Source organism: Bradyrhizobium sp. SEMIA (assembly GCF_014844175.1).
GTDB classification, from domain to species: domain Bacteria; phylum Pseudomonadota; class Alphaproteobacteria; order Rhizobiales; family Xanthobacteraceae; genus Bradyrhizobium; species Bradyrhizobium arachidis.
The window spans coordinates 8,875,188-8,931,134 of record NZ_CP046601.1 but is presented as its reverse complement, the minus strand read 5'-3'; the positions used below and the strand labels follow the sequence as shown (position 1 = coordinate 8,931,134).

The following is a 55,947-nucleotide window of genomic DNA, read 5'->3' as shown; positions in this document are numbered from 1 at the left end:
GCGCATCGGTGACCATGCCACCAACATCGCCGAGACCGTGTTCTACATGATCGAGGGCCAGGCGATCACCGACAAGCGGCCGAAGGGTGACATGACGACCTTTGCCACAACGGTCCCGAATAGCTGAAGAGTCAAGGAGCGACGACACCATGGGCGCACGCATTATGGTGGTTGAAGACGAGGAAGCTCTCACCGAGCTGCTTCGCTACAACCTCGAAGGCGACGGCTATGACGTCGAGACGGTGATGCGCGGCGACGACGCCGACACCCGTCTCAAAGAACACATCCCCGACCTGATCGTGCTCGACTGGATGCTGCCGGGCCTCTCCGGCATCGAGCTGTGCCGGCGGCTGCGCACCCGCCCGGAGACCAAGCAGCTGCCGATCATCATGCTCACCGCGCGCGGCGAGGAGAGCGAGCGGGTGCGGGGGCTTGCGACCGGCGCCGACGATTACATCGTCAAGCCGTTCTCGGTGCCGGAGCTGCTGGCGCGCGTGAAGGGCCTGCTCAGGCGCGCAAGCCCGGAGCGGCTCGCCACCGTGCTCGCCTATGGCGACATCGAGCTCGACCGCGACAAGCGCCGCGTCGCGCGCTCGGGCCGGCCGATCGATCTCGGCCCGACCGAATATCGCCTGCTGGAGTTCTTCCTCGAGCATCCGGGCCGCGTGTTCTCGCGCGAGCAGCTGCTCGACAGCGTCTGGGGCCGTGACATCTACATCGACGAACGCACCGTCGACGTGCATATCGGCCGCCTGCGCAAGCTGCTCAATCTCGGTCGTGAGCAGGACCCGATCCGCACTGTCCGCGGCGCCGGCTACGCGCTCGACGACCGCTTTGCGAAGGCGGAGCAGACGTAAGAACGATTGCAAGCGAGCAAAATAAAAGCGCGCCAAGTGGCGCGCTTTTTTATGTCACGGGTCGTCCCGGTCGCGTGCCGGGACGATGTCGTTTGAAGCAGCGTTCAGCGCGTGCCGGGCTTTGCCGGCGCACGGCGACGATCCGCCGCCGGCTGGTAGGCGACGCGCGAGTGCTGCGCGCAATAGGGCAGGCCGGAAAGCGCCTTGCCGCCGCAGAAGAAGAAATCCGGGCTCGAGGGATCGCCGACCGGCCAGTGGCAGGTCGCCTCGTTCAGCTCCAGCAGCGACAGCCGCTGGCTCATCGGCACCACGTTATCGTAGGTGACCGGCTCGGCCTCCACCTCGACCTCGAAGGCCTGCGCCAGTGCGGTGTTGCCGCGCGAGATCGGACGGCTCACGCGCATCATGTGCTGCGCGGGGCGGGCCTTGCGCGGCCGGGGCGCTGCCGATGAGGGGCTCTTGGCGCGGCCGGACAGGCCGAGCCTGTGCACTTTGCCGATCACGGCATTGCGGGTCACATTGCCGAGCTCGGCCGCGATCTGGCTGGCCGAAAGTCCGGCCTCCCAGAGCTTCTTCAGCTGCTCGACGCGATCATCGGACCAGGTCAAAACCGTCATTGCACCCTTTCCCTCGCTGCCGGCCAGCCATCCTGGGGCCTCACAGCGAATGCCTAAGCCTTGAAAAACCCGTGCCGCCAGAATCCCTTAAGGCTCGCCGGGCACGCAGGATGCGCCCGAACGTTTACGCCGGTACATGAGGACTCTTGGGATCAGAACTGCTGCACGAGATGTCGTATCTGACAGTCCAAACGCTACAATATGGCGTGACTCGCGCGCAAGAGTCCGCCGACTCGCTTCCACATGTTCCGTGGTGAAAATCCCGCAAAATCGGCACCGCAAGACTACGGATTCAGCGTTTCCCGGGGCTTTCGGGCGGCATTGACACCCGTCTCACCAGGCATAAGATAGTCGCACGTGCCGCCCTTAAAAGGCGGCACGTTTCGTTTTCCGGGCCGGTCAATGGTGCGTTGCGCAATGCACTCAAGCCGTCCGCAACATCCAAGTGATCGTCATGACCAACAGCGCCGCGCCGCATTTGCTCCCCGTTTTCGCCAGGGCCGACCTCGGTTTCGAGCGCGGCGAAGGCTGCTGGCTGATCGCGACCAATGGCGAGCGCTATCTCGACTTCACTTCGGGCGTCGCGGTGAACGCGCTCGGCCATGCCCATCCCGCGCTGGTCAAGGCGTTGCAGGAGCAGGCGACGAAGCTGTGGCACATGTCGAACCTGTTCCAGAGCCCCGACGGCGAGAAGCTCGCCGCGCGCCTGTGCAGCGAGAGCTTTGCGGACTTCGTGTTCTTCTGCAATTCGGGCGCCGAAGCGCTGGAGGGCGTGATCAAGCTGGTCCGCCATCATCACTTCTCCAAGGGGCATCCGGAGCGCTACCGCATCATCACCTTCGAAGGCGCCTTCCACGGCCGCACGCTGGCAACACTGGCTGCAACGGGATCTGCAAAATATCTCGAAGGTTTCGGTCCGCCGATGGACGGCTTCGACCAGGTGCCGCATGGCGACATCGAGGCCGTGAAGAAGGCGATCGGCCCGCAGACCGCCGGCATCCTGATCGAGCCGATCCAGGGTGAGGGCGGCGTGCGTTCGTCGCCGCCCGCCTTCCTCAAGGCGTTGCGCCAGCTCTGCAACGAGAAGGGCCTGCTGCTCGCGTTTGACGAGGTGCAGACCGGCATGGGCCGCACCGGCGATCTGTTCGCGCATCGGCGCACCGGCGTGACGCCTGACGTGATGTCGCTGGCGAAAGCGCTCGGCGGCGGCTTCCCGATCGGCGCGGTGCTGGCGACCGCAGAGGCGGCCTCCGGCATGGGGCCCGGCTCGCACGGTTCGACCTTCGGCGGCAATCCGCTCGCGATCTCGGCTGCGAACGCCGTTCTCGACGTCATGCTCAAGCCCGGCTTCTTCGATCACGTGCAGAAGATGTCGCTGCTGCTCAAGCAGAAGCTCGCCTCCGTGATCGACCGTCATCCCGACGTCGTCAGCGAAGTGCGCGGCGAGGGGCTCCTGATCGGCATCAAGGCCGTGGTGCCCTCCGGCGATCTGGTCGCGGCGCTGCGCAACGAAAAATTGCTCACGGTCGGCGCCGGCGACAATGTCGTGCGTTTCCTGCCGCCTCTCATCGTCACCGAAACCGAGATCGAGGATAGCGTCGCGCGGCTCGAGCGCGCCTGCACGGCCCTTGCCGGCAACAAGCGGGCGGCAAGCTGATGAGCAGTTCACCCAAGCATTTCCTCGACATCAACGAGCTGCCGCTGACGGAGCTCAAGCGCATGCTCGCCGCATCCTCCGCGATGAAGGCGAAGCAGAAGGCGCACCAGCCGGTGAAGCCGCTCGAAGGCAAGACGCTGGCGATGATCTTCGAGCGTCCCTCGACCCGCACCCGCGTGTCGTTCGACGTCGCCATGCGCCAGCTCGGCGGCGAGCCGATCATGCTCACAGGCGCCGAGATGCAGCTCGGCCGCGGCGAGACCATCGCCGACACCGCGCGCGTGCTGTCGCGCTATGTCGATGCCATCATGATCCGCATCCTCAACCACGAGGCGCTGCTGGAGCTTGCGCAACATGCGACCGTGCCCGTGATCAACGGCCTGACCCGGCGCTCGCATCCCTGCCAGGTGATGGCCGATCTCATGACCTATGAGGAGCATCGCGGCCCGATCGAGGGCCGGACGGTGGCCTGGACCGGTGACGACAACAACGTTCTCGCTTCTTGGGCGCACGCCGCCGAGCGCTTCAAGTTCAAGCTCAATGTCGCAACGCCGCCGGAGCTCGCGCCGAAGAAGGTGATGCGCGACTGGATCAAGGCGACGAACGCGCCGATCGTGCTCGGCACCGATCCGGAGGCGGCCGTAAAGGGCGCCGATTGCGTTGTCACCGACACCTGGGTGTCGATGGGCGACAAGGAAGGCGAGCACCGTCACAACGTACTCAAGCCTTACCAGGTCAATGCCAAGCTGATGTCGCTGGCCAAGCCCGACGCGCTGTTCATGCACTGCCTGCCGGCTCATCGCGGCGAGGAGGTCACGGATGAGGTGATCGACGGCCCGCAATCGGTCGTGTTCGACGAGGCGGAAAACCGCCTGCATGCGCAGAAGGGCATTCTGGCCTGGTGCTTCGACGCGGTGAAGTAGGCGCGTTGGAATTCGCCGCGGCCGCCTCATACACTATCGTCGTCCCTGCGAACGCAGGGACCCATACCGCGGTCACTCTCTTGTGGCAGGCTGGCAGAGGCTGACCAGTCTTCGCCGAACTGCAGCCTGTGGTTATGGGTCCCGGGCTCGCGCTTCCGCCTTCGCCCTTCGGCGGACAAGTCGCGCGCCCCGGGACGACATCGAATTTGCGTTATCGCGTGCCATGATCACTGCTCCCGGAACACGCTGCTCTGCAGCCCTTCCATTTTCGCCCTCCGACCCCAGATAAAGCGCCATGGTTTTCCAATCCCCTGACATGAAAACCGGGCCTGAAGGCCCGGTTCGCGCGCCATCAGCGGTTCCGATCGATGACGCTGTGCTGCCCTACGAGGTCGACGCGCTCGACGTGCGCGGTCGCCTGGTGCGGCTTGGTCCCGCGCTCGACGAGATCCTGACCAAGCACGATTATCCGGCGCCGGTCGGCAAGCTGCTCGGCGAGGCCATCGTGCTGACGACGCTGCTCGGCTCGGCGCTGAAATTCGAGGGCCGCTTCATCCTGCAGGCCCAGACCGACGGTCCGGTGTCGTTCCTGGTGGTCGACTACCAGGCGCCGGATCGCCTGCGCGCCTATGCGCGCTTCGATGCCGCGCGCCTTGGTGATGCCAGGGATTCCGGCGCGCTGCTCGGCCACGGCCATCTCGCCATGACCATCGACCAGGGTCCCGACATGAGCCGCTACCAGGGCCTTGTCGCGCTCGACGGCGGTAGTTTGGAAGATGCCGCCCACGAGTATTTCCTGCGCTCCGAGCAGATCCCGACCAAGGTGCGCCTTGCGGTCGGCGAGGAGTGGCGCAGTAGCGACGGCGGCAAACATCGCTGGCGCGCCGGCGGCATGCTGATGCAGTTTCTGCCGAAAGCGCCGGAGCGCGCGCGGCAGGCCGACCTGCATCCCGGCGACGCCCCGGAAGGCGCCGAAGTGCACAGCATTGCCGAGGACGACGCCTGGGTCGAGGCGCGGTCTCTGATCGAGACCGTCGAGGATGTCGAGCTGATCGATCCGGAGCTGTCCGGCGAGCGGCTGCTCTACCGTCTCTTCCACGAGCGCGGCGTGCGCGTGTTCAAGCCGTTGTCTCTCAAGGCGCAATGCTCCTGCTCGCGCGATGCAGTCGCGTCCATGCTGAAGAGTTTTTCGCCTGACGATCGCGCCGCGATGGTCAAGGACGACAAGGTCGTCGTGACCTGCGAGTTCTGCAGCTCGGTGTATCAGTTCACGCCGGATGAGGCGGGCGTCGAGGACGCGTAAGGGTACTGCCGGTCAAGTGCTCGGTGCCGTAGGGTGGGCAAAGGCGCAAAGCGCCGTGCCCACCATGCCACCGCACTCGCGATGTTGATTGGTGGGCACGCTTCGCTTTGCCCATCCTACGGCACCGCCCTAGTTCAACACCCGCTTGCTGTCCGGGCTGTCCAGCGAGAACGTCGGCACCTCGATCTCGAAACGCTCGCCGCTTTCGCTGACCATCTGGTAGCGGCCGGTCATGAAACCGGAGGCGGTCGAGAGCGGCACGCCCGAGGTGTATTCGAAGCGCTCACCGGGGGCGAGGATCGGCTGCTCGCCGACCACGCCCTCGCCCTTCACCTCCTGCTGGCGGCCGGAGGCGTCGGTGATGATCCAGTGCCGCGTCTTGAGCTGCACGGTCTCCTCGCCGGAATTGGTGATGACGATGGTATAGGACCAGAAAAAGCGCGAGCGGTCGGCCGACGATTGCTCCGGAACAAAGTTCGGCTCGACGGTCACTTCGATCTGGCGGGTCACGGCGCGGTACATGACCGCCATCATAACGAAATCCGGCTCCGGAACCAAACGCCCGAGGTGGTTTTCACGACATCGTCCCGCCAGAATTCGCGAGGAAGTAGACCCCCAAATGTGATCCGGCCGCTTTGCGAGATAATGGCCGGAGCTGTAAACTCCTTCATGCGTCGCGACTTGCGCAAGGGTGTCTAGGCCCCGATGACCATTGCCGACCAAGTGACGGGATCGATCGCGGGAACCGCAAAACCGCGCGCGGCCGCCCCGGCCATCTCGCTGCCCGCCATCGGCGAGCGCGAGCTCCGGCTCGACCTGTTCCGCGGCCTCGCGCTGTGGCTGATCTTCATCGACCATCTGCCGCCGAGCCTTCTGACCTGGTTCACGATCCGCAATTACGGCTTCAGCGACGCCACCGAGATATTCATCTTCATCTCCGGCTACACCGCCGCCTTCGTCTACGGCCGGGCGATGCTGGAGAGCGGCTTCGTCATTGCCACCGCGCGCATCCTGCGGCGCGTCTGGCAGATCTACGTCGCCCACGTCTTCCTGTTCACGATCTTCCTCGCCGAGATCTCCTATGTGGCGACCAGCTTCGAGAACCCGCTCTACACCGAAGAGATGGGGATCATGGATTTCCTCAAGCAGCCCGACATCACCATCGTGCAGGCGTTGCTGCTGCGCTTCCGCCCCGTCAACATGGACGTGCTGCCGCTCTACATCGTGCTGATGCTGGCGTTGCCGCTGATCCTGTGGTCGATGAAGTGGAAGCCCGACGTCACGCTGGCGCTCTCGGCCGTGCTCTATGCGGTGACCTGGGAATTCGATCTCTACTTCTCCGCCTATCCGAACGGCTTCTGGGCGTTCAATCCGCTCGCCTGGCAATTGCTGTTCGTGTTCGGCGCATGGTGCGCGCTCGGAGGTGCGCGGCGCATGTCGCGTATCCTGGCCTCGCCGGTGACGATGTGGATCGCGATCGCCTATATCGTTGCGGCGTTCTACGTGACGCTGACCTGGTACGTGCCGCAGCTTTCGCATTTGATGCCGAAGCGGCTCGAGCAGTGGATGTATCCGATCGACAAGACGGACCTCGATGTGCTGCGCTTCACGCATTTCCTGGCGCTGGCCGCGCTCACCGTGCGCTTCCTGCCGCGGGAATGGCCGGGCCTGAAATCGCCCTGGCTGCGCCCGCTGATCCTGTGCGGCCAGCACTCGCTCGAGATCTTCTGCCTCGGCGTCTTCCTCGCCTTTGCCGGCCATTTCGTCCTGGCCGAAGTCTCCGGCGGCGCGGTCATGCATGCGCTGATTAGTCTCTGCGGAATCCTGATCATGTGGGGCGTGGCCTCTGTCATTTCGTGGTACAAGCGCGTGGCTGACAAGAGCGGTGCGAAAACCAAAAACGCCGTCGGCAACGCCGATCTGGCGGGAGGGGGCTGATGAAGGCGAAGGTTCTCCTGAGCCTGGTCCTGCTATGCGGTAGTCTCGCCGCGCCCCAGGCGCGCGCGGGCGATGCTGCGTCTGCTGCCGCTCCTGCCGCGCCGGCAGCCTGCGAATTGCCGTCCTATCTGCTCACCAGCGAGAGCCAGCTTCCCAGGGTCGCCGATGCGGTTAAGACGGGCAAACCGCTCGAAATCCTCGTCATCGGCAGCGGTTCGACCAGGATTCCGGCCTCGGAGGACAGCTCCTATCCCGCGCGGATGCAGGTCATTTTGAAGGACAAGTTGCCGCCGCCAGAGGTCGTGCACGTCTCCGTAGAAATACAGAGCAAGAAGACGGCCGAGGAGGCGGCCGGGACCTTCGTTAAGCTGATGGAAGCAAAAAGGCCTACTTTGGTCATCTGGCAGACCGGGACCGTGGATGCTATCCGAGCCATCGATCCCGACGATTTCCGCGGCGCTGTGACCTCAGGGGTTGCCGCGCTGCAAAATGCAGGGGCTGACGTCGTCTTGATGAATTTGCAGTACAGCCCGCGTACCGAAACCATGATCTCGGTGCCGCCATATCTCGACAACATGCGGGTGGTGGCGCAGGAGCATGACGTCCCGCTGTTCGATCGTTTCGCAATCATGCGGCAGTGGAATGATCAGGGGCAGTTCGACCTGTTCAGCCCGTCCCGCGGGCCAGAGCTGGCGAAACAGGTCCATGATTGCCTGGGCCGGGCGTTGGCACAGTTCGTGATCGACGCTGCCCATCTGGGGCCGGCCCAGCAGCAGAATTGAGGACTAGCGTTAATGAGTACCTTCCGCCCTTTTTGCCTGACGGCATCGCTGGCTGCGCCCGCGGCGGCGGCGCTGCTGTTGCTGACTCCGGCCTCGCAGTCGCGCGCGCAGGCGCAAGCCGCGCAGGCGACACCCGATCGGCTAATTCCGCACCGCCCGCCCAGACCACCGTCGCCGCGACGTCACCCGAGCAGCGCGGTATCACATCGCGTGCCATCGACAAGGTGAAGCAGGTCGCGAAATCCGCCGGCGACATCCTTAGCCGCGTGCCTTGCCTGCCTCCCAAGGACGCGAACAAGGGCGGCCCGAAGGCGATGGGCTCGCTGCCGCATGTCGCAAGCAAGCTCGTCGCCGGCCAGCCCGTCGTCATCGTCGCGTTCGGCTCGTCGTCGACCGCGGGATTTGGTGCGAGCTCCCCGGAGTTCAACTATCCGAACCGTCTCGCCGCGCAGCTGCGCCGGCAATATCCGACCGCGGACATCACCGTCGTCAATGCCGGCGTCGGCGGCGAGGACGCGCCCGAGATGATGAAGCGCCTCCAGAAGGAGGTGATCGACGTGCATCCGGATCTGGTGATCTGGCAGGTCGGCACCAACGCCGTGCTGCGCAACCTCGATCCCGGCGACACCGCCAAGATGGTCGAGGACGGCATCGCCCGCATCCAGGCCGCCGGCGGCGCCGACATCGTGCTGGTCGATCCGCAATATTCGCCGGCCGTCAACCAGCGCAAGGAGAGCGCCGGCAAGATGGTGAAGCTGCTCGGCAAGGTCGCCGAGCTCCGTCACGTCGGCATTTTCCCGCGCTTCGAGGTGATGCGCGACTGGCACGAGAACCAATCGATTCCGGTCGAGAGTTTCGTGATCGCCGACGGCCTGCACATGAACGATTGGGGCTACGCCTGCTTCGCCCAGCTGCTCGGCGACGATATCATCCGCTCAGTCGGCCAGATCAAGATCGGCGTGAACGTGCCCGCTGACGTGCGGACGTATCGGCCGATGTAGAAGCGAATAGGGAATGGCGAGTAGCGAATAGAGATCTATTCGCCACTCACTATTCGCCATTCGCCCGTCACGCCTTCTCCAGCGCCGCCGTCAGATCCTCGATCAGATCGTCCGCATGCTCGAGGCCTGCGGAGAAACGGATGAATCCCTCGCTGATGCCGAGCGCGGCACGGTCTTCCGGCTTCAGGCGCTGATGCGTCGTGGTCGCCGGATGCGTGACGAGGCTCTTGGCATCGCCGAGATTGTTCGAGATCTTCGCAAGCTTGAGCTCGTTGAGCACGCGGAACGCCGCCGCCTTGCCGCCCTTGACCTCGAAGCCGACCAGCGTCGAGCCGCCGCGCATCTGCTTCTTCACCAGCGCCGCCTGCGGATGATCGGCGCGACCGGGATAGACCAGCCGCGAAATCTTCGGATGGCTCGCCAGTGCCTCTGCGATCCGCGCAGCCGTATCGGTCTGCGCGCGCACGCGCACGCCGAGCGTCTCAAGGCCCTTCAGGAGAACCCACGCGTTGAACGGCGAGATCGACGGGCCGGTCTGGCGCATGAAATTGTGGATGTGCTCGGCGATGAAGGCTTCCGACGACAGGATGATGCCGCCAAGGCAGCGGCCCTGGCCGTCGATGTGCTTGGTCGCGGAGTAGACGACGACGTCGGCGCCCAGCGCGAGCGGGCTCTGCCAGATCGGCGTCGCGAACACGTTGTCGACGACGAGCCGCGCGCCGCCCTTGTGCGCGATCTCGGCGATGCCGGGAATGTCGAGCACGTCTAACGTCGGGTTGGTCGGACTCTCCAGGAAGAACGTCTTGGTGTTGGGCCTTACGGCCCGCTGCCACTCGTCGAGATTGGCTCCGTCGACCAGCGTGGTCTCGATGCCGTAGCGCGGCAAGAGGTCCTGGATGACGTAGAGACACGAGCCGAACAGGGCGCGGGAGGCCACCACGTGATCGCCGGCCTTCAGCGGCGCCAGGATCGCCGTGGTCACCGCGGCCATGCCGGTTGCCGCCGAGCGGGCGGCTTCGGCGCCTTCGAGCTCGATCATGCGGCGCTCGAACATCGCGATCGTCGGGTTGGAGTAGCGCGAATAGATGAAGCCGGGGTCCTCGCCCTTGAACCGCGCCTCGCACTCCTCGGCGCTGTTGTAGACGTAGCCTTGCGTCAAAAACAGCGCCTCCGACGTCTCGCCATATTGCGAGCGCAGGGTGCCGGAATGGACCAGGCGGGTTTCGGGACGGTAGTTGGCAGGCGACTTCGACATAGGACCCTCCGATATGACCGCCTCGTCGAAAACGGTCACAAAAAAACCGGCCTGGATATCTCCACGGGCCGGGATCACAGAGGTCCCCGGCCTGTTTAGCGACTTATTTAACGTGGCTGCAAGCCGGCCGGCTCAAATCACCACGGGATAAGTGATGCTCATATTCCGCAATGCCCTTTCCGTCAAGGCGTCCATCGGATAGCCGTAAAAGGCTAGTATTTCCGGCATGTCCGGATGCGTTTGCCCCCTGATGAGGACCCCCGGTTGAGCTTTACGGTTGCCGCCGACGCCAATGGTATCCTGCCCGACCGCATGATCGCGGCGATGGCGGAAGCAGGCCTCATCCTGCCCGAATACGATTTCGTCGAAAGCCAGATCCAGCCGGCAAGCCTCGATCTGCGCCTCGGGGACATCGCCTATCGCGTCCGCGCCAGCTTCCTGCCAGGCCCCGGCGCCACCGTCGCCGAGCGCATCGACGAATTGAAGCTGCATGAGTTCAGCCTCGCCGACGGTGCGGTGCTGGAGACCAACTGCGTCTACATCGTGCCGCTGCTCGAGAGCCTGGCGCTGCCGCCGGAGATCGTCGCGGCCGCGAACCCCAAGAGCTCGACCGGCCGGCTCGACGTCTTCACCCGCGTCATCGCTGACGGCACCCGCCGCTTCGACATGATCGGCGCCGGCTATCACGGCCCGCTTTATGCCGAGATCAGCCCGAAGACGTTTCCGGTGCTGGTGCGCGAGGGCTCGCGTCTGTCGCAGGTGCGCTTCCGCACTGGTGACGCCATCCTCAATGCCGACGAGCTCGACGGCTTGCATGCTGCCGAGCGCCTCGTCGACATCGACAATGCCGATCTCTCCGGCGGCGTCGCCGTCTCGGTCGATCTCTCTGGCGAGAAGGCCAACGGCTTCGTCGGCTATCGTGCCAAGCGCCACACCGGCGTCGTCGATGTCGATCGCCGCGCCGGCTATGCGGTGGAAGATTTCTGGGAGCCGATCTCGGCCCGTCCTGATGGTAGCCTGATCCTCGACCCCGGCGAGTTCTATATCCTCGCCTCCAAGGAAGCGGTGCAGGTGCCGCCGGATTACGCCGCGGAGATGGTGCCGTTCGATCCGCTGGTCGGCGAATTCCGCGTACACTATGCCGGCTTTTTCGATCCCGGCTTCGGCTATGCCGGCGCTGGGGGGCAGGGCGCACGCGCCGTGCTGGAAGTGCGCTCGCGCGAGGTGCCGTTCATCCTCGAGCACGGCCAGATCGTCGGCCGTCTCGTCTATGAAAAGATGCTCGCGCGTCCCGACGCGATGTACGGCCAGCGCATCGGTTCCAACTACCAGGCGCAAGGCCTCAAACTATCGAAGCATTTTCGGGTGTAGCAGCACACTCCGCTGTCATGCCCCGGCTTGACCGGGGCATCCAGTACGCCGCGGCCTCTCGATTTGATCACGTCCGCTTCGGAGTACTGGATCGCCCGATCAAGTCGGGCGATGACACCGAATGTGTGGCAGGATGCGCAACGAAATCCAGCGACATGCGAGGTCTCACCATGACCGATCAATCCCACCTCGACGCAAGAATCCTCAACGACGCCGCGGACGCGCTGATCTATTCCGATCGCTCCGGTACGATCACGCGCTGGAATCGCGCATCGACCGCGCTGTTCGGCTTCTCCGCGGACGAAGCGCTCGGCCAGAACCTCGACCTCATCATTCCCGAACATCTGCGCGCCGCGCACTGGAAAGGATTTGAGGCTGCGCTCGCGAGCGGGACGATGAAGCTTGCGGGCAAGCCGACGCTGACGCGCGCGCTGCACAAGAGCGGGCGCAAGCTCTACATCGAGATGACCTTCGCGCTGGTGCGGGATCCCGGCGGCGCGGTGCAGGGATCGGTGGCGATGGCACGCGACGTCACCGAGCGCGTCGAGCGAGAGCGCGCCGCGAGGCTTGCACAAAATTCGTGATGCGGAATTGACGGGCCGCCGCGCAGGGCGTCCTGCATAAGCGTCAGGTTGCCTGCTACCAGTCGCAGTGACACACTCGATCAAAACCACGATCGGGAGTGAACATGACCGCAGCAGTAGATGCCGCGCAAGCCGCACAATGGAAGCGCTGGCGCGCGGTCGCAGACCTCTATCACGCCTATTTCACCGGTCTCATCCTCACGGTCGTCACGCGACGCGGCACGGCGGATGCGGCGGAGTTTGTCTTCCGCGTGTTCCGTCGCCAGCAGCAGGAGCGTTTCCTGCCCGGGCTCAAGAAGCTCGGGATCGATCATCTGCCGCCGGCGGTGGCCGCCGCGCAATATCACTACCTCTCCAATTGGATCGGCGGCGTGCATGTCGAATACATGTACGAGAGCGACACCAAGGCCTGGATCCGCTATCCGCCGCCGCGCTGGATCTGGAAGGGCACCGCGATCTGCGGCGTGCCGGGCGAGGTGAGCCGCGCGATGCTGCGCGGCTGGCACGCCAACAACGGCGTCGCGCTCGGCGATATCAGGCTCGGCTTCGTCTGCACCAAGCAGAGCGTCGATGGCCAGGACGGGCTCGAAGGCTACTATCATCAATACGACCATCCCCTCGAGCTGGATCAGCGCCTCGTCTTCGCGCGGCATCTGGAGGCACCGTTGTTCGATGCCAAGACAGCGCCCGAGCTCCCTGTCGCGAGTTGGCCAAAGCCGCGGCTTGAAAAAGCCTATCGCAACTACGCGATGGAATATGTGCGCACCGCAGCTCCCGTGATGGTGCAGCTGTTCGGGCCGGAGGATGCCGGCTATCTCCTGCATCTCACGGGCAAGCTGATCGGCATGCAGTATTTCGATGAGGTCGCGGCTGCGCTGTCGATGCGCCGCGGTGGCGCGGGCGATTTCGCATCGTTCCTGAACGCGCTGTTCGCCGCGCAGGATGATGCGACAGAGACCACACAATCCGAAGGCAGCTTCGAAATCCGCCAGCAGAGCTGGAAGCTGATGGACGATGTCGCCGATTATCACCGGACCTGCGCCAAGGTGCTCGAAGGATTGTTCGAGGGCCTCGCCGCGGGATGCGGCCGGCATATCGGTGTACAGACGCGAGCCACCGCCGGTGGACGTCCGCCGCTGGTCTGGACGATCGGATAGCCGGCGCTGCCGCCGCGCACTTCGCCTCTCCCCGCGTGCGGGGAGAGGCCGACGCGCGTAGCGCGGCGGGTGAGGGGGGACTCTCCGTGAGTCTAGCTGTCACCTTCCTTGCGGATGGGGCCCCTCACCCCGACCCTCTCCCCGTAAGAACGGGGAGAGGGAGAAGAGAGGGAGAGGAGCCGCAATTCCACGGGCTGGAATGCGATGCCGCAGGGCACGCCTGCACCTGACGCAGGAGGAATCGGCAATGGCCGTGCTAACAACCACCGCAGCGCCTTCCGCGCGAAGTCATTGATTGGCACACCTGTTCATTGCCGCGCCGCAAATGGCGCCTGCGCCCGGGAGAGGACATGTCCGACATCGCCGAAATCCCGGTCGATGAGCAAGAGCGCCCGCTGCCACCGCCTCCGCCTCCCGTGAAGAGCGCGCTGACCGACGGGCCGATCCTGCGCACGCTGCTCTCTCTCGCCTGGCCGAACGTGATCGCGCTGTCGGCCGGCACCTGCACGGTGATCGCGGAGACCTCCTATATCGGCCGGCTCGGCGTCGAGGCGCTGGCTGCGATGGCGCTGGTGTTTCCGACAGTGATCCTGACCATGACGATGTCCGGCGGCGCCATGGGCGGCGCGGTGGCTTCCGCCATCGCACGCGCGCTCGGCGCCGGCGATCGCGAGCGTGCCGGCACGCTCGCCGTGCATGCGATGCTGATCGGCATCAGCTTCGGCCTCGTCTTCATGCTGGGCATGCTGATCTTCGGGCCCAGGGTGCTCGAAATGCTCGGCGGCCGCGGCGATGTGCTGACGCACGCGATCGCCTACACGCAGGTGTTTTTCGGCGGCGCGGTGCTGCCCTGGCTGCTCAACACCATGGCCGGCGTTTTGCGCGGCACCGGCAACATGAAGCTGCCGTCGTTCCTCATCCTCAACTCCGCGGCCTGGCAGATCGTGCTCGGCGGTACGCTCGGCCTCGGGCTCGGCCCTGTGCCGCAGCTCGGCATGCGCGGCGTCGCGGCCGGCGCGCTGATCGCCTACTCCATGAACATCTGCATCATGGGCTGGTACCTGTTCTCCGGCCGCGCCCGGATAGCACCGAAGCTGCGCGGACTTCGCATCCAATGGGCGATGTTCTTCGACATCCTGAAGGTCGGCGCCATCGCCTGCTTCTCGCCGCTGCAATCGGTGCTGACGATCTCGATCTTCACCCACATGCTGGCGAAGTTCGGCACGGCGATCCTCGCCGGCTATGGCATCGGCGCGCGGCTGGAGTTTTTGCTGACCTCGATCGCATTCTCGTTCGGCATCGCCTGCGTGCCGATGGTCGGCATGGCGATCGGCGCGGGTCGCATCGCGCGAGCCCGGCGCATCGCCTGGATCGCCAGTGCCGCCGCCTTCGTGGCGGTCGGCACGCCGGCATGCCTGGTTGCGATCTTCCCCGACCTCTGGGTCAACATCTTCACCGACAGCGCGGCCGTGCGCGCGGCGAGCCATCAATATCTCTCGACGGTCGGGCCGTTCTACGCCTTCTTCGGCCTTGCCACGACGATGTATTTCTCCTCGCAAGGTGCGGCGAAGGTGATCGGCCCGGTGCTGGCACAGACCGCGCGGCTGATCTACATCTCGGCCGTCGGCTGGTGGCTGTCGACGCACGACGCCACCGCGCAGAGCTTCTTCTGGCTGGCCGCAAGCTCGATGGTCCTGCTCGGCCTGCTCTCTTGCTCCAGCGTCGTGCTGACGCGCTGGGGACCGCGCGACAGCAAGCCGACGATCAGGCCGGTGCTGTCGGCCGCGGATTAGGCGCGTCAGCCGGATTTTTGTTTCCGAATATTTCCATTCGTCGCCTGGCAATACCGGGTAACGACGGCTGCGCCTTGCGAAGGCTCCGCGCCAGCTCCTGCGAACAATTTCGCCGCGAGTCCACCAGAAGCACGGAAGCCCACATGACCTCGATTTCGTCGCTCTCCTTCCACCATCACCACGCATCGCCATTGCAGCGGCTGCAAGACGAGCTGCAAACGGAAGTCAGTTCCGGCGCGATCAGTTCGACCGATCAAACGGCGCTGTCGTCCGCGCTCGGCGATATCGATTCCGCCTTGCAATCGAGCACGACCGGCGATCAGTCCAGCGGCAGCCGGCTGTCGCCCGGCGCGTTCGGTTCGAAGATCGATGATCTCATCCAGCAGGAGGTTTCGAGCGGTAAGCTGACCGATCAGCAGGCCACCGAGCTGCAAGGCATCTTCAAGGCGGCCTTCTCGCAAGGACCCGGCGGGCCGGGTGGCGCAGGCGGACCGCCTCCCGGACCGCCGCCGTCGGACGGCTCTTCCGTCAGCGACACGGATAGTTCATCGAGTGGCAATCCGCTGGTGGACTTGCTTCAGCAATTCCTTCAGTCGCTGACAAGCTCGCTCACGGATTCGACCTCGTCCAGCGCGACGGGATCAGGCGATACGACGACCGGGAACAGCACGGATAGTTCGTCAAGCAGCACGTCGGCGACGGAGCTGCTGCAACAATTTCTCCAATCGCTGAAGAACTCGCTCGACGATCAGACCTACAGTGCGGGATCGAGCGACGCGGCGACTGCAAACGCTTCGTTGTCCGGCGTCCTTCTCAACGACCGGGTCTGATAGCCCCCGACGCATCACGCCCCTGACCCGGTGCAACCATCCTTCGTGCCCCGAAGGATGGTTGCTTCGTTTTCCGGAGCTGCCAAGCGGCGGTACTGCGCGCGTGCGATCTAGCGATGTTTGTGGCGGCGATGGCCGCCACCGCCGGCATTGGCGAGCCGCATCAATTGCGGGATCATCGCCATCATGTCACCGCCGCCGGCGCCGCCGAGCATGCCCATGATATCGCCGCCGCCCATGCCGCCGAATCCGGCCGGCATGGTGCCGCCGCCCATCGGCATGTAGCCGCCGTAATTGGGCGCGCCGACCCCCCCGCCGAGATTGCCGCCGGCGAGGCCGCCAAGACCACCACCAAACCCGCCGCCGCCATTCTCAATCATGCGGCTCATCATCGGGCCCATGGTCCGCATCAGCATGGCGAAGCGGCGCTTGCCCATCTTCGCCTTCATCATCTCCAGCATCGGCGCCATCTGGGTCATCATGTCCTCGCCGCCGGCAGCGCCGCCGCCGAGGAACTGCGCCTTTGCCGGCGCGCTCGAAATCGAAAACAGCAGCAGCACGGCGGCCGCCTGGCAGATCACCTTGTCCGCACCTCTCATGGCCTGCTCCTCGCGTGCGCGGCGCCGCCGGGAGAGCGGAGCCAACCGGACGCACGCGGCCATGGTTACGGCCGCCGAAGAGAGGGCTCTGTGCCTGAAGTCACAGAGCGTGTTCAGGCCGCGGGCGGAAACGCCTTGTGCATCGCGACGACGGCTTCCTTCGTCTGCCCCTGCACATAGGGCGCAAGCTCGTTCGGCAGCATGTCGATGATCCAGACCAGGCGGCAGCTCTTGTCGCCTTCGGCGATCACCTGCACCGAGGCGCTGTAATGCTTCAGCCGTTCGCTGTCGATCGCATACACCAGCCGCTGCCGGGCATCGTCGCAATCGACCAGCACCTCGCGCGCGACGGAGCCGTTAGCGAAGGTGACGATGCGCGCATCGCCATCGAGCGTGCAGGCGGTGACGAAGCCCGGCACCAGCCGCTGAGGCAGCGCGCCGAAATCGCGCACCGCGTCCCAGACGTCGCTCGCGGAGGCGGAGAGGGGAATGTCGTTGTGGATGGAGGCCATGGGAGTTTCCTCAAATGCGGTATTGGTAGGGTGGGCAAAGGCGCGAAGCGCCGTGCCCACCATTGATGGTTGGTGGGCACGCTTTCGCTTTGCCCACCCTACGAAAGCGCGTGCGCGGCTAGCGCTCACGCACAAACCGCCTCGACATTGTTGCCATCGGGATCGATCAAGAACGCCGCGTAATAGGTCGGGCTGTAATCCTTGCGCGGCCCGGCGCCGCCATTGTCGCGGCCGCCGCTCTTCAAGCCCTCACTGTGAAACGCCTTGACCGCGTCGTGATCCCCGGCGCGAAACGCGATATGCGCGCCGTCGGCCTTGCGTCCCTTGTTCAGGTGCAGCCACAACGCGGGCTCTCCCTTCGGCCCGAAGCCGGCATAGCCGTCGCCGCTGGAGCACAGGCCATAGCCGAGCGGCGCCAGCACCGCGGTGTAGAAGCGCGTGGCGGCGTCGAGGTCGGCAACGCGCAATCCGATGTGGTCATACATAGTCGTCTCCATTTGCAAAGCGCGCCGCAACTGGCGCGCGCCGGAGACGAAACTAGTCAGTTGAGGGCAAGCTGCTCTTGGAGAATCTTGCGCTTTCCCTTCGAGGCCTGCCGGAACTTGGTCGGCGATACGCCGGCCGCGCGATGAAACGTGCGGACGAAGTTGGAGAGGTCGCCGAAGCCGACGTCATAGGCGATGTCGGTGACGGCGATGTCGTCCTCAGTAAGCCGGCGCGCCGCATGCCGCAGCCGCGAGCGCACCAGATATTGATGCGGGGTGACGCCAAGCACGGCGGAGAACAGCCGCAGGAAATGGAACGGGCTGAGGCCCGCCTGCTTTGCGGTCTGTTCGAGATCGACCTCAGTATGCGAATTGTCATCGATCCACAGCGCAGCCTCGACCGCGCGGCGTCGGTCGCGTGCGGTCGGTGTGGCCTGCTTGCGCGCCTTGCCGGAGACGATCTCGACAAAGCGGCCCGCAAGAATCTGGCCGATCTCGTCGAGGCCCAAGTCGCTGTTGCCATCTGCTGCCGTCTGGGCGAGCTCGCCCAGCACCATCAGCTCGGGCAGCGGCGGCGTCGCGCCGACCTGCCAGACCTCGCGCCACCCGCCGAGGGCATCGACCAGGTCCTCGCTGAATGAGAAGCCGAGGCAGACGTCGCCCGAGACATGCTCATGCGTGCAGGTGTATTCCTCGCCGGGCGCGCCGACCAGCATCGATCCCGCCACCAGCTCGAAGAAGCCGGCGCGGCAATGGCAACCGAAGCTGCCGGAGCGGACATAGCCGATGGAATGGCCGGTGCGGCATTCCGCAAATGGCGTGTCGTCCGGTCCCGCATCGCAGCGAAACTCGGAGACGGTCATCGAACGTGTCGTCAGCAGCGTGGTTGCGTCCATCCCGCCTATCTAGGGATGATCCGGACAAGTGTGTAGCGGTTGTCCGACAAGATCATGCCCAAAAAACAAAGCTAAGGCGCGATCGAGATCGCGCCTTAGCTCGGTCTCGAAGGGGCAACGGGCAACAGCACCTCGAACAGCGTCTTGCTGGCGACCGGGTGGGCGCCCTCCAGCGACAGCAGCCGCCGCTTGGAGATCACCCCGCCGTAAGGCGAGATCCGGTCGGTGTAATTGCCGGCCTCCAGCACCCGGTGGCAAGGCACGATCAGCATGTAGGGATTTTTCGCGATCGCCTGCGCCACCGAATGCGCGGCGCCGGAGGCGCCCAGCGCCTTGGCGATCTCGTGGTAGGTGCGCGTCTCTCCGCGCGGGATCGTGCAGGTGTATTCATAGACCCGCCGGTTGAAGCCGGGCACGCCGCCGGCGTCCAGGCCGACCTCGGAGAAATCGGGATCGCCGCCTTGCAGCAGGCCCACGATCCCCTCGATCGCCAGCTCGGCGTTCTCGGATGGGCGCTGCTCGCGCGCTTCGGGATGGACTTGGAAAATCCGACGGCGGGTGTCGATCTCCCGCGCCTCGGGCAATTGCACGGCAACGACGCCGGTGCTGCTCCAGATGATGCCGCAGCGCCCGATCGCCGTGTCGAATATCGCGTAAGCACGCCCCACCATGCGCACGCCCCACTCAGTGCACGTCTCTCCCCAGACAGGCGATCATAACACCGCCACAATCGCGCGCACCTGGAATCTTGCCAAAACCTTAAGAAGCGTCCGGCCGAGTGCGCCAAATCGCTTGGCGGCGCGCGCCGTCTCGGCTAATCAGGTCGGGCGTGAGCAACGCATCCGCGGGCGTAGTTCAATGGTAGAACGGCAGCTTCCCAAGCTGCATACGAGGGTTCGATTCCCTTCGCCCGCTCCAAGCTTTAGTTCGGTAAGCTCTGCAGGAATTCGACAAGCGCCGCGTTCACCTCCGTCGGCCGTTCCTGCTGCGTCCAGTGTCCGCAGCCTGGCAGCATCCTGATCTCGCGCAGCTGCGGCACCCATTGCTTCATGTTGGCGAGGTGCTCGGCGGCGCCGGGGAAGGCGATGACCATGTCGTGGTCGCCGGCGACGTAGAGCGCGGGCACGACCACCTTCACGCCCTCGAAGGCGCCCACCAGCTCCCAGTTGCGATCGATGTTGCGGTAGTAGTTGAGCGGTCCGCGAAACCCGCTGCGGGCGAATTCGGCGGCGTAATAATCGAGATCGGCGGCGCTGAGCCACGACGGCAGCGGCACCTGCACCTTCGGCAACATGCCGTCCTTGCGTGAGACCATGCCGACGCCAGCGGTCCGCCCCTGACGCTCGGCATTGGCGCGGATCGCTGCCACTCCTTCGCCGGAACCGCCGAAGAGCATGGCGCCGAGCGTGGCACGTGGGTCGCGTTCGAACTCGGCTTCGGCGACTCCAGGCTCCTGGAAGTACAGCTGATAGAACTGCGCGTCCGCCGTCTGTGGCATGACGCTGGTCGGCCGCACCTCGCTGCGCGGCCGATAGGGCACGCTGAGAATGGCGGCGGCGCGGAAGCGATCGGGCCGCAGGCGCGCGGTGTGCCAGGCAATCGTTGCGCCCCAATCGTGGCCGACGATGACGGCATGCTTTGCCGCGAAGGCATCGAGCACGCCGACGAGATCGCCGACCATATGGAGGATCGTGTACTGGTCGATCGCTTCGGGCCGATCGCTCTTGCCGTAACCGCGCATGTCGGGCGCAACTGCATGGTAGCCGGCCGCCGCCAACGCCTCGAGCTGGTGGCGCCAGGAGTACCAGCCTTCCGGAAAGCCGTGGCACAGCAACACCATGGGCCCCTCGCCCTGCTCGGCGACGTTGAGGCTGATGCCATTGGCCTTGATCGTCCGCTGCGTCGGCTCGCCCATGTCGTCGCCTCCCGGGTCCATCGTGGTGGGGCGCATCCTAGTCGGCCCTACAGGCCCCGCAAAGATTCTAATATATTAGCTCTCGCCCCCCGGCACGCGCGCCTCGCCAGCCTTAAGCTTCTCCCCGCCCGATGGGCGCGGTCCTCCTGCCGGGCAAAGTTCGGATGAAGACCAGGACCTGCAAAGAGATGGACCAGCAGAAACTCGACCGTGCAATCGGTCGTCGCTTGAAGACGTTGAGGACGCAAGGCGGCATGACGTTGAACGAGCTGGCAGTGCGCTCCGGCGTCAGCCGGGCCATGATCGGGCGGGTGGAGCGGGCGCAGAGCAGTGCGACGGCCGCGCTGCTCAACAAGCTCTGCGCCGCGCTCGACGTCACCCTCAGCGATGTCGTCGCGCTCGCGGAGAAGCCGCCGGAGCGGCTGATGCGCCTGGCCGACCAGCCGCATTGGCGCGATCCCGACAGCGGTTACCGGCGGCGTCATGCCTCGCCGCCGGATGCGGCCAGCGGCATCGAGATCATTGTCGTCGACCTGCCGGCCGGCGCGCGTGTGTCCTACAGCCCGTGGGGCCGCAACGCCTTCACCCAGCAACTCCTGATGCTGGAAGGGGCGGTCTGCGTGCATATCGACGCCAAGTCGGTGCGCCTGCGCGACGGCGACTGTCTCGACTTCGACGTGATGCGTGCGGTGACCTTCGAGAACGAAACCAAACAGGATGCCCGCTACGTCATCATCACGCGGCGCGGCACGTCTTACGGGAAAATGTGATGCCCCTGATCGTGCGGGACGCCACGCTGGAGGATGCTGCGGACATCCTCGCCATCTACAATTATGCCGCGCTCAACACCACGGCGGTCTGGACCGACGGCCCGGCTGATCTGGCGTCGCGGCGCGCGTGGATTTTCGCGCGGCAGGAGGCCGGCTATCCCGTGCTGGTCGCGATGAAGGGCAGGGAAGTCGTCGGCTTCGCCTCGTTCGGTGATTTCCGCCCGTTTCCCGGCTACCGCCACACCGTGGAGAATTCGGTCTATGTCAGCGAGCGACATCATCGGCTTGGCGTGGGCCGCAGCCTGATGGCGACGCTGATCGAACGCGCCACGGCGTTGAACAAGCATGCGATGGTGGCCGGCATCGATGGCGCCAACGCCGCCTCGATCGCCTTGCATGCCTCGCTCGGCTTCGCAGAGGTTGCCCGCATGCCTGAGGTCGGCTGCAAGTTCGGCCGCTGGCTCGATCTCGTCTTCATGCAGAAGCAGCTCGCAAGCGGCGTGCGGCCGTGACGATGCAGATCCGCACCGGCGACACCTTCGATCCGCGCGTCATTGCGCTGCTCGATCATCACGTCACGGCGGCCCGGGCGCAGACCGCGCCAGGCAGTGCCCATGCGCTCGATCTGGCCGGCCTTCGTGCGAGCGACGTCGCGTTCTGGACCGGCTGGGACGGCGAGACGCTGGTCGCCACCGGGGCGCTGAAGACGCTTTCCGCCGACCATGGCGAGGTGAAGTCGATGCATACGCTTAAGACCACGCGGCGGCGCGGCTTTGGCGGCCAGATGCTCCGCCACATCATCGCGGAGGCCCGCGTGCGCCGTCTGGAACGGCTCAGCCTCGAGACCGGCTCGTGGGATTATTTCAAGCCCGCGCACGCGCTCTACCAGGCGCACGGCTTTGTGCTTTGCGGCCCGTTCGAGGGCTATGTCGAAGATTCCAACAGCCTGTTCCTGACGCTGGATCTGACCGGCGGCTAGCCCGGCCCGGACGCAACCGGGGCACGAAAATATTTCATCGCCCCTCAAAATGAGTTGCGCACCTCAAAACGCCTCTGCTAGCCTTCAGCCATGGCTGAAGACGCTCTCACTGCCACTGCGCTGACGCTGAAGGACATCGCCCGTCAGGCGGGCGTGAGCCTCGCGACCGTGGACCGAGTGCTGCACAACCGGCCCGGCGTGCGGCCGGACACGGTCCGGCGCGTCAGGGAGGCGATCGAGCGCAATTCCTTCCAGCCGCATGTGGCGGCCGCCGAGCTCGCCCGCGGCCGCGCGCGCCGCTTCGCCTTCGTGATGCCGTCGGGGCCGAACCCGTTCATGCAGCAGATCGAGGCCTATCTCGGCGAGATGTCGGCCTGGCTCTCGGCCCGCCGCCTCAATGTCGAGATGGTCGCGACGACGTGTTCGACCCCTCCGTGCTGGCAGCCTCGCTGGAGGCGCTGTCGGACGATTATGACGGCGTCGCCGTGGTGGCGCTGAATCATCCCGGTGTCCGCGCCGCGATCGACGATCTCGTCGAGGCCGGCACCAAGGTCGTCACCCTGGTCTCGGACGTGCCGTCCTCGCGCCGCCACCATTATGTCGGCATCGACAATATCGCCGCGGGCCGCACCGCCGGCGCATTGGTCGGGCGGCTGGCCGGCGGCATGCGGGGCAAGCCCTGCTGGTGATCGACATACTGGATGGTCGGGTGATTGCCCTCAGCGTGCTGCCAGTGCTGGAAGGGCGCGACGAGGACGACCGTTCCGAGCAGCTGCTGGCGCGGCTGTTGGGCAGGCATGCTGACATAGTCGGGCTTTATAACGTCGGCGCGGGCACACAGGGCGTTGCCAAGGCGTTGAACGACAAGACGTTGAGCGAGGCCGGCCGCGACAAGGTCGTGTTTGTCGGGCACGACGTCACCGCGCTGACGCGCCGGCTGCTGCTCCAGGGCGTGATGGATGCCGCGATCTCGCAGAATCCGGGACATGAGGCGCGTGCCGCGGTGCGCGTGCTGCTCGCGCTCGCGCGCGGCGAGCCGATCCTGCGCGAACAGGAGAAGATCAGGATCGACATCGTGATGCGGGACAATCTGCCTTAGCGGCAGCGGACTTTGAACGACACATGGCGGACAAGGCGACTTCAAGATCGCTCACCGGTGACAGGCAAAAGGGAGGATGGCGTGTATCTCGGACTGGACATCGGCACGTCCGGTGTGAAGGCGGTGCTCGTGAATGCAGCCGGCGCGGTTATCGCGACGGCGACGCGCGAGCTTGCGCTGTCGCATCCGGCGCCGCTGTGGTCCGAGCAGGACCCCGATGCCTGGGTCGATGCGGCGATCGGCGCGGTCGATGATCTCGCGCGCCATCATCCGCGCGAGGTCGCGCGGGTCGCCGGCATCGGGCTATCGGGGCAGATGCATGGCGCGACGTTGCTCGGCGAGGATGGACGGCCGCTGCGCCCGGCGATTCTCTGGAACGACGGCCGTTCGCAGGCCGAATGCGTGGCGCTGGAGCGGCGCTGTCCGTCACTGCACATGATCGCCGGCAATCCGGCGATGCCCGGTTTCACCGCGCCAAAGCTGCTCTGGGTCGCGCGGCATGAGCCGAAGATCTTCGCGCGCGTCGCAAAGGTGCTGCTGCCAAAGGCCTATGTGCGCTATCGGCTGACCGGTGAGATGGTCGAGGACATGTCGGATGCGGCCGGCACGCTATGGCTCGATGTCGGCGAGCGCCGCTGGTCAGCCCTGCTGCTGCATGCGACAGGCCTCGATCTTCACCACATGCCGCGCCTCGCCGAGGGCAGCGAGGTCAGCGCGACGCTCGCGCCGGAACACGCGCGGCGTTGGGGCATGGCGAAGGACGTTGCGGGCGGCGACCGGGCGCGGCCAGATCGTGCAGGCCGTGCTCGAAGGCGTCGCCTTCGCCGCGCGCGACAATCTGGCGGCGCTCAGCTCGGCCAGCGGGCCGATCACTGAACTCGATCTGGTCGGCGGCGGCTCGCGCTCGCCGCTGTGGGCGCAGATCTGCGCCGACGTGCTCGGCATTCCCGTCCATCGCGTTGAAGAGGGCGAGGTGGGTGCCGCGCTCGGTGCCGCACGGCTCGGACGGCTCGCCGCCACCGGTGAGCAGCCGGCTGATGTCTGCACCCGCCCGAGGCGGCTTGCGAGTTTCGCACCCCGTCCATCCGTGACCGCCGCCTATGACGAGGCCTATCGCCGCTGGCGCGCGCTTTATCCCGCATTGAAGGAGACGATTTAAGTGAACGCGCCAGCCAGATTCTTCGATGCCAGCACGCCCGTTACCTTTGCGGGCAAGGATGCGGCGAACACACATGCCTTCCGCTGGTACGACAAGGACCGCATCGTGCATGGGCGCAGGCTCGAGGATCATTTGCGCTTTGCGGTCTGCTATTGGCATTCGCTGTGCTGGCCCGGCGGCGATCCCTTCGGCAGCGAAACGTTCCTGCGGCCGTGGCATCACGGCAGCGACGCAATGGCCCAGGCCCGCGCCAAGGCCGATGTCGCCTTCGAGCTGTTCCGCCTGCTCGACGTCCCGTTCTTCACCTTCCACGACGTCGATGCCGCGCCGGAAGGCGCTTCGCTCCGCGAGTCCGTCGCCAACCTCAACGCGATCGCCGATCTGTTCGAGGAAAAGATGGCCTCGGCAAAAGTCCGCCTGCTCTGGGGCACCGCCAATTTGTTCACGCATCGCCGCTACATGGCGGGCGCGGCGACCAATCCGGACCCCGATATCTTCACCTATGCCGCAGGCCAGGTCCGCGCCGCACTGGAGGTGACGCATCGGCTCGGCGGCCAGAACTATGTGCTGTGGGGCGGGCGCGAGGGCTACGAGACGCTGCTCAACACCGATCTCAAGCGCGAGCTCGACCAGCTCGGCCGCTTCGTCTCGCTGGTGGTCGAGCACAAGCACAAGATCGGTTTCAAGGGGCCGATCCTGATCGAGCCGAAGCCGAAGGAGCCGACCAAGCATCAGTACGATTTTGACGTTGCCACCTGCTGCGGCTTCCTCGAACGCTACGACCTCCTCAACGACGTCAAGCTCAACATCGAGCAGAACCACGCGATCCTCGCCGGCCACTCCTTCCATCACGAGGTCGCGCTCGCCGAGGCGCTCGGCGTGTTCGGCTCGCTCGACATCAACCGCGGCGACGATCTGCTCGGCTGGGACACCGACCAGTTCGCGATGAACGTTCCCGAATTGGCGCTGGTGTTCCACGAGATCCTGAACCGCGGCGGCTTCACCTCGGGCGGGCTTAATTTCGACGCCAAGATCCGCCGGCAGTCGATCGATCCTGACGATCTGATCCATGCCCATGTCGGCTCGATGGATGCCTGCGCGCGCGCCTTCCTTGCCGCCGCCGACATGCTCGATGGCGGTGTGCTCACGACGCCGATCGCGACGCGCTACGACGGATGGGCCGGCCCAGAAGGTCGCGCCATTCTCGGCGGTCAGCGCTCGCTCACCGATCTCGCTGACCGCGCGATGAGCTCCGGCTTCGACCCGCAGCCGTGCTCGGGCCGGCAGGAATATCTGGAATCCCTGGTCAACCGCTACGTCTGAGGAACGCCGCTGATGACAAAGGCTGACGCGACGACACCGATCCTCGAGCTCTCCGGCATCGGCAAGGAGTTCGGCGCGATCCGCGCGCTGCACGATGTCGACATGCAGGTCTTTCCGGGCGAGGTGGTCGGCCTGATGGGCGACAACGGCGCGGGCAAGTCGACGCTGGTCAAGATCATCGCCGGCAATTTCCGCCCCACTCATGGCGAGATGCGCTTTGCCGGCAGTGCGGTGCATTTCAACCGGCCCGTCGATGCCCGCGCGGTCGGTATCGAGGTCGTCTATCAGGACCTCGCGCTCGCAGACAATTTGTCCGCAGCCGCCAACGTGTTTCTCGGCCGCGAGTTGAAGCGCAAGTTTGGACCCATCGCCCTGCTCGACCACAAGGCGATGGCCGCGCGCGCGCTGGACTTGTTCGGCGAGCTGCGCTCGGAGACGCGCCCCGACGACCTCGTCAAGCAGATGTCCGGCGGCCAGCGTCAGGCCGTCGCGATCGCGCGGACGCGGCTGTCCAATGCGCGGCTGGTCATGATGGACGAGCCGACCGCCGCGATCTCGGTGCGGCAGGTCGAGCAGGTGCTCGGCCTGATCCACCGCCTGAAGGAGCAGGGCGTTGCCGTGATGCTGATCTCGCACCGCATGCCCGACGTGTTCGCCGTGTGCGACCGCGTCATCGTCATGCGCCGCGGCGAGAAGCGGGCCGACAAGCCGATCCACGAGACCTCGCCGGAGGAAGTCACCGCCCTCATCACCGGCGCGAAGGAGGCGGCGTGATGGCCATGCCCATGGAATCCCCGATCACCTTCTCCAACGTCGGCAAGATCAGATGGTGGCAGCGCGGCATCTTCGCCTCGCAGACCGGCTACGTGCTGCTGGCGCTCGCGGTGTTGCTGGTGATCATGCATTTCGCCAGCCCGTACTTCTTCACCGAAGGCAACATGCAGAACGTGGCGAAGAACTTTTCCTTCATCGCCATCGCCACCCTCGGCGTCACCTTCGTCATCATCACCGGCGGCATCGATCTCTCGGTGGGATCGATGATGTGTTTTTCCGCCATGATCACCTCGATGGTGATGACCGAGCTGTCGGCGCCGGGATCACCGCTGGTGCACATGGCGGCCGATGGCAAGACCGTGCTGGCCAACGTGCCCGGCCTGATCCTGCTGGTGTCGATCCTCGCCGGCCTTGGCGTCGCGCTGATCGCCGGGCTCGTCAACGGCTTCTGCATCGCCGTGCTCGGCCTGTCGCCTTTCGTCACCACGCTCGGCATGCTCTCGATCGTGCGCGGGCTCGGCTATGTCGTCTCCAACGGTCGCGGCAGCTTCCCGGGCGGGCCTGACGCCGATTATTTCTACGCGCTGACCTCCGGCGACGTGCTCGGCGTGCCCGTGCCGTTCATCTATCTCGTGATCCTCGCGCTGGCGATGGCGGTGGTGCTGCACCACAGCGCGTTCGGCCGCCACGTTTTCGCGCTCGGCGGCAACGAGAAGGCGGCGGAACTGACCGGCATCCCGGTGGTACGGGTGAAGATCGAAGTCTACGTGATCTGCGCGCTCGCCGCGGGCCTCCAGGGCATCATCATCTCCGGCTGGCTCGGATCCGCGCCCGCCAACATGGCGACCTCCTATGAGCTCAACGTGATCGCGGCCGCCGTGATCGGCGGTGCCAACCTCGCCGGCGGCATCGGCGGCCCGCTCGGGGCCATCGTCGGCTGCGTGCTGCTCGAGGTGATCCGCAACGGCCTCGTGCTGGCGCAGGTCTCCTCCTACTGGCAGCAGACGCTGGTGGGCGTGATCATCATCCTGGCCGTGCTGGTCGACCGCATCCGCTCGCGGATGACCTGACGTGACGTCGTCCCGGGAAGGCAATGAAAACGCCGCCTGTCCGCTTCCCGGGCGCTTTCGAGAGGATGGGCACCAAACAAGGGTGGAGGAGACAATGAGGAAACTTCTTCTTGCCGGCATCGCCGTTGCGATGATGGCGACGCCGGCGTTCGCCGCGAACTATCGCTTCGTCATCGTGCCCAAGGCGATGAACAATCCGTTCTTCGACTTCGCGCGCGACGGCTGCCTGAAGCGCGCCAAGGAGCTCGGCAACATCGAATGCATCTACAAGGGGCCGGTCGAGCACGAGCCGGCAACGCAGGCGCAGATCATCCAGGACTTCGTCACCCAGAAGGTCGACGGCCTCGCCATCTCGGTCGCCGACGTCGCGGCCATGACCAAGTCGATCGAGGCGGCAACCGCAGCCGGCATCCCCGTCATCACCTTCGATGCCGATGCGCCCGGCTCGAAGCGCATCGCCTATATCGGCACCAACAACAAGGAGTTCGGCGTCGCGCTCGGCAAGCAGCTCCTGAAGATGCGGCCCGATGGCGGCAAATACGCGATGGTCTCGGGCGGTCCTGGCGCCAAGAACCTCGCCGAGCGCGTCGACGGCGTGCGCGAGGCGCTGAAGGGCTCGAAATGGACCGAGGTCGCGGGCTCTCCGACCTTCTGCAACGACGATCCTGCGCTGGCGGTCCAGCAGATGACGGACATGCGCACCGCAACGCCTGACCTCGCCGCGATCGTTCCGATCGGCGGCTGGCCGATGTTCGCCCCCGAGGGCTTCAAGGCCTTCGCCTCCAGGAACAAGAAGGACATCGACAGCGGCAAGTTCACGCTCGTCGTCGCCGACACGCTGAGGATGCAGCTCGAGCTGCTGCGCGATGGTTACGCCAATGCCCTGGTCGGCCAGCGTCCGTTCGAGATGGGCGAGAAGGCGATGGACACGCTGCTCGCCATCAAGAAGGGCGAGAAGGTGCCAGAGATCGTCTACACCGGCCTCGATCTCGTCACCAAGGACAACGTCGCGCAGATGCTGAAGTAGGAGCGCCGCCAGCCCCGTGCTCCTGCGTGCTCCCCCGCTTGCGGTTTCCGCAGGCGGGGGAGATGATCTTTGGACGGCCAGAAGAAAATCGGAAGAATTGGAATGAAACGCTCGCGGCTCGGCCCTCTCGATATCACCTCAATCGGCCTCGGCTCCGCCCCGCTCGGCGGATTGTTCAGTCCCGTCAGCGATGCCGATGCGGAGGCGACGGTCGCGCGCGCCTGGTCGGCCGGTATCCGCTTCTACGACACCGCGCCGCTCTACGGTTTTGGCCTGGCCGAGCGCCGGCTCGGCGGGTTCCTGCGGCAGCAGAAGCGCGACTCCTATGCCATCTCGACCAAGGTCGCCGTCTGCTGCGCGCTCCCGATGGCGGCGCCGCCGAGGACGAGCACTACAAGGGCACGCCGATCGAGCGGCCGGTGTTCGATTTCAGTTATGACGGGGTGATGCGCTCGGTGGACGAGAGTCTTGCTCGCCTCGGGCTCGACCGTATCGACGTCCTGCTCGTGCACGATCCCGATGATCACTACGACGCCGCCGTCGCCGGTGCCTTCCGTGCGCTCCAGCGCCTGCGCGACGACGGCACGGTCAAAGCGATCGGCGCCGGCATGAACCAGTCGGAAATGCTGGTTCGCTTTGCGCAAGCCGTGCCGGTCGATTGCTTCCTGCTCGCCGGCCGCTACACCCTGCTCGACCAGGGCGCGCTGGATGCGCTGTTTCCGCTCTGTCAGGCGAAGAACATCGGCATTTTGCTTGGCGGCATCTACAACAGCGGCATTCTGGCCAATCCGCATGCGGGTGCGAAGTTCAACTATCAGGACGCCGATGCGACGCTGGTCTCACGGGCAGTCGAGCTCGATGAACTCTGCCGCAAGCACGGCACCGAGCTGAAGGCCGCCGCGCTTCAGTTCTGCATGACCCATCCGGCCGTGACGGTGGCCGTGATGGGCGCACGCAACGCGGCCGAGGTTGCCGATAACATCGCGATGTCGGAGAAGGTCGTGCCGCAGGCCTTCTGGCAGGAGCTGCGCGCGCGAAACCTCGTCGACGCAAGGGCGCCGCTGCCGGGCGGAGCGTGAGCCATGATCATCGACGCTCACCAGCATTTCTGGGATCCCGCGCGCGCCGACTATCCCTGGATGGATGCGCCCGAGCTCGCGCCGATCCGCCGTGCTTTCGGTCCCGCCGATCTCGCGCCGTTATTGAAGGCGAACGGCATCGACGCGAGCATCGTGGTGCAGTGCCGCTCCGCGCTGGAGGAAACCGAAGAGTTCTTGCGTATTGCGCATGCGACGCCCTCGGTGATCGGCGTGGTCGGCTGGGCCGACCTGACGGATGTCATCCTCGGCGAGACGCTGGACCGGCTGCGTGCGGCGCCCGGCGGGAAGAAGCTCATCGGCATCCGCCACCAGGTCCACGATGAAGCCGATCCCGACTGGCTACTGCGCGAGGACGTCCAGCGCGGCCTCACCGCGGTGTTTGCCCGCGATCTCGCTTACGATTTCCTCGTCCGTACCCGCGAGTTGCCGGCCGCGATCGCAACCGCGCAGGCCTTCCCGCAGGCACGCTTCGTGCTCGACCACGCCGCCAAGCCTCCGATCGCCGATGGCGGCAACGACGAATGGGCCGATCGCATCAAAGCGTTGGCTGCCTGCGGTAATGTCTGGTGCAAGATCTCGGGCCTCGCGACCGAAGCTGCCTGGGACGATTGGGATACGGAGCGGCTGTTCCCGTTCGTCGCGCATGCCGCCACATGTTTCGGCGAGGACCGTTTGATCTTCGGCTCGGACTGGCCAGTGTGCCTGCTTGCGGGTAGCTACGGCGAGATCAAGGGCGCGCTGGAGGCGTGCCTCGCGAAGCTCGGGCCGAATGTGCGGGAGAAGGCGTTCGGGGCGAATGCGAAGGCGGCGTATCGGTTGGCCGTGGAATGATTTGGTGGGCGCAAAGCTCGCGCCCACCAAAGGTGTCGTCCCTGCGAAAGCAGGGACCCATAACCCCAGGGAGATATTGGCGAAGATCGGTCGTTCGTTACTCCTGCCTCTCGCAATCGAGAGATCACGCGGTATGGGTCCCGGCGTTCGCCGGGACGACGGCTGAGTTTGAGGTGGCACCCAGCCCCTCACGCGCCCGCGGGCACCTGATCCAGGAATCCCGTGACGCTCCTGATCCGCCCGTCCTTCAGTACGGCGAAGTCCGTGCCCTTGATCGGGCTGTCGACACCATCAGGGCCAAGACCCCACGAGAAGCGTAGATGGTCGCCATAGCCGTTGGGCTCGCCGATCAGCTTAAACCTGAAATCGGGAAAGCGCTGCTGCACGCCTGATATCAGCGCGTCGATGCCATCAGCGCCGTCGCCCTTCATCAGCGGATCGACATAGCTCGCATCCGCCGTCCAGGTCTCGCTCAGCAGCTCGCGCCGGCGGCTCGTCGTGCGCTCGTTCCAGAGATCGATATAGCAGTGGGCGATGGCGGTGTGGTCGGTCATGTTGCTCTCCTTCGATGGCGCCGTGAGGTTCGGCTGACCTGACTATCGAAGGATTGCGCGCGCCGATCGATTACCTCGGAGGTCATCGGCGCGCGCCAATTTGAAACGCGAAAATTACTTCGCCGCCGTCACCATGATCTCGACGGTGTATTGCGGAGCGGCCAGCTTGGCCTCGACCGTGGCGCGGGCCGGGGTGTTGCCGGGCGAGACCCAGGCGTCCCACACCGCGTTCATCTCGCCAAACGTCTTCATGTCGGTGATGTAGATCGTGGCCGAGAGCAGTTTTGACTTGTCGGTGCCGGCCTTGGCGAGATGGCCGTCGATGGTGGCCAGGATGTCCTGGGTCTGCTTCGTGACGCTTTCGCCGGCGGCCTTGGTGGCGACGACGCCGGCGAGATAGACGGTGTTGCCGTGCACGACGACCTGGCTCATGCGCGGACCGGTTTCGAAACGCTGAATGCTCATTAGGGATCTCCTGCTGGAATGGCGGCTCTGTCTAGCGCAGCGCCCTGCCGCGTGCCACCCCGGGCACGCATGCGTTGCCGGACACGCATGCGTTGCCTGCCAATGCATGCGTCGTTCACGGAAACTGACTGAAAAAAGTCCAGATCGTCTCGGCGCCATCGATGTCGCCGTTCTGCGGTCCGAGCAGCCCGGTCGCGACCCTCGGGAAGCGCGCATCCGGAGCGAAGCCGGGCATGCGGTGGCCGCCGCCCTTGACGCGATAGAGCACGACGTCGTGTCCCTTGGGACAGCGCGAGGTGATCCGCGTCACCGTGGACTGCTCTGCAGGCGCCTTGTCGGGCAAGTCTGTTACTTCGCCGTCATCGATCTCGCAGCCATTGAGCTTGCGCCAGAACGCGAGCGTCTCTTCGGTCGACCAGAACCCGTCTGCGGCAAAATAGCTCGATCCGCGTCCGCCTTCGTACGGCACCAGCGGGTCGGCGGTCCCGTTCATGAGCAGCATCGGCAGTGGCCGCGACGGATGACAGGTGACCGCGGTTTCCTCGGTGAGGTTCATGACCACACTCGCGGCCGCCGCAAACAGATCGGCGCGGGCGCAAGCGAGCGTCATCGCCATGGCGCCGCCATTGGAGATACCGGTGATATAGACGCGTTTCGGATCGGCGGTGCCGTTCGCCACGAGCTTCTCGACCAGCTTCGCGATGAAGGCGACGTCGTCGGTGCCGGGCGGCGGACCACGCAGCGCGGGTCCCGCCTTCGTTCGCGCATCGGCCCAGGCGTGGTTGAGCCCGTCAGGGAACGCCACGGCAAAACCTTCACGCTTTGCGACCTGCGGCCACGCTGTCCGCGCGACCATATCGGCGCCGCGCTGGGTCTTGCCGTGCAGCACGACCACGAGTGGGACACTGCGTTTGGCCGGCAGTTGCACGGTGTAGGACCGCATCACGCCGTTGACGTCGATGGTGTCGGCGGACGCAGCCGGGGCAGCGGCGAGACCCGCTACAAGCGCCCCGATCAACGTCCACCGCCGCATGATCTACCCCACCGCCTTCGCCGCTGCGCGGCCCGCATTGCGGCCGGAGAACAGGCAGCCACCGAGGAATGTGCCCTCCAGCGAGCGATAGCCGTGCACGCCGCCGCCGCCGAAGCCGGCGGCCTCGCCGACCGCATAGAGGCCGGGAATGACGCTGCCCTCCTGGCCGAACACGCGGGAGTCGAGATCGGTCTCGAAGCCGCCGAGCGTCTTGCGGGTGAGGATGTTGAGCTTGACCGCGATCAGCGGTCCCTGCGCGGGATCGAGGATGCGGTGCGGCGAGGCGGTGCGGATCAGCTTGTCGCCGATATAGCGCCGCGCATTGTGGATGTTCATCACCTGCGCATCCTTGACGTAAGGATTGGCAATCTCGCGGTCACGCGCCTCGATCTGCATCCTGATGTGCTCGAGCTTGAGAAGATCGCTGCCCGCGAGCTTGTTCATGGCGGCGACGAGATCGTCCAGCTTGTCCCGCACGATGAAGTCGACACCGTGGCTTTTGAACGCTTCCACCGGCGCCGGCGCGCCCTTGTTAGTGGCGCGGCGCAAGGTCATGCGCCAGCTCTTGCCGGTGAGGTCAGGGTTCTGTTCCGACCCCGACAGCGCGAATTCCTTCTTGATGATGCTCTGGGTCAGGACGAACCAGGAATAATCATAGCCGGTCGACATGATGTATTTCAGCTGGCCGAGCGTGTCGGAGCCGGGGAAGAGCGGCGCCGGCAATCGCGTGCCTGTGGCGTCGAACCACATCGAGGAGGGGCCGGGCAGGATGCGGATGCCGTGCCGCGGCCAGATCGGCGACCAGTTCTGGATGCCTTCGACATAATGCCACATGCGGTCGCGGTTGATCAGCCGCGCGCCCGATTTCTCGGTGATGCCAATCATTCGACCGTCGACGTGTTCGGGCACGCCGGAGATCATGAACTTCGGCGGCTCGCCCAGCCGCTGCGGCCAGTTCGCGCGCACCAGATCATGGTTGCCGCCGATGCCGCCGGACGCCACGATCACGGCCTGCGCTTTCAGCGAAAACTCGCCGACCACGTTGCGCGAGGAGCTCTTGCCGCGCTCGACATTGTCGGGCGCGAGGATCGAGCCGCTGACGCCGTCCACGGTGCCATTGGTGATGGAGAGCGCGTCGACACGATGGCGGAACTTGAAGCTGAGGCGGCCGCTCTTCGCCGCTTCGCGCGCGCGGCGCTCGAAGGGTTCGACGATGCCTGGCCCGGTTCCCCAGGTGACATGGAACCGCGGCACCGAATTGCCGTGGCCCATCGCATCATAGCCGCCGCGTTCGGCCCAGCCGACCACGGGGAAGATGCGATGGCCCATCGCGCGCAGCCAGTCGCGCTTCTCGCCGGCCGCGAACGCCACATAGGCCTCTGCCCATTGGCGCGGCCAAAAATCCTCGTCGCGGTCGAAGCCGGCGGTGCCGAGCCAGTCCTGCATCGCGAGCTCGAAGGAGTCCTTGATGCCGAGCCGGCGCTGCTCCGGCGAATCGACCAGGAATAATCCCCCGAACGACCAGAACGCCTGGCCGCCGAGCGATTGCTCGCCTTCCTGGTCGACCACGATCACGCGCTTGCCCGCGTCCGCAATCTCGGTGGCGGCGACGAGCCCCGATAGTCCCGCGCCGACCACGATGACGTCCGTTTCCTCAGCCATGCTTTCCCCCCTCCATGAGTTCCCCCCTGTAATTGTCCGGATTGAAGCCAACGGTTGTAACTGAGATCAAGGGCGTGGCGCGTAAGACCTCGTTAACTGTTCCACTTTGGGATAGAGACCGGCCGGGGTGCAGCGCCGCCGCAACACTGGATTTGAATTTGTTTTGATCAAGCCGGCCTGCCTAGACAAAACCTTGGTTACGACGGACGCTAGCACTGCATCACCACCTGACACGCAGATTCGAATTCGACCGGGGCGGGGAAAATGAAGTTTCTGACGGGGTTGCTTGCGGCGGTTCTCTTGATCGTGGGCATGGGAGCTTCTCATGCGGTGGTCCGCATCGCGGATGACCGGGGCGGCCGGATTGGAACCTACGTCGACAGATACCAGGACCTCAGGCAATCGGGGGAGACGGTCATCATCGACGGCCTCTGCGCCTCGGCCTGCACCATCGTCCTCGGCGCCATCCCGCATGACCGTATCTGCGTAACCTCGAGCGCGACGCTCGGCTTCCACGCCGCCTGGGATTTCGGCAGCAACGGCCGCGCCGTCACCAATCCCGAAGCAACCCAGATGCTCTATGCGATGTATCCCTCGCAGGTGAAGCGCTGGATCAGCCAGCGCGGCGGCCTGACCCCGCACATGCTGTTCCTGAGGGGCAAGCAGCTCCAGGCCATGTACAAGCCCTGCTACATGGACGCCCAGGCTTCGGCGATCAAGCCGGCACGCCGGCCTCTCCCGCAACCGGAGCAGGTCGAGACCGCCCGGGGCCAGCTCCTTCACTGACACCACAGGCGTTTGGCTCGCCAGCTGCGTCTTACCTGCTTGGCGGCGCCTTGCCCGCAGGCGGGCTAAAGCCTATCTGAAAGCCTGGGAACCGGGCCTTCGCCCCCAACGTTGTCATGGCTCAACCGCTGCACCCGGGACATCCGTTACAGGACAATTCGTCCACTGCCGGCCGGGCGCCGACCGTGCTGCTTTTGGCAGGCGCTGGTGTCGGCGGGCTGATCGTGCTCGGCGCGCTGGCGCTCTGGTTCCACTATGGCAGCCAGGTGTTCTTCGAAATGATCAGGACCGGCTTTGCCGCCTGCTTCTGATCCGCGACAGGAAGTTTTCCGCTCATGAGCTCCACCGCCCGTCCGCTGGTGATCGCGACCGCCTTCGCCGCAAGCCTTGTCCTCGGGCTGCTGATCATGTTCTGGGCCATGGGCGGGGTCAGCAAGGTGGCGCAGCCGGCCGCAATCGGCGGCCCATTCCAGCTCACCGACCAGAACGGCAAGGCCGTCACCGACAAGAGCCTGAAGGGCAAGCCGACCCTGATTTTCTTCGGCTACACCCATTGCCCCGACGTCTGCCCGACCTCGCTGTTCGAGATGTCGGAAGTGCTGCGCGCGATGGGCAAGGATGCCGACAAGGTCAATGCCGTCTTCATCTCGGTCGATCCCGAGCGCGACACGCCGGCGACGATGAAGGACTATCTGTCGAGCTTCGATCCCCACCTCGAAGGGCTGTCCGGCGACCCCGCCGAGACCGCCAAGGTGATCACCTCCTACCGGGTCTACGCCAAGAAGGTCCCGACCAAGGACGGCGACTACACCATGGACCACACCGCGCTGATCTACCTGATGGACCGCGACGGCCGTTTCGTCTCGCCGTTCAACCTGAAACGGACCCCGGAAGAGGCCGCGGCCGATTTGAAGCGGTATCTTTAGTTTGGCGGGCCGATCGGGCCCCGGTCTCGGTTTAACCTCTCCCGCTTGCGGGAGAGATCGGCGCGTAGCGCCGGGTGAGGGCTCTCTCCTCTTGGGGGTCTCGCCCAGAGGAGACACCCTCTCCCCGACCCTCCTCCGCAAGCGGGGGAGGGAGCGCACCTGCATTCCGCGCTCGCGTTCCCGGCGGGATGGTCTATAAGGCCCTCCGATCCCAATGAAATTCATTACTTTCCCGCCGATGGCCCCGTCGCGACAGGCAAAACCGTCCAAAATCGTGCGCCGCGCCCTGCTTGGACTGGCCGCGGCCGTCAGCCTGCTCGCGGGGGCCCCGCAGGCGGTGCCCGGCTTCTGGGACCCGCGGCGCCGGCCGGAGCCGGCCGGACCTGTCGCGCCTGACCGTGATCCGCTTTCTGACCGAGACCGACTATCCGCCGTTCAACTACACCGGCGCCGACGGCAACCCGGCCGGCTTCAACGTCGATCTCGCCCGCGCGCTGTGCGAGGAGATCAAGGTCACCTGCACGGTGCAGATGCGCCGCTTCGAGACGCTGGTCGACGCGCTCTCCTCGAACCGCGGCGATGCCATCATCGCCTCCATGGCGGTGAGCCCGCAGCTGCGCGCCCGCGTCGACTTCACCGATCCCTATTACCGGGTGCCGGCGCGCTTCGCCTCGCGCAAGGACGCGGTGATGCCGGAGATCCGCCCCGAATATCTCGAGGGCAAGAAGGTCGGCGTCATCGCCGGCTCCGCGCATGAGGCGTATCTCAAGGCGATGTTCACCGACGCCGAGCTGCACGGCTATCCCAACGACGATGCGCTCCGCGCCGCACTTCGCAAGGGCGAGGTCGACTTCATCTTCGGCGATGCCATCTCGCTGGCGTTCTGGATTAACGGCACCGATTCCGGCGATTGCTGCGCCTTCTCCGGCGGCCCCTTCGTCGAGAGCCGCTTCTTCGGCGAGGGCATCGGCATCGCCGTCCGCAAGGGCAACGACGTGCTGCGCCAGGCCCTGAACTGGGCCCTGTTTCGCGTCTGGGAAAAAGGCCGCTACACCGATCTGTGGCTGCGGTATTTTTCGGTGAGCCCGTTTTAGCTTCTTCTTCGCCTCTCCCCGCGTGCGGGGAGAGGCCGGATTGCATCGAAGATGCAATCCGGGTGAGGGGGACTCTCCGCGAGTCCAACTCTCACCGTGATCGCGGAAGCAGCCCCTCACCCCAACCCTCTCCCCGTAAGAACGGGGAGAGGGAGTCACAGCGGCGACAGTCGCACCAACTTTTGCATTCTGCCCGGAAATCGCTATTTTCCGCGGCCCGGAGGCCCCTGATGTCCGTTATCGATCTTGCCGCGAACCCGAGCGACCTGCGTGCGCTCGCCGAACAATCCAACGCCTGGCCGTTCGAGCAGGCGAAGGCCATTGTCGCGCGGCTGAAGAAAAGCCCGAAGGACGAGGTGCTGTTCGAGACCGGCTACGGCCCGTCCGGCCTGCCGCATATCGGCACCTTCGGCGAGGTCGCGCGTACCTCGATGGTGCGCCATGCCTTCCGCGTGCTCACCGAGGACAAGATCAAGACGCGCCTGCTCGCCTTCTCGGACGACATGGACGGCCTGCGCAAGGTGCCCGACAACGTGCCGAACAAGGATCTGCTCGCGCAATATCTTGGACGCCCGCTCACGGCCGTGCCCGATCCCTTCTCGAACGAATATCCCTCGTTCGGCGCGGCGAATAACGCGCGCTTGCGCGCGTTTCTGGATCACTTCGGCTTCGACTACGAGTTCGCGAGCTCGACCGACTATTACAAGTCCGGCCGCTTCGACGCGACGCTGCTCAAGATGCTCGCCGCCTACGACAAGATCATGGCGATCATCCTGCCGACGCTCGGCCCCGATCGTCGCGCGACCTATTCGCCGTTCCTGCCGATCAGCAAGACCAGCGGCGTGGTGCTGCAGGTGCCGATGATCCGCCGCGATGTCGCAGCGGGCACGGTGACCTATGTCGATCCTGATACCAACCAGGAGGTCGAGACGCCCGTCACCGGCGGCAACGTCAAGTGCCAGTGGAAGGCCGACTGGGCGATGCGCTGGGTCGCGCTCGGTGTCGACTACGAGATGGCCGGCAAGGACCTGATCGACTCCGTGAAGCTCTCAGGCGCGATCGCGAAAGCACTCGGCGGCACGCCGCCCGAAGGCTTCAACTACGAGCTCTTCCTCGACGAGAAGGGTCAGAAGATCTCGAAGTCGAAGGGCAACGGCCTTACCATCGACGAATGGCTGCGCTACGCCTCGCCGGAATCGCTGTCGCTGTTCATGTATCGCGAGCCGAAGGCGGCCAAGCGGCTGTTCTTCGACGTCATCCCGCGTCAGGTCGACGACTATCAGCAATTCATCGACGGCTTTCCCAAGCAGGACGGCAAGCAGCAGCTCGGCAATCCCGTGTGGCACATCCACAATGGCCATCCGCCGCAGGGTGACATGCCCGTCACGTTCCAGCTGCTGCTGACGCTGGTGTCGTCGTCGAATGCGGAGAATGCCGAGACGTTGTGGGGCTTCATCGGCCGCTATCGTCCCGGCGTGAGCCCCAAGACGCATCCCAAGCTCGACGCGATGGTCGGCTACGCCATCAACTATTATCGCGACTTCGTTGCGCCGACGAAGCAGTTCCGCGTGCCAACTGATACCGAGCGCGCCGCGCTGCAGGATCTGCGCGATGCGCTCTCGCAGCTGCCGCAGGACGCTTCCGCCGAGGACATCCAGAACGTCGTCTACGAGATCGGACGCCGCGAGCCGTTCCTCGACCAGGTCAAGAAGGGCAAGGATGGCCGTCCGGGCGTGACGCTCGACTGGTTCAACATGCTCTACCAGGTGCTGCTCGGCCAGGAGAAGGGCCCGCGCTTCGGCTCCTTCGTCGCGGTCTACGGCGTACAGAACGCGGTCAACATGATCGACGGCGCGCTGGCAAGGAGTGCGTGAGGCTTCATCGTCGTCCCCGCGAAAGCGGGGACCCATAACCACAGGGAGAAGTTAGGCGAAGATTCGTAATTGCGATTACGTTGGTACGAAGACCGCCGCTCTCCGACAGATCACGCGGTATGGGTCCCGGCGTTCGCCGGGACGACAGCATTCGTTAGAGCCTCCGCTCAGATTGATCTTAGCACGAAGCGCCGATTGTCCTTCTGCACGGGACGCGCGTTCATCGGATAGAGCTTTGCGAACGCGGCGACATCGGCAGCCTACACCTGGATCGGGTCGGCGAGCAGCAGCCATTCCACCACCTCCGAGCAGGGCGGCGTCATGGTGCGGTCACGACGCCATCACTGGCTCGCCCACACGATCCGCGCGATCCACGCCACATCGCTCGTCGCGAGTGTGCGCTCGCCCTGCGTCGCATCGAGCGGCCGCAAGTCCAGCGCCTTCGCCGTGCGGCGCGTCAGCGTTGCGACCGTCACCTCGCCCGCCCTCGTCTTCACCACCACGCGGTCACCCTTGCGGATCGGCGCGCCGGGCGAGATCAGGATGATGTCGCCGTCACGATACACAGGCGCAAGCGCATCGCCGGACATCTCCAGCGCGAAACTGTGGCCGTCTTCGGCATTGGGAAGCGCGGCCTCGGTCCAGCCTTTGCCCGATGGAAAGCCTGATTCATCGAAGGCGCCGCTCGCGCCGGCCAGCGCGAACCCGAGCAGCGGGACGACGCGGTCCTCGCTCGGCTCGTCGCCGATCAGCCGGGCGAAACTGTCGATCGAAGCACCCGTCGCCGCCAGCGCCTTCGCGATCGATTCGGTCGAGGGCCAGCGCTCACGGCCGTCGGAGGTGACGCGCTTGGATCTGTTGAATGTGGTGGGGTCGAGCCCGGCGCGTTTGGCAAGGCCGGACGGCGACAGGCCGGCACGCTCCGCCAGCCGATCCAGCGCGACCCAGATCTGGTCGTGAGTCAGTATCCTCTGCGCTTTGGCCTGTCTGACCATCGAAGGTCCAGCCCGTCGCAACTCAGGAAAACTGTCCGCAAATCAACCGGTTTTCCGCTTTTCGCGCAAGAGGCGGTGGCTAACTCTTGAGTTCGGCGGGGGCCGCCTTTACGGTCGCGCCGGGTTTTGAAGGCCCCCAAGAGACGAAAAAACTCAAAAGACTCAAAGAGCAAACAGGGCTGCGTAAGCGGTGGTCAAGATCTACAAAATCTGTCCGGCCTCGGCCTGGCGCGAGGCGGAACGGCAGGGCGTGTACCGGGGTAGCGCGGACGACGCGCGCGACGGATTCATCCATTTCTCGACGGCCTCCCAGGTTCCCGAGACCCTGCGCAAGCATTATTTCGGGCAGCGCGCGCTGTTCCTGGTCGAGGTCGACGGTGATGCGCTCGGCAGCGAATTGCGCTGGGAGCGCTCGCGCAATGACGAGCTGTTTCCGCATCTCTATGGCGAGCTCGATCTCGGCGCCGTGATCGCGGTGATGAACCTCAATATGCGCTCCGATGGCGGCCACGACACACCGGAGCTTCTCCCGTGATCCGCGCCTTCGACGCTTTCTCGCTGCCGGTGCTGCGCTGGCTCGATCCGGAGGATGCGCATCGCCTGGCGATCCAGGGCCTGCGCTTCCTGCCGCCGGTCAAGCCGCGCCCTGACGATGCCAAGCTCGCGGTGCGCGCCTTCGGCCTCAACTTTCCCAATCCGGTCGGCATGGCCGCGGGCTTCGACAAGAGCGCCGAGGTGCCCGACGCCTTGCTGCGGCTCGGCTTCGGCTTCGTCGAGATCGGCTCGGTCACGCCGAAGCCGCAGGCAGGTAACCCGCGACCGCGGCTGTTCCGGCTCGAGCGTGACGAAGCGGTCATCAACCGCATGGGTTTCAACAATGACGGCGCAGAGGCAGCTCTGCGCCGGCTCGCCGCGCGCGCGCAGCATGGCGGCATCGTCGGCGTCAATGTCGGCGCCAACAAGGATTCGCCTGACCGCGTCGGCGATTACGTCAAGCTGATCGAGACCTTCGCGCCGGTGGCGAGCTACTTCACCGTCAACGTCTCCTCGCCGAACACGCCGGGCCTGCGCAATCTTCAGGAAGGCGCGCTGCTCGACGATCTGCTCGCGCGGGTGATCGACGCCCGCGAGCGGGTGCGCCAGAAGGCCGGCGATACGCCGGTTCTGCTCAAGATCGCGCCGGATCTCAGCCTCGCCCAACTCGACGACGTCGTGCAGGTCGCGCGCTCGCGCAAGGTCGACGGCATGATCGTGTCGAACACGACCATCGCGCGGCCGAGCACGCTGCGCGAGGAGATGCGCGCCAGGGAGCAGGGCGGCCTGTCCGGCCGGCCGCTGTTCCGCCTGTCGACGCGCATGGTCGCGGAGACCTATGTGCGGGTCGAGGGCGCATTTCCTCTCGTCGGCGTCGGCGGTGTCGACTCCGGCGGCGCCGCGCTGACGAAGATCCGCGCCGGCGCGAGCCTGATTCAGCTCTATTCCTCGCTGGTCTACAAGGGCCTCGGCCTCGTCGACGAGATCAAGCGCGACCTTACCTCGACGCTGCTGCGCACGGGACGGGATTCGCTGTCGGAGATCGTCGGCGCCGATGCTGCGACGCTCACGGCGGAAGACTGGCCGGGGATGTAAGCTCTTCGCCTCTCCCCGCTTGCGGGGAGAGGCCGGAATTTGCGGGAGCAAATTCCGGGTGAGGGGGACCTCCGCGAATCCCACTCTCACCGCTCCTGCGGAGACTCTCCCTCATCCCAACTTTCTCAGAGCGAGCTCTGCTCGTCTCGCCCCCGCAAGCGGGGAGAAGGGGAAGAAAACGTCGCCCTGAACAGCGCCGGATAGCGCGCACCCTGCAATCCGCCGCGCGCGATGTAGAACGCGATCAGCGCGCACCACAGCCCCACATTGCCTAGAGATTGCAGCGCCAGCCAGGTGCCGAGGAAGATCCCGAGCGAAGCCAGCATCAGGTTGCGCATCTCGCGCGCCCAGGTCGCGCCGACATAGATGCCGTCAAAGCCGAAGGCGAACACGCCGGGGATCGGTGCGAGCACGATGAACGGCAGGAAATCGCGCGCGGCGCGGCGAACGTCCTCGCTCGCGGTCATGAAGTTGATGATGTTCTGGCCGAACAGTGCGAATACCACCGCAACGACCATGGCAAAGCCGAGGCCCCAGGAAAGCACCAGCCGGGTCGAATCCGCAAAACCCTTTGCGTCGCGCGCACCGAAGGTGCGGCCGCAGAGCTGCTGGGCCGCATTGGCAAGGCCATCGAGGAAGAAGGCGCTGACCAGCAGGAAGTTGTTCAGCACGGAATTCGCCGCCAGCGTGACGTCGCCGGCGCGCGCGCCCTTGGCGGTGAAGAACAGGAACACGGTGATCAGCGCCGCGGTGCGGACCAGGATATCGGAATTCACCGCCAGCATCCGCATCAGCTTGGCGCGGTCGAACAGCGTCGCGCGGGGAACGGCAAAGCCGCCATGCGCATAGCGCCGGCAAACGACGATGCCGAGCGCGAAACCGACGCCCTCCGACAGCAGCGCGGCGATCGCCGCACCGGCGATGCCGGTGTCGTAGACGAGCACCAGCAGGATCGTCGCCGCCATGTTGATGAGGTTGATGACGACCTGGAGCGCGAGCGCCGGATTGGCGCGGGCCTGCCCGACCAGCCAGCCGAGGATGACATAATTGGCAAAGGCGAACGGCGACGACCAGATCCGGATCATGAAATAGGTTTTTGCCGCGTGCGTGACGCCCGCGCTGCCGCCCATCAGGTCGAACAGCACGGCAGAGAGCGGCAATTGCAGCGCGATCAGCGCCGCACCGATCAGCCCTGCGACGATGAAGCCGCGCACCAGGATCACGATCTGCTCGCGCGTTTCGCCCGCGCCGAGCGCCTGCGCGGTGAAGGCGAGCGTGCTCATGCGCAGGAAGCCGAACAGCCAGAACAGGCAGTCGAAGATCACGGAGGCCATCGCGACGCCGCCGAGCAGGGCGGCATCGTCGAGCCGCCCGATCGCCGTGGTCGAGACCACGCCGATCAGCGGCGTCGTCAGGTTCGCGACCATCGCGGGACCGGCGATGGCGAACACCTGGCGGCTGCCGATCTTGAGGGGGACGGGCGCGTGCATGTCAGAGCACGAGCACCATGCCGTCTTCAGCGGCGAGATGTTCGACGTCGTCCAGGCGCGACAGCATGTCGTCGCTCATATGGGTGAGGACGAGGCGTTTTGCGCCGATGGCGGGGAGGTGCTGTTCCAAGGTCTTCAGGCTGAGATGGTTCTTGACCACCTTCTCGTACATATAGGCCTCGGCAATGAAAAGGTCCGCGCCATGCGCCAGCGGAATGAGCGCCCCCGTCCATTCGGTGTCCGCGCTATAGGCGAGCGTGCGGCCCTCGGCTTCGACGCGGTAGGCGAGGAAGGGACCGCCGGATTCGCCGTGCACGACCGGGTAGGGCGTCACCGTCACCGCGCCAAAGCTTCGGCTTTGCTCCGGTGCGAGCGCGACGATGTTGAGCTCGAAGCGCTGTTTTGTCTTCGAGGAATGCTCGAACAGTGCCTCCATCACCTGCGCCAGCCGTGCCTCGATACCCTCAGGCCCCGCGATCGTCAGCGGCCTCGTCCGCCGCGAGAATTGTGCGTCGAGCAGAAAGAACGGCAGGCCGGCGAAATGGTCGCCGTGGAAATGCGTGATGAGGATGAGATCGATCTCGTTACGGTCGATCTTGAGCCGCTTCAGTGCCGGCAGAGCCGACGCGCCGCAATCAATCAGGAAGTTCGCCGTGCGACCCGAGATATGGAAGCAGGTGTTGAGCCTGCCGCTGGAACCGAAGGCGTCACCGCAGCCGACGAAACGCAGTTGCATCGGCTGCGGGCTCCCTGAGTACGACCCGGACTTAGCGGCGCGGCGCGCCGAAGATGCGCGAGAGCAGCCAGATCGGGATCACGATGACCGCGCCGAGCAGGAAGTAGCGCCACAGCCAGTTCACCGCATCGAAGCCGAGATCCCAGAGCCGCTGGAACAGCAAGCGAATGCTGTAGATGATATTCCAGGGATCGAAGCCGATTGCAGCGAGCACGACGCCGACCAGGATCGAGAGCAGGACCAGCCGAAACGCGACCGCCAGCGGCGAGCCGCCGAGAAAGCGGTGCAGGCCGTCGCTGCGGCCGGCCGGCAAATCTCTGACGTCTTGGACCATCGCAAACTCCTCGGGCGGATTCGATCCCATTATAGGGCACGGCGGGGGACATGGGGAACCCGTGAGGGGGCGTCAATCGGGTTACGGGAGTTTAATTCGGAATTTGATTTAGGTGCATTACCGGCCGCGGGCTCGGTCACCTCTCCCGCTTGCGGGAGAGGTCGCGCCCCGGGCGATGCGAAGCATCGTCCCGCGCGCGGGTGAGGGCTCTCTCCTCTAGGGGAATCCCACTGCGGAGACACCCTCTCCCCCAACCCTCTCCCGCAAGCGGGAGAGGGAGCGCACTACCTTCGTGGCGGCATCACGCCTCAATCTCCGCCGTCTCCGCCTTCAACATCCTCTCCAGCGTTTCCAGTCTGTCCGCCTCGCGCGGCGGCTTGTCCCAGCGCAGGCGGCTGATGCGGGGAAAGCGCATCGCGACGCCGGATTTGTGCCGCGGCGAGCGCTGCAGCCCCTCGAACGCGACCTCCAGCACCAGGCCCTTGTCCGCCTCGTGCACGACATGGCGGACGGGGCCGAACTTTTCCGTGGTGTTGCGGCGGACGAAGCGGTCGATCTGCAACAGCTCCTCGTCGGTGAAGCCGAAATAGGCCTTGCCGACCGGCACCAGCTCGTCGCCGCTCTTGCCTTCGGTCCAGACGCCAAACGTGTAATCGGAGTAATAGGATGAGCGCTTGCCGTGGCCGCGCTGCGCATACATCAGCACGGCGTCGATGATGTGCGGATCACGCTTCCACTTCCACCACTGGCCCTTTGGCCGTCCCGGCAGATAAGGCGCATCGCGCCGCTTCAGCATCACGCCCTCGACGGCGTCCGCGTCTTCGCCCGCGCCGGCACTTGCGGGATCGGCGCGTGCCGCGGTGAGCGCGTCCCAGCTTGCAAAAGGAACGGTCGGCGAGAGATCGATGCGGGGATCGTCCAGCTTCTTGATGAAGGTCTCCAGCCGTTCGCGCCGCTCCGCGAACGGCAATTCGCGCAGATCGTTCTCGTCGTCACCGAGCAGATCGTAGGCGCGCAAGTGAATCGGAAACTCCTTGATCAGCTTGGGCGAGACGACCTTGCGGTTGAGCCGCTGCTGCAGGACGTTGAAGCTTTGGACGCGGCCTTCGCGCAGGATCAAGAGCTCGCCGTCGATCGCGCCGGGCAGCCGCAGCGACGGCACGAGATCGGGAAAGCTTCCTGTGATGTCCTCGCCGGTGCGCGAATAGAGCCGCGCGGTGATGTGGCCGCGGTCGTCGCGGCCGGCCACCGCCTGCACGCGGATGCCGTCCCATTTCCATTCGGCGATGTAGTCGGCGGGATCGAGACTTTGGAAATCCGCGTCCTCGATCGCGTGCGCCAGCATCACGGGCCGGAACGGTGCGGGATCGCGATTGACCGGCTTGTCGGCGCGTCCTTCCAGCCAGGCGAACAGGTCGAGATAGGGCGGCGCAAGGCCTGGCCAGATCAATTCGACCTCATGCGGGTCCTTGTCGCCGAGCGCTGCGGCGGCAGTCTTCGCCAGCCGCGCGGAGATGCCGATGCGCAGCGCGCCGGTGACGAGCTTCAAGAGCGCCCAGCGGCCGGTTTCATCCAGCTCGTCGAGCCAGCGTTCGAGCTGCTTTGGCAGCTCGGTCTTGCCGAGTGTGCGGAGCGTGGTGACGACTTCGGTCAGCGTCGGTGGGGGAGGGTTGTTGTGGTTGCTTGGGTGAAGCGCATCGCTGGCATCTCGCCCGCGGTACCCCTCTCCCTGACCCTCCCCCCGCAAGGGGGGAGGGAACGGTGAGAGCGGTGCGTCCATCACGCGATGATTCACTGTCAGTCGTCGCGTTCAATAGCTGCCGCGCACGCAACTGCGCTCCCTCCCCCCTTGTGGGGGAGGGCGGGGGAGAGGGGTGGCCCGGAAAAGATTGTGCGTTGTTCTGCGCCTTCGGCCACATCAGCGCGACCGTCTCCGAGAGGTCGCCGACATAGTCGTAACTCAACCCGAACAGCACCTCATCTGTCCGCGATGCGATGAGGTCGCGGATCAGCGCCGGCTTGGCGTGCTTGAAGCTCAGCGCGCCGGTGAGCGCGGCCAGTGCATAGCCGCGGTCGGGATCGCCGACCTCGCGAAAATAGCCGGTGATCAGCCGCAGCTTGTTGTTGCGGCCGGGCTCGTAGGCGAGGCGGTCGAGAAGCTCGGCGAAGCGGTTCATGCCTCGGCCTCATCGGCAGTCGGCGTCTCGCTCTCCTCCTCGTCGCCATAGCCGACGAGATCGAGCGGCTGTGCTCGCAAACCTTGCGTCTTGCACCAATGCACCATCGCATCTTCCTGGCCGTGGGTGACCCAGATCTCGCCTGCGCCGGTCGCCGTGATCGTGGCGGTGAGACCGTCCCAGTCGGCGTGGTCGGAGATCACCAGCGGCAATTCGACGCCACCCTGCCGCGCCCGGGCGCGCACGCGCATCCAGCCCGAGGCGAAGGCGGTGACAGGGTCAGGGAAGCGCCGCGTCCAGATATCCGACGTGGCCGAGGGCGGCGCCAGCGTGATGGTGCCGGCGAGCGCTGCCTTCTTCACGCCCTTCACCGGCCTGAGCTCGCCGAGGTCGATGCCGCGGCTCTGATAATATTCGGTGATCTTCTCCATCGCGCCATGCAGATAGATCGGCGCATCAAAGCCGGCCTGCCGCAGCAGCGCGATCACGCGCTGCGCCTTGCCAAGCGAATAGGCGCCGACGAGATGGGCCCGCTCCGGAAACAGCGCGACGGAGGCCAGCAGCTTCTTCACCTCATCGGCCGCATTGCCGTGCCGGAATACCGGCAGGCCGAACGTCGCCTCGGTGATGAAAACGTCGCAAGGCACGAGCTCGAACGGCGTGCAGGTCGGGTCGGGCGCGTCCTTGTAGTCGCCGGAGGCGACGATGCAGGTGTCCTTGCAGGTCACCGCGATCTGCGCCGAGCCCAGCACATGGCCGGCCGGGTGAAACTTGACCTTGACGTCGTCCAGCCTGATCTCCTCGCCATAGCGGATGACTTGCGTCGAGCCGGCGAAATTCTCGCCATAGCGTAGCCGCATCATATCCAGCGTTTCCTGCGTCGCCAGCACGGCGCCATGGCCGGCGCGGGCATGGTCGGAATGGCCGTGGGTGATCACGGCCCGCTCCACGGGACGGACAGGATCGATGTGGAAGCCGCCGGGCTTGCAGCACAGGCCGGCAGCAGCTGGCAGCAGGATGTCTTGAGGACGCATGGTTGTCATATAGGGAGCGGTCGCTCCAAATTAACCCGTCATGCGCGGGCTTGCCGTCTCCGCTAGGCTTCGCCGGCCCAGTAGTGTAAAAGCCCGCCGAAGCTAATTAGCGGAGGCGGGACCCGCGCATCCATCCTCTTAAAGAGTTGCTTTTTTGATGGATTGCCGGGGAAGCTCGGCAATGACGAGCCAAGTTCCCGATGCCCCTCCGCCTTTTCCTGACCTCCGGCGATCTCATGGCCGACCGCCGTTTCGAGTTCGCGCGCGACCTCCAGCTCAAGGGCGACCTGCCCGCCGCCGCCGACCTGCTGGAGCAGGCGATCGAGCTTGCACCTGAGTTCACCTCGGCCTGGTTCACGCTCGGCGAGATCCGCCAGCAACTCGGCGAGCGTGACAAGGCGATCGAGGCCTTCCGCAGGGCGCGCGCCTCCGATCCCGAGGATCAGCACGGCGCCGGCCTTCATTTGATGCGGCTCGGCGACACTGAGATGGCGGAGATGCCGAAAGCCTATGTGCAGGCGCTGTTCGACCAGTATGCGCCGCGCTTCGAGCACGCGCTGATCAACGATCTCGGCTACCGCGCGCCTGCGCTGATCTTCAAGGCGGTGCTGGCCGCGCGCGTCGCCGCGAAGAAGCCGGCCTTCTTCAAACGCACCATCGATCTCGGTTGCGGCACTGGCCTAGCGGCCGCAGCCTTCGCCAAACAGGTCGACCATTTCATCGGCATCGACCTGTCGCCCGGCATGATCAAGGAGGCGCGCACCACCGGGCTCTATGCCGAGCTCGAAGTCGCCGACATGATCGAAGGCCTCCGCACCAAGGCTGACGCGAGTGCGAACCTCGTCGTCGCCGCGGACGCGTTCGTCTATCTCTCCGATCTCGCGGCTGTTCTCACTGAAGCGAGGCGCGCGCTCGTATCCGGCGGCGTGCTCGCCTTCACGCTGGAGACGCATGACGGCAGCGGCATCGTGCTCGGCGAAGGTCTGCGCTATGCCCATTCGGCGGAATATGTCCGCGGCGCCATTGCGAAAGCCGGGCTCAAGCTTCTCACACTGGAGCCGGCCTCGCCGCGCAACGAGAACAACGAGCCGGTGCGCGGCCTCGTCGTCGTCGCCGAGAAAACTTGAGTCTAGGCGCTGCAACTCGCGTGATTTGAGCGTCATTGCGTCGCAAAGCGACGACTTCCTACTTGCGAGCGATGCTGCCTTCCCAGCACAATGCGCGCACCAGGGAGAAAACAACAATGACCAAGAATCCATCGCGGCGCGATTTCAGCGCCGGTGCGCTCGCCACCATCGCCGCCTCCACTGTGCCCGCGCCGTATGTCTGGGCCGCGGAGAAGAAATACGATGCGGGCGCCAGCGACACCGAGATCAAGATCGGCCAGACCGTGCCGCATTCCGGTCCCGGCTCGCTCTACGGCGTGCTCGGGCGTATCGGTGAAGCCTATTTCCAGATGCTGAACGAGAAGGGTGGCATCAACGGACGCAAGATCAAATTCCTCACCATGGACGATGCCTATAGCGCACCGAAATGCGTCGAGGCGACACGGCGCCTGGTCGAGCAGGAGGAAGTGCTGGCGCTCTACGGCTCGCTCGGCACCGCGCCGCAGACCTCCGTGCACAAATACCTGAACTCCAAGGGCGTGCCGCAGCTGTTGCTGAACACCGGCGCGTCGAAGTGGAATAACCCGAAAGAGTTCAAATGGACGATGGCGGGCCTGCCGCTCTATCCGACCGAGGCGCGCATCCTGGCCCGGCACGTCGTTGCCGTGAAGCCGAATGCCAAGATCGGCATCCTCTACCAGAACGACGATTTCGGCCGCGACTTCCTCGGGCCGTTCAAGAAGGTGCTGGCTGACGCCGGCGGCACCGCGCAGGTGATCATGGAGCAGACCTATGATCTCACCGATCCCACGGTCGATTCCCAGCTCATCAATCTCTCGAAGTCGGGCGCCGACGTCTTCTACAACATCACCACCGGCAAGGCGACGTCGCAGTCGATCCGGAAAGTCGCCGAGCTCGGCTGGAAGCCGTTGCAGCTGCTGTCGGCCGGCTCGACCGGCCGCTCGATCCTCAACGCCGCGGGCCTCGAGAACGCCACCGGCATCGTCGCCATCCGCTACAACAAGGAGGTCGGCCTGCCCAAATGGGAGAAGGACCCCGACGTGATGGCGTTCGAGGAGCTGCGCAAGAAGTACATGCCGACCATCGACCCCGACAACACCATCGCGTTTGCCGGCTACGGCCAGGCCGTCACCATGGGCGAGATCCTGCGCCGCTGCGGCGACGACCTCACCCGCGCCAACGTGCTGAAGCAGGCCTCCAACCTCAAAGGCTTCCATTCGCCCTATTTCCTCGACGGCGTCACCTATGACTACACGCCCGAGGACTACACGCCGATGAAGACGCTCTTCATCTCGACCTTCAGCGGCAAGGATTGGGACATCTCCGACAAGCCGATGTCGGAGTAGGAAAGGGCAGCGTACGCTGCTGTCTCTTCCCCTCTCCCCGCTTGCGGGGAGAGGGTAGGGTGAGGGGGAGCCTCCGCGGGGACGGAGGCAGCTGCCCTTGCGGAGACTCCCCCAGCCTCCGCGGGGACGGAGGCAGCTGCCCTTGCGGAGACTCCCCCTCACCCGGAATTCGCGCTGTCGCGCAAATTCCGGCCTCTCCCCGCAAGCGGGGAGAGGCGAAGGAAAGCCCACCCCCTCGACGAACCCAGCCCCACGGCTTACCTGTGATGCCGTGCCGCCCCGCATCCTCAAAATCCCGGCCGAGCCGGCCACGCTGCTGCCCGACCGCTTCAACGCGTGGTTCGCGGCCCGCGGCTGGTTGCCGCGTGAGCATCAGCTCGCGCTGCTGGAGAAGGCACGCGAAGACCGTTCCGCGCTCTTGATCGCGCCTACCGGCGCCGGCAAGACGCTGGCTGGATTTTTGCCGACGCTGGTGGAGCTCTCGGCGCAGCCGGTCGAACGCAACGCCGGCGCCAAGCAAAACCTCGTCTCCACCGGCCGCACCGTGCAACGCACCGGCGGCCTGCACACGCTCTACATCTCCCCGCTCAAGGCGCTTGCCGTCGACATCGCACGCAACCTCGAGAGGCCGATCGCCGAGATGGGGCTGCCGATCAAGGTCGAGACCCGCACCGGTGATACGCCAGTGTCGCGGCGCCAGCGGCAGCGGCGTTATCCGCCGGATGTCCTGCTGACGACTCCGGAGCAGCTCGCACTCTTGCTCTCCTCCGATGACGCGCCCTTCCTGTTCGGCTCACTCAAGCGCATCGTGCTCGACGAGCTGCACGCGCTGGTGACATCCAAGCGCGGCGATCTGCTCTCGCTGGGCCTTGCGCGCCTTTGGCGCCTCGCGCCGCAGATGCGCGCGATCGGCCTGTCGGCGACGGTGGCCGAGCCGGACCAGCTTGCGCGCTTCCTGGTGCCGCAGCCCGAAGGCAAGGAGGTCGCAGCCGACATCGTCGTCGCCGGCGGCGCCGCGCCGCCAGAGGTCGAGATGCTCGATACCCGCGAGCGGCTGCCCTGGGCGGGCCACAGCGCGCGCCACGCGCTCCCCGAGATCTACGAGCTGATCAAGGCGAACAAGACCACGCTGGTCTTCGTCAACACCCGCAGCCAGGCCGAGATGCTGTTCCAGAATCTCTGGAGCATGAATGACGACGGCCTTGCCATCGCGCTGCATCACGGCTCGCTCGACGTCGCACAGCGGCGCAAGGTCGAGGACGCGATGTCGGCGGGACGCCTGCGCGGCGTGGTCTGCACCTCCTCGCTCGACCTCGGAGTCGACTGGGGCGATGTCGATCTCGTCGTCAATATCGGTGCGCCCAAGGGATCCTCGCGCCTGATGCAGCGCATCGGCCGCGCCAATCACCGTCTCGACGAGGCCTCGCGCGCGGTGCTGGTGCCGGCCAACCGGTTCGAGGTGCTGGAGTGCCGCGTCGCCATCGACGCCATCGCCGAGAACGCGCAGGACACGCCACCCTTGCGCACCGGCGCGCTCGATGTGCTCGCCCAGCACGTGCTCGGCTGCGCCTGCGGCGAGCCGTTTTTCAGCGACGAGCTTTATGGCGAAGTCCGCACCGCCGCGCCCTACGCAAACCTGTCGCGGCAGGATTTCGACGACGTCGTCGATTTCGTCGCCTCCGGCGGCTACGCGCTGAAAACCTATGAGCGCTTCGCCCGCATCAAGCAGGACAAGGAGGGCCGCTGGCGCGTCGCCAATCCCAAGGTGCGGCAGAGCTACCGGATGAATGTCGGCACTATCGTCGAGGACGACATGCTGAAGGTGCGGCTGGTACGCTCGCGCAGCGGTGGAACGGGGTCGACCGGCGTGATCGCGCGCGGCGGCCGGTTGCTCGGCGAGATCGAGGAGGCCTTCATCGAGGGTCTCAGCCCCGGCGACACCTTCGTGTTCAGCGGCGAGGTGGTGCGTTACGAGACCCTGGTCGAGGACCAGGTCTATGTCTCGCGTGCGCATGACAAGGACCCCAAGGTGCCGTCCTATATGGGCGGCAAGTTCCCGCTCTCGACCTATCTTGCCGAACGCGTCCGCCGCCTGCTCGACGATGGCCGCGCATGGAAGGGCTTGCCGGAGCAGGTGCGCGACTGGCTGTCGCTGCAGAAGGACGTCTCGCGCGTGCCAGCGGTGCGCGAGCTCCTCGTCGAGAGCTTTCCGCGCGCCAACAAGCATTACATCGTCTGCTATCCCTTCGAAGGCCGCCTCGCGCATCAGACGCTCGGCATGCTGCTGACGCGGCGGCTTGAGCGCGCCCGCGCGCGGCCGCTTGGCTTCGTCGCCAATGAATATGCGGTGGCGATCTGGGGGCTCGGCGATCTCTCTTTCATGATCCGGGACGGCCGGATCGACCTCAACGCGCTGTTCGCCCCCGACATGCTCGGCGATGACCTCGAGGCCTGGCTCGCCGAATCCGCGCTGATGAAGCGCACGTTCCGCAACTGCGCCATCATCTCCGGCCTGATCGCGCGTCGCCACACCGGCGAAGAGAAGAGCCGCCGCCAGGTGCTGTTCTCGACCGATCTCGTCTACGACGTCCTGCGGAAACATCAGGCCGATCACGTCCTGCTGCGCGCCGCCCGCGCCGATGCCGCCACCGGCCTGCTCGACCTGCGCCGCCTCGGCGACATGCTCGCTCGCATCCAGGGCCGCATCACCCACCGGGAACTCGACCACGTCTCCCCGCTCGCCGTCCCCGTGATGCTGGAAATCGGCCGCGAGTCAGTCTATGGCGAAGCTGCAGACGAGCTGTTGGCGGAGGCCGCCGACGAGCTTGTCAAAGAGGCGATGTCGTAGACGGCAAGAATGTATTTTCGGGGCACAACTCTCTCCACACCGTCATGCCCGGGCTTGACCCGGGCATCCACGTCTTCCTTGCAGCGGCAAGAACGTGGATGGCCGGGACAAGCCCGGCCATGACGGAGAACGTTGCGCTATCGATCTCTTTGACCCGCACCCTGGACGTGGCCGGCATCTCGCTCCACACCGATCTCTCCGGCGCGCTGTTCTGGGAAGAGCAGCGCCTGCTGATCGTCTCCGATCTGCATCTGGAGAAAGGCTCCAGCTTTGCCACGCGTGGCGTGTTGCTGCCTCCTTACGACACGCTGGCAACGCTGAGCCGTCTCGCTGCTGTCATCTCCTGCCACAACCCACGCACCGTCATCGCGCTCGGCGACAGCTTTCACGATCGCACCGCGCATGAACGATTGTCCGCTGACGACCGCGATGCCGTCGCCGCGCTCCAGACCGGCCGCGACTGGATCTGGATTTCTGGCAATCACGATCCCATGCTGCCGCGCGATCTCGGCGGCACCGTCGCCGACGAAGTCGCGATCGGCCCGATCACGTTCCGCCACGAGCCGACCGGCGCGCATGGCGAGATCGCCGGCCATCTGCATCCGAAGGCCCGCGTCTCCGCGCGCGGCCGTTCGATGGAGCGGCGCTGCTTTGCCAGCGACGGGATGCGCGCCGTGATGCCGGCCTTCGGCGCCTATGCCGGCGGCCTCAGCATCCGCGATGCGGCGTTCGCAAAGATTTTTCCGAAGAACGGTTTCGTCGCCCATCTGCTCGGCGACCGCCGCGTCCACGCGATCGCGGCCTCGCGCTGTTATTGAGTTCCCGCGCCTTCGCGAACCGAAATTGGGACAGCGCTACATTCGGTATTTATCCGGAGTCGCCGAAGTCGATTGCGACCTCTAACTTGGCTGCTGCCGGGGCTGGAATTTCGCATCCCGAACAAGAATTGCAACCGGCAAGGGGTCGTCGCAAGGCGGCCCCTTTCGATTCCCGCATCCGCAGTCGGGGATTCGAGCACCTGCATTTCGGGCGGCCACACACAACATCGCCGCTGTTCTGGAACAAATTAAGAACACTTTAGCAAGTCTTTGATATATCATTGTGATTCGGCACGTTGCCGACACAATATCTAGCGTCTGTCAGACTCTGCGAGGACTACATGTCCAACATTGCCTTTGATCAGTTTGCCCTCACCCGGATCGCCGATTTCGCGCGCTCGCTGTCGCGGCTGCATCAGACGGCGCGGCGCTTTGCCGTCGATGACGACCAGTTCGACCGCGAGTTCAACGCGGTGTGCCAGTCGATCTGGGGCTACACCATCGACGACATCAGCGACGATCTGTTTTCGCCCGAGGATCATCTGTTCCTCGATACGCTCGACGAAGCGCATGCGCGCATCTTCGCGGCCGAGCAGGGCTACGACCTCGTGGACGAGGCCGGCATGCTGACGGACTGGTGGGGCTTCTGCTGGATGATCCTGGCCGAGCAGCGCGGATTGCTGACGGCCGAGAACCGCGCCGCCGCACGCGCGGCGATCGAGGAGAAGTATCTGGCCGCGCCGAATGTGATCGGGGTGATTATCGGGAGGTGACCCGTCATTCCGGGGCATCGCGCCGCGATGAAGGTGCGCAATTGCGCACCTGAGAAGCTGGAGATTCCGGGTTCGACGCTGACGCATCGCCCCGGAATGACAACTCTTTCTGCTAATCCAATCCCGCCCGCTTCGCCGGCTTCTGCGTCTTCGGCACCGTCACGTCAGGCAGCGCCTCGCGCACGATCTCGGCCGGGGCCGGCGCATCCGCCGACACCGTTTCGGCGCGCACCGGCGCCACCTTCATCTCGCCGAGGCGGGCGCGGACCTGCGCGGTGAGACCGGGATAGGAGGCGACCGGCGTGAAGTCCGCGGCCTGGTCGTTGCCGACGCGGATACCGGTATAGGCGACGAGGCCGTCACTGGTCGCGATCACGTCGCCGGCCTTCAGCGAGGAGTCCAGCGCCAGATCGACCGGCGCGAGGCCGACCGGCTCGCGGCCGTTGCAGGTGCAGTCCGACCGCAGCGCCTTGCGATAGGCAAATGCGTTCTCGCTGTCGGCGTAGCGTTCGCCGGTCTGCGAATATGCGCCGTCGATCGAGGAGCCGAAATAGACCTTGGTCGCGGTCGCGGGACAGAATGCCTGACACATCTGCGCGGGCGAGGCGAGCCCGCGCATCAGCGGAAAATATTTGCCGTCGCAGCTGCGCACGCAGAACGCAGGGCCGGAGCCGCCGGCCGCCGCCGAGCGTGTCGGCGGCACATATTGCGGGTTTGCGGCGTTCTGCTGGCCGGTGAAGGGGTCGGAGTAGGAGCTCGCCTGCTGCGGCACGTCACGCTGCGGCCGCTGCTGCTGCAGGCCGCCGAAGAAGAAGTCGAACAGGCCTTCGGCCGAAACCGGGGCGGGAGCCGCGAGCATTGGAGCCGCAAGGAGGCTGGCTACCAGCATGGCGCGACGCTGCCGCCGCGTATGGGACAAGTGTGTACGCAATGCTCACTCCACCCGACGCTACTGAACCGGCCGAAACCTTTGAGGTCGCAGCACGCGATTCACCATAGTGCGCGATGGTAAATGAGCAGTTGAGCAGAGGCGGTTTCAAGACGAGGTGGTGGCCTCTTCAAGGCCATGCGCAGCTTTCGAACGATCGTTGCTTCCGGGACACGCCCGGGCATGCGGCCAAGAATGTTCCGGAGCTTTACGCCTTCAAAAATTCCGACGCCTTGTACAGCGAGCGGAACGGCAGGCCGGCCGCGCCGAACGTGTCGGTAGCGCCTTCCTCGCGGTCGACCATGGTCAGCACCAGCACGACTTCGGCGCCGGTCTCGCGCACGGACTCCACCGCCTTCATCGCCGAGCCGCCTGTCGTGGTAACGTCCTCGACGATGACGACACGCTTGCCAGCCAGCGTCTCGCCCTTGGGCAGGCCTTCGATCGCGAGCTTGGCGCCATGCTCCTTCGGCTTCTTGCGCACGAAGAACGCCGCGATCGGATGGCCCTTGATCCAGGAGATCTGCGCCAGCGCGCCGGCGAGCGGCACTGCGCCCATCTCGAGCCCGCCGATGAAATCGAGCTGGTCGTCCTTCAGCGCCTCATAGGTGAGCTCGGCGAGCAGGGTCGCGCCCTCGGGGTCGAGCATGGTCGGCTTGAGGTTGAAGTAGAAATCGCTCTTGCGGCCCGACGCGAGCGTCACCTCGCCGC

The 55,947-nt window shown here is 65.4% G+C and carries 51 protein-coding genes, 1 tRNA gene, 7 pseudogenes and 1 riboswitch (2 of these 60 running past the window's edge); of the genes and pseudogenes, 37 read left to right on the top strand and 22 right to left on the bottom strand.

The window, feature by feature from the left end:
* Positions 1-127: the 3' portion of a phosphate signaling complex protein PhoU gene (gene phoU, locus FOM02_RS42745; RefSeq protein WP_027564821.1), read on the top strand. Its footprint begins 590 nt before the window's first position; the window shows 127 of its 717 coding nt (coding positions 591-717); its start codon lies beyond the left edge, outside the window; it ends in the stop codon at positions 125-127.
* A 22-nt stretch (positions 128-149) separates the two neighbouring features.
* Positions 150-857 carry a phosphate regulon transcriptional regulator PhoB gene (phoB, locus tag FOM02_RS42740; RefSeq protein WP_008143479.1) on the top strand — a complete coding sequence of 236 codons (708 nt, stop codon included), beginning with the start codon at positions 150-152 and terminating at the stop codon, positions 855-857.
* 104 nt (positions 858-961) lie between these two features.
* Here phoB and FOM02_RS42735 read toward each other — a convergent pair whose 3' ends face one another.
* Positions 962-1,474, bottom strand: a complete 513-nt coding sequence (locus FOM02_RS42735; RefSeq protein WP_027564820.1) for a GcrA family cell cycle regulator — start codon at positions 1,472-1,474, stop codon at positions 962-964.
* 454 nt (positions 1,475-1,928) lie between these two features.
* On the opposite strand from FOM02_RS42735, the gene FOM02_RS42730 reads away from it, so the two are divergent.
* The 3 genes from FOM02_RS42730 (at position 1,929) to FOM02_RS42720 (ending at position 5,357) form a co-directional block, all read left to right on the top strand.
* Entirely contained in the window at positions 1,929-3,131 is a 1,203-nt protein-coding gene (locus FOM02_RS42730) for an aspartate aminotransferase family protein (protein ID WP_027564819.1), read from the top strand.
* Entirely contained in the window at positions 3,131-4,054 is a 924-nt protein-coding gene (argF, locus tag FOM02_RS42725) for an ornithine carbamoyltransferase (RefSeq protein ID WP_027564818.1), read from the top strand. Before FOM02_RS42730 ends, argF begins: the two co-directional genes overlap by 1 nt.
* 295 nt (positions 4,055-4,349) lie before the next feature.
* Positions 4,350-5,357, top strand: a complete 1,008-nt coding sequence (locus tag FOM02_RS42720) for an Hsp33 family molecular chaperone (protein ID WP_027564817.1) — start codon at positions 4,350-4,352, stop codon at positions 5,355-5,357.
* A 129-nt stretch (positions 5,358-5,486) separates the two neighbouring features.
* On the opposite strand, the gene apaG is transcribed toward FOM02_RS42720, so the two are convergent.
* A complete protein-coding gene (apaG, locus tag FOM02_RS42715; RefSeq protein WP_027564816.1) occupies positions 5,487-5,879 on the bottom strand; it encodes a Co2+/Mg2+ efflux protein ApaG in 393 nt (130 codons plus the stop codon).
* A 183-nt stretch (positions 5,880-6,062) separates the two neighbouring features.
* Here apaG and FOM02_RS42710 point away from each other — a divergent pair, with 183 nt between their 5' ends.
* The 3 genes and pseudogenes from FOM02_RS42710 to FOM02_RS42700 all read left to right on the top strand — a co-directional run bounded on the left by FOM02_RS42710 (position 6,063) and on the right by FOM02_RS42700 (position 9,078).
* The gene (locus tag FOM02_RS42710; protein ID WP_027564815.1) at positions 6,063-7,295 is read left to right on the top strand and encodes an OpgC domain-containing protein; all 1,233 of its coding nucleotides are present in this window, start codon (positions 6,063-6,065) and stop codon (positions 7,293-7,295) included.
* On the top strand, positions 7,295-8,077 hold the full coding sequence (locus FOM02_RS42705) for an SGNH/GDSL hydrolase family protein (protein WP_027564814.1): 783 nt from the start codon (positions 7,295-7,297) through the stop codon (positions 8,075-8,077). Before FOM02_RS42710 ends, FOM02_RS42705 begins: the two co-directional genes overlap by 1 nt.
* Before the next feature lie 12 nt (positions 8,078-8,089).
* A pseudogene (locus tag FOM02_RS42700) lies at positions 8,090-9,078 on the top strand (SGNH/GDSL hydrolase family protein).
* A 67-nt stretch (positions 9,079-9,145) separates the two neighbouring features.
* Here the strand turns inward: FOM02_RS42700 and FOM02_RS42695 are convergent.
* A complete protein-coding gene (locus FOM02_RS42695) occupies positions 9,146-10,333 on the bottom strand; it encodes an O-succinylhomoserine sulfhydrylase (RefSeq protein WP_027564812.1) in 1,188 nt (395 codons plus the stop codon).
* 74 nt (positions 10,334-10,407) lie between these two features.
* Positions 10,408-10,487, bottom strand: a riboswitch (SAM riboswitch).
* Between the two features lie 80 nt (positions 10,488-10,567).
* On the opposite strand from FOM02_RS42695, the gene FOM02_RS42690 reads away from it, so the two are divergent.
* From FOM02_RS42690 to FOM02_RS42670, 5 genes are all read left to right on the top strand, one after another.
* Complete coding sequence (locus FOM02_RS42690) at positions 10,568-11,704, top strand: 2'-deoxycytidine 5'-triphosphate deaminase (protein WP_108914738.1); 1,137 nt, start codon at positions 10,568-10,570, stop codon at positions 11,702-11,704.
* Positions 11,705-11,874: 170 nt separating this feature from the next.
* Positions 11,875-12,288, top strand: a complete 414-nt coding sequence (locus tag FOM02_RS42685) for a PAS domain-containing protein (protein WP_027564810.1) — start codon at positions 11,875-11,877, stop codon at positions 12,286-12,288.
* Between the two features lie 104 nt (positions 12,289-12,392).
* Positions 12,393-13,445 carry a hypothetical protein gene (locus FOM02_RS42680; protein ID WP_265441063.1) on the top strand — a complete coding sequence of 351 codons (1,053 nt, stop codon included), beginning with the start codon at positions 12,393-12,395 and terminating at the stop codon, positions 13,443-13,445.
* 350 nt (positions 13,446-13,795) lie between these two features.
* Complete coding sequence (locus tag FOM02_RS42675) at positions 13,796-15,238, top strand: MATE family efflux transporter (RefSeq protein WP_027564808.1); 1,443 nt, start codon at positions 13,796-13,798, stop codon at positions 15,236-15,238.
* Between the two features lie 143 nt (positions 15,239-15,381).
* Entirely contained in the window at positions 15,382-16,068 is a 687-nt protein-coding gene (locus FOM02_RS42670) for a hypothetical protein (RefSeq protein ID WP_027564807.1), read from the top strand.
* 110 nt (positions 16,069-16,178) lie between these two features.
* Here FOM02_RS42670 and FOM02_RS42665 read toward each other — a convergent pair whose 3' ends face one another.
* From FOM02_RS42665 to FOM02_RS42645, 5 genes are all read right to left on the bottom strand, one after another.
* Complete coding sequence (locus FOM02_RS42665) at positions 16,179-16,667, bottom strand: hypothetical protein (RefSeq protein WP_027564806.1); 489 nt, start codon at positions 16,665-16,667, stop codon at positions 16,179-16,181.
* Positions 16,668-16,780: 113 nt separating this feature from the next.
* Positions 16,781-17,179, bottom strand: coding sequence for an SRPBCC family protein (locus tag FOM02_RS42660; RefSeq protein WP_027564805.1), 399 nt, complete (start codon positions 17,177-17,179; stop codon positions 16,781-16,783).
* Between the two features lie 125 nt (positions 17,180-17,304).
* Positions 17,305-17,664, bottom strand: a complete 360-nt coding sequence (locus FOM02_RS42655) for a VOC family protein (protein ID WP_027564804.1) — start codon at positions 17,662-17,664, stop codon at positions 17,305-17,307.
* Positions 17,665-17,720: 56 nt separating this feature from the next.
* A complete protein-coding gene (locus FOM02_RS42650) occupies positions 17,721-18,560 on the bottom strand; it encodes a helix-turn-helix transcriptional regulator (protein ID WP_027564803.1) in 840 nt (279 codons plus the stop codon).
* 95 nt (positions 18,561-18,655) lie between these two features.
* Positions 18,656-19,231 carry a methylated-DNA--[protein]-cysteine S-methyltransferase gene (locus FOM02_RS42645; protein WP_027564802.1) on the bottom strand — a complete coding sequence of 192 codons (576 nt, stop codon included), beginning with the start codon at positions 19,229-19,231 and terminating at the stop codon, positions 18,656-18,658.
* A gap of 173 nt (positions 19,232-19,404) precedes the next feature.
* On the opposite strand from FOM02_RS42645, the gene FOM02_RS42640 reads away from it, so the two are divergent.
* Positions 19,405-19,478 (top strand) — tRNA-Gly (locus FOM02_RS42640).
* Positions 19,479-19,482: 4 nt separating this feature from the next.
* On the opposite strand, the gene FOM02_RS42635 is transcribed toward FOM02_RS42640, so the two are convergent.
* The gene (locus tag FOM02_RS42635) at positions 19,483-20,475 is read right to left on the bottom strand and encodes an alpha/beta fold hydrolase (protein WP_027564801.1); all 993 of its coding nucleotides are present in this window, start codon (positions 20,473-20,475) and stop codon (positions 19,483-19,485) included.
* A gap of 188 nt (positions 20,476-20,663) precedes the next feature.
* Between FOM02_RS42635 and FOM02_RS42630 the strand changes: the two genes are divergently transcribed.
* From FOM02_RS42630 to FOM02_RS42580, 11 genes and pseudogenes are all read left to right on the top strand, one after another.
* Positions 20,664-21,245, top strand: coding sequence for a helix-turn-helix domain-containing protein (locus FOM02_RS42630; RefSeq protein WP_027564800.1), 582 nt, complete (start codon positions 20,664-20,666; stop codon positions 21,243-21,245).
* The gene (locus FOM02_RS42625) at positions 21,245-21,757 is read left to right on the top strand and encodes a GNAT family N-acetyltransferase (RefSeq protein WP_035730478.1); all 513 of its coding nucleotides are present in this window, start codon (positions 21,245-21,247) and stop codon (positions 21,755-21,757) included. The genes FOM02_RS42630 and FOM02_RS42625 overlap by 1 nt, the downstream gene beginning before the upstream one ends.
* Before the next feature lie 2 nt (positions 21,758-21,759).
* A complete protein-coding gene (locus tag FOM02_RS42620; protein WP_027564798.1) occupies positions 21,760-22,224 on the top strand; it encodes a GNAT family N-acetyltransferase in 465 nt (154 codons plus the stop codon).
* Positions 22,225-22,314: 90 nt separating this feature from the next.
* Positions 22,315-23,323: pseudogene (locus FOM02_RS42615) on the top strand (LacI family DNA-binding transcriptional regulator).
* An 81-nt stretch (positions 23,324-23,404) separates the two neighbouring features.
* A pseudogene (locus FOM02_RS42610) lies at positions 23,405-24,482 on the top strand (xylulokinase).
* Positions 24,483-25,805: a xylose isomerase gene (gene xylA / locus FOM02_RS42605; RefSeq protein ID WP_027564795.1), complete on the top strand. Its 1,323-nt coding sequence runs from the start codon at positions 24,483-24,485 to the stop codon at positions 25,803-25,805.
* A 12-nt stretch (positions 25,806-25,817) separates the two neighbouring features.
* Complete coding sequence (locus FOM02_RS42600) at positions 25,818-26,579, top strand: ATP-binding cassette domain-containing protein (protein WP_027564794.1); 762 nt, start codon at positions 25,818-25,820, stop codon at positions 26,577-26,579.
* The gene (locus FOM02_RS42595) at positions 26,579-27,649 is read left to right on the top strand and encodes an ABC transporter permease (protein ID WP_027564793.1); all 1,071 of its coding nucleotides are present in this window, start codon (positions 26,579-26,581) and stop codon (positions 27,647-27,649) included. Before FOM02_RS42600 ends, FOM02_RS42595 begins: the two co-directional genes overlap by 1 nt.
* Positions 27,650-27,743: 94 nt before the next feature.
* Positions 27,744-28,676: a sugar-binding protein gene (locus FOM02_RS42590; protein WP_027564792.1), complete on the top strand. Its 933-nt coding sequence runs from the start codon at positions 27,744-27,746 to the stop codon at positions 28,674-28,676.
* A gap of 102 nt (positions 28,677-28,778) precedes the next feature.
* Positions 28,779-29,755: pseudogene (locus FOM02_RS42585) on the top strand (aldo/keto reductase).
* A gap of 3 nt (positions 29,756-29,758) precedes the next feature.
* The gene (locus FOM02_RS42580) at positions 29,759-30,607 is read left to right on the top strand and encodes an amidohydrolase family protein (protein ID WP_027564790.1); all 849 of its coding nucleotides are present in this window, start codon (positions 29,759-29,761) and stop codon (positions 30,605-30,607) included.
* Between the two features lie 188 nt (positions 30,608-30,795).
* Here FOM02_RS42580 and FOM02_RS42575 read toward each other — a convergent pair whose 3' ends face one another.
* The 4 genes from FOM02_RS42575 to FOM02_RS42560 form a co-directional block, all read right to left on the bottom strand.
* On the bottom strand, positions 30,796-31,161 hold the full coding sequence (locus FOM02_RS42575) for a nuclear transport factor 2 family protein (protein WP_027564789.1): 366 nt from the start codon (positions 31,159-31,161) through the stop codon (positions 30,796-30,798).
* A 114-nt stretch (positions 31,162-31,275) separates the two neighbouring features.
* The gene (locus tag FOM02_RS42570; RefSeq protein WP_027564788.1) at positions 31,276-31,626 is read right to left on the bottom strand and encodes a RidA family protein; all 351 of its coding nucleotides are present in this window, start codon (positions 31,624-31,626) and stop codon (positions 31,276-31,278) included.
* 115 nt (positions 31,627-31,741) lie between these two features.
* Positions 31,742-32,659 carry an alpha/beta hydrolase family esterase gene (locus FOM02_RS42565; protein WP_027564787.1) on the bottom strand — a complete coding sequence of 306 codons (918 nt, stop codon included), beginning with the start codon at positions 32,657-32,659 and terminating at the stop codon, positions 31,742-31,744.
* Positions 32,660-32,662: 3 nt separating this feature from the next.
* The gene (locus FOM02_RS42560; RefSeq protein WP_027564786.1) at positions 32,663-34,321 is read right to left on the bottom strand and encodes an FAD-binding dehydrogenase; all 1,659 of its coding nucleotides are present in this window, start codon (positions 34,319-34,321) and stop codon (positions 32,663-32,665) included.
* Between the two features lie 264 nt (positions 34,322-34,585).
* On the opposite strand from FOM02_RS42560, the gene FOM02_RS42555 reads away from it, so the two are divergent.
* The 5 genes and pseudogenes from FOM02_RS42555 to FOM02_RS42535 all read left to right on the top strand — a co-directional run bounded on the left by FOM02_RS42555 (position 34,586) and on the right by FOM02_RS42535 (position 39,001).
* Positions 34,586-35,107: a hypothetical protein gene (locus FOM02_RS42555; RefSeq protein WP_027564785.1), complete on the top strand. Its 522-nt coding sequence runs from the start codon at positions 34,586-34,588 to the stop codon at positions 35,105-35,107.
* Between the two features lie 116 nt (positions 35,108-35,223).
* On the top strand, positions 35,224-35,418 hold the full coding sequence (locus FOM02_RS42550) for a hypothetical protein (RefSeq protein ID WP_027564784.1): 195 nt from the start codon (positions 35,224-35,226) through the stop codon (positions 35,416-35,418).
* A 24-nt stretch (positions 35,419-35,442) separates the two neighbouring features.
* The gene (locus FOM02_RS42545) at positions 35,443-36,033 is read left to right on the top strand and encodes an SCO family protein (RefSeq protein ID WP_027564783.1); all 591 of its coding nucleotides are present in this window, start codon (positions 35,443-35,445) and stop codon (positions 36,031-36,033) included.
* Between the two features lie 238 nt (positions 36,034-36,271).
* A pseudogene (locus FOM02_RS42540) lies at positions 36,272-37,127 on the top strand (transporter substrate-binding domain-containing protein).
* Positions 37,128-37,357: 230 nt separating this feature from the next.
* Positions 37,358-39,001: a lysine--tRNA ligase gene (locus FOM02_RS42535; RefSeq protein WP_265441062.1), complete on the top strand. Its 1,644-nt coding sequence runs from the start codon at positions 37,358-37,360 to the stop codon at positions 38,999-39,001.
* A gap of 167 nt (positions 39,002-39,168) precedes the next feature.
* On the opposite strand, the pseudogene FOM02_RS42530 reads toward FOM02_RS42535, so the two are convergent.
* A pseudogene (locus FOM02_RS42530) lies at positions 39,169-39,321 on the bottom strand (carbonic anhydrase family protein); the annotation flags it as partial.
* A gap of 21 nt (positions 39,322-39,342) precedes the next feature.
* Positions 39,343-39,996: a S24 family peptidase gene (locus FOM02_RS42525; protein ID WP_027564780.1), complete on the bottom strand. Its 654-nt coding sequence runs from the start codon at positions 39,994-39,996 to the stop codon at positions 39,343-39,345.
* A 190-nt stretch (positions 39,997-40,186) separates the two neighbouring features.
* Between FOM02_RS42525 and FOM02_RS42520 the strand changes: the two genes are divergently transcribed.
* Both FOM02_RS42520 and FOM02_RS42515 read left to right on the top strand, forming a co-directional pair.
* A complete protein-coding gene (locus tag FOM02_RS42520) occupies positions 40,187-40,531 on the top strand; it encodes a DUF952 domain-containing protein (RefSeq protein WP_027564779.1) in 345 nt (114 codons plus the stop codon).
* Positions 40,528-41,625, top strand: coding sequence for a quinone-dependent dihydroorotate dehydrogenase (locus FOM02_RS42515; RefSeq protein ID WP_027564778.1), 1,098 nt, complete (start codon positions 40,528-40,530; stop codon positions 41,623-41,625). Before FOM02_RS42520 ends, FOM02_RS42515 begins: the two co-directional genes overlap by 4 nt.
* Before the next feature lie 125 nt (positions 41,626-41,750).
* Here the strand turns inward: FOM02_RS42515 and FOM02_RS42510 are convergent, their stop codons facing one another.
* From FOM02_RS42510 to FOM02_RS42490, 5 genes and pseudogenes are all read right to left on the bottom strand, one after another.
* The gene (locus FOM02_RS42510) at positions 41,751-43,115 is read right to left on the bottom strand and encodes an MATE family efflux transporter (RefSeq protein ID WP_027564777.1); all 1,365 of its coding nucleotides are present in this window, start codon (positions 43,113-43,115) and stop codon (positions 41,751-41,753) included.
* 1 nt (position 43,116) lies between these two features.
* The gene (locus tag FOM02_RS42505) at positions 43,117-43,851 is read right to left on the bottom strand and encodes an MBL fold metallo-hydrolase (RefSeq protein ID WP_027564776.1); all 735 of its coding nucleotides are present in this window, start codon (positions 43,849-43,851) and stop codon (positions 43,117-43,119) included.
* A 31-nt stretch (positions 43,852-43,882) separates the two neighbouring features.
* A complete protein-coding gene (locus FOM02_RS42500; RefSeq protein ID WP_027564775.1) occupies positions 43,883-44,185 on the bottom strand; it encodes a DUF6460 domain-containing protein in 303 nt (100 codons plus the stop codon).
* Between the two features lie 301 nt (positions 44,186-44,486).
* Positions 44,487-46,362 (bottom strand): annotated as a pseudogene (locus FOM02_RS42495) (ATP-dependent DNA ligase).
* On the bottom strand, positions 46,359-47,396 hold the full coding sequence (locus FOM02_RS42490) for a ligase-associated DNA damage response exonuclease (protein WP_027564773.1): 1,038 nt from the start codon (positions 47,394-47,396) through the stop codon (positions 46,359-46,361). Before FOM02_RS42490 ends, FOM02_RS42495 begins: the two are co-directional and overlap by 4 nt.
* Positions 47,397-47,596: 200 nt before the next feature.
* Here FOM02_RS42490 and FOM02_RS42485 point away from each other — a divergent pair, with 200 nt between their 5' ends.
* From FOM02_RS42485 to FOM02_RS42465, 5 genes are all read left to right on the top strand, one after another.
* Complete coding sequence (locus FOM02_RS42485; protein ID WP_027564772.1) at positions 47,597-48,523, top strand: class I SAM-dependent DNA methyltransferase; 927 nt, start codon at positions 47,597-47,599, stop codon at positions 48,521-48,523.
* 116 nt (positions 48,524-48,639) lie between these two features.
* A complete protein-coding gene (locus FOM02_RS42480; RefSeq protein ID WP_027564771.1) occupies positions 48,640-49,869 on the top strand; it encodes an ABC transporter substrate-binding protein in 1,230 nt (409 codons plus the stop codon).
* Positions 49,870-50,140: 271 nt separating this feature from the next.
* On the top strand, positions 50,141-52,717 hold the full coding sequence (locus FOM02_RS42475) for a ligase-associated DNA damage response DEXH box helicase (RefSeq protein ID WP_027564770.1): 2,577 nt from the start codon (positions 50,141-50,143) through the stop codon (positions 52,715-52,717).
* A 119-nt stretch (positions 52,718-52,836) separates the two neighbouring features.
* Positions 52,837-53,535, top strand: coding sequence for a ligase-associated DNA damage response endonuclease PdeM (pdeM, locus tag FOM02_RS42470; RefSeq protein WP_027564769.1), 699 nt, complete (start codon positions 52,837-52,839; stop codon positions 53,533-53,535).
* A gap of 341 nt (positions 53,536-53,876) precedes the next feature.
* Positions 53,877-54,308 (top strand): hypothetical protein, encoded by a 432-nt coding sequence (locus tag FOM02_RS42465; RefSeq protein WP_027564768.1) that lies wholly within the window; start codon positions 53,877-53,879, stop codon positions 54,306-54,308.
* A gap of 112 nt (positions 54,309-54,420) precedes the next feature.
* On the opposite strand, the gene FOM02_RS42460 is transcribed toward FOM02_RS42465, so the two are convergent.
* Both FOM02_RS42460 and pyrE read right to left on the bottom strand, forming a co-directional pair.
* The gene (locus FOM02_RS42460; RefSeq protein WP_035730473.1) at positions 54,421-55,197 is read right to left on the bottom strand and encodes a DUF2865 domain-containing protein; all 777 of its coding nucleotides are present in this window, start codon (positions 55,195-55,197) and stop codon (positions 54,421-54,423) included.
* A 247-nt stretch (positions 55,198-55,444) separates the two neighbouring features.
* Positions 55,445-55,947, bottom strand: partial view of an orotate phosphoribosyltransferase gene (pyrE, locus tag FOM02_RS42455; protein WP_018647906.1) — the 3' portion only. Its footprint extends 61 nt past the window's final position; the window shows 503 of its 564 coding nt (coding positions 62-564); the start codon falls outside the window, past its right edge; it ends in the stop codon at positions 55,445-55,447.

Coding starts and splice junctions, on each gene's coding strand:
- phoB (WP_008143479.1), top strand. CDS start 150: ATGGGCGCACGCATTATGGTGGTTGAAGACGAGGAAGCTCTCACCGAG.
- FOM02_RS42735 (WP_027564820.1), bottom strand. CDS start 1,474: ATGACGGTTTTGACCTGGTCCGATGATCGCGTCGAGCAGCTGAAGAAG.
- FOM02_RS42730 (WP_027564819.1), top strand. CDS start 1,929: ATGACCAACAGCGCCGCGCCGCATTTGCTCCCCGTTTTCGCCAGGGCC.
- argF (WP_027564818.1), top strand. CDS start 3,131: ATGAGCAGTTCACCCAAGCATTTCCTCGACATCAACGAGCTGCCGCTG.
- FOM02_RS42720 (WP_027564817.1), top strand. CDS start 4,350: ATGGTTTTCCAATCCCCTGACATGAAAACCGGGCCTGAAGGCCCGGTT.
- apaG (WP_027564816.1), bottom strand. CDS start 5,879: ATGTACCGCGCCGTGACCCGCCAGATCGAAGTGACCGTCGAGCCGAAC.
- FOM02_RS42710 (WP_027564815.1), top strand. CDS start 6,063: ATGACCATTGCCGACCAAGTGACGGGATCGATCGCGGGAACCGCAAAA.
- FOM02_RS42705 (WP_027564814.1), top strand. CDS start 7,295: ATGAAGGCGAAGGTTCTCCTGAGCCTGGTCCTGCTATGCGGTAGTCTC.
- FOM02_RS42695 (WP_027564812.1), bottom strand. CDS start 10,333: ATGTCGAAGTCGCCTGCCAACTACCGTCCCGAAACCCGCCTGGTCCAT.
- FOM02_RS42690 (WP_108914738.1), top strand. CDS start 10,568: ATGCGTTTGCCCCCTGATGAGGACCCCCGGTTGAGCTTTACGGTTGCC.
- FOM02_RS42685 (WP_027564810.1), top strand. CDS start 11,875: ATGACCGATCAATCCCACCTCGACGCAAGAATCCTCAACGACGCCGCG.
- FOM02_RS42680 (WP_265441063.1), top strand. CDS start 12,393: ATGACCGCAGCAGTAGATGCCGCGCAAGCCGCACAATGGAAGCGCTGG.
- FOM02_RS42675 (WP_027564808.1), top strand. CDS start 13,796: ATGTCCGACATCGCCGAAATCCCGGTCGATGAGCAAGAGCGCCCGCTG.
- FOM02_RS42670 (WP_027564807.1), top strand. CDS start 15,382: ATGACCTCGATTTCGTCGCTCTCCTTCCACCATCACCACGCATCGCCA.
- FOM02_RS42665 (WP_027564806.1), bottom strand. CDS start 16,667: ATGAGAGGTGCGGACAAGGTGATCTGCCAGGCGGCCGCCGTGCTGCTG.
- FOM02_RS42660 (WP_027564805.1), bottom strand. CDS start 17,179: ATGGCCTCCATCCACAACGACATTCCCCTCTCCGCCTCCGCGAGCGAC.
- FOM02_RS42655 (WP_027564804.1), bottom strand. CDS start 17,664: ATGTATGACCACATCGGATTGCGCGTTGCCGACCTCGACGCCGCCACG.
- FOM02_RS42650 (WP_027564803.1), bottom strand. CDS start 18,560: ATGGACGCAACCACGCTGCTGACGACACGTTCGATGACCGTCTCCGAG.
- FOM02_RS42645 (WP_027564802.1), bottom strand. CDS start 19,231: ATGGTGGGGCGTGCTTACGCGATATTCGACACGGCGATCGGGCGCTGC.
- FOM02_RS42635 (WP_027564801.1), bottom strand. CDS start 20,475: ATGGGCGAGCCGACGCAGCGGACGATCAAGGCCAATGGCATCAGCCTC.
- FOM02_RS42630 (WP_027564800.1), top strand. CDS start 20,664: ATGGACCAGCAGAAACTCGACCGTGCAATCGGTCGTCGCTTGAAGACG.
- FOM02_RS42625 (WP_035730478.1), top strand. CDS start 21,245: ATGCCCCTGATCGTGCGGGACGCCACGCTGGAGGATGCTGCGGACATC.
- FOM02_RS42620 (WP_027564798.1), top strand. CDS start 21,760: ATGCAGATCCGCACCGGCGACACCTTCGATCCGCGCGTCATTGCGCTG.
- FOM02_RS42600 (WP_027564794.1), top strand. CDS start 25,818: ATGACAAAGGCTGACGCGACGACACCGATCCTCGAGCTCTCCGGCATC.
- FOM02_RS42595 (WP_027564793.1), top strand. CDS start 26,579: ATGGCCATGCCCATGGAATCCCCGATCACCTTCTCCAACGTCGGCAAG.
- FOM02_RS42590 (WP_027564792.1), top strand. CDS start 27,744: ATGAGGAAACTTCTTCTTGCCGGCATCGCCGTTGCGATGATGGCGACG.
- FOM02_RS42580 (WP_027564790.1), top strand. CDS start 29,759: ATGATCATCGACGCTCACCAGCATTTCTGGGATCCCGCGCGCGCCGAC.
- FOM02_RS42575 (WP_027564789.1), bottom strand. CDS start 31,161: ATGACCGACCACACCGCCATCGCCCACTGCTATATCGATCTCTGGAAC.
- FOM02_RS42570 (WP_027564788.1), bottom strand. CDS start 31,626: ATGAGCATTCAGCGTTTCGAAACCGGTCCGCGCATGAGCCAGGTCGTC.
- FOM02_RS42565 (WP_027564787.1), bottom strand. CDS start 32,659: ATGCGGCGGTGGACGTTGATCGGGGCGCTTGTAGCGGGTCTCGCCGCT.
- FOM02_RS42560 (WP_027564786.1), bottom strand. CDS start 34,321: ATGGCTGAGGAAACGGACGTCATCGTGGTCGGCGCGGGACTATCGGGG.
- FOM02_RS42555 (WP_027564785.1), top strand. CDS start 34,586: ATGAAGTTTCTGACGGGGTTGCTTGCGGCGGTTCTCTTGATCGTGGGC.
- FOM02_RS42550 (WP_027564784.1), top strand. CDS start 35,224: ATGGCTCAACCGCTGCACCCGGGACATCCGTTACAGGACAATTCGTCC.
- FOM02_RS42545 (WP_027564783.1), top strand. CDS start 35,443: ATGAGCTCCACCGCCCGTCCGCTGGTGATCGCGACCGCCTTCGCCGCA.
- FOM02_RS42535 (WP_265441062.1), top strand. CDS start 37,358: ATGTCCGTTATCGATCTTGCCGCGAACCCGAGCGACCTGCGTGCGCTC.
- FOM02_RS42525 (WP_027564780.1), bottom strand. CDS start 39,996: ATGGTCAGACAGGCCAAAGCGCAGAGGATACTGACTCACGACCAGATC.
- FOM02_RS42510 (WP_027564777.1), bottom strand. CDS start 43,115: ATGCACGCGCCCGTCCCCCTCAAGATCGGCAGCCGCCAGGTGTTCGCC.
- FOM02_RS42505 (WP_027564776.1), bottom strand. CDS start 43,851: ATGCAACTGCGTTTCGTCGGCTGCGGTGACGCCTTCGGTTCCAGCGGC.
- FOM02_RS42500 (WP_027564775.1), bottom strand. CDS start 44,185: ATGGTCCAAGACGTCAGAGATTTGCCGGCCGGCCGCAGCGACGGCCTG.
- FOM02_RS42490 (WP_027564773.1), bottom strand. CDS start 47,396: ATGCGTCCTCAAGACATCCTGCTGCCAGCTGCTGCCGGCCTGTGCTGC.
- FOM02_RS42485 (WP_027564772.1), top strand. CDS start 47,597: ATGCCCCTCCGCCTTTTCCTGACCTCCGGCGATCTCATGGCCGACCGC.
- FOM02_RS42480 (WP_027564771.1), top strand. CDS start 48,640: ATGACCAAGAATCCATCGCGGCGCGATTTCAGCGCCGGTGCGCTCGCC.
- pdeM (WP_027564769.1), top strand. CDS start 52,837: ATGACGGAGAACGTTGCGCTATCGATCTCTTTGACCCGCACCCTGGAC.
- FOM02_RS42465 (WP_027564768.1), top strand. CDS start 53,877: ATGTCCAACATTGCCTTTGATCAGTTTGCCCTCACCCGGATCGCCGAT.
- FOM02_RS42460 (WP_035730473.1), bottom strand. CDS start 55,197: ATGCTGGTAGCCAGCCTCCTTGCGGCTCCAATGCTCGCGGCTCCCGCC.